Genomic DNA, 45,317 nt, shown 5'->3' with positions numbered 1-45,317 from the left:
GATTGTTTATGCAGTGGAAGCAGGATTTTACGCCCATCGCAGACCATCTTTGGCTGTCAGCCATCGTGGCACTCATTCCAATTTTATATTTTTTCTGGGCGCTCGCTGTCAAGCGAATGAAAGGGCATATTGCTGGGGTTACAACGTTGCTCCTTGCTTTGCTAATTTCTGTAATCGCTTACAGAATGCCGGTGGGAATGGCTGTCATGTCGATCACACAAGGGGCGGTTTACGGGTTGTTGCCGATTGGCTGGATTATTATTACTTCTGTCTTTTTGTATAAACTGACCGTTAAATCCGGCTATTTTGATATTATTCGCAATTCGGTGACGTCGATCACAGAAGACCGTCGCCTGCAGGCATTATTGATTGCGTTCTCATTCGGAGCATTTTTGGAAGGAGCTGCTGGATTCGGAGCGCCGGTAGCGATTTCCGCGGCGCTGCTTGTCGGGCTGGGATTTAATCCGTTGTATGCGGCGGGAATCTGTTTAATTGCTAATACCGCTCCGGTTGCCTTTGGCGCGATTGGAATCCCGATTATCTCGATGGAAGGACCGACAGGTATTCCGGCAATGGAAATTTCAAAAATGGTAGGGCGGCAATTGCCTTTTCTATCCATATTTATTCCATTCTATCTTGTGCTTATTATGGCTGGATGGAAAAAAACAATGGAAGTATTGCCGGCGATCATTGTATCAGGAGTTTCTTTCGCGGTTACCCAATACTTTAGCTCGAACTTCCTAGGTCCTGAGCTTCCTGATATTTTATCCGCTTTAGTTTCGATGTTTGCGTTGGCTGTTTTTTTGAAATTTTGGAAGCCAAAAAGCACGTATCGTTTTTCAACGGAATCGGAAGTAGCAGCGACTGCTCAGGCTAAAGCTGTTTCCTACACAGGCGGGCAAGTGTTTAAAGCTTGGTCTCCGTTTCTAGTGCTAACAGCGTTTATTTCTCTATGGGGGATACCGCAAGTAAAAGCGGCGTTGACAGGGCATTATGAGGGCACAAACGGATTGTTAAAGTTAATCAATTCGATTGGCTACCATCTGACATTTATGCCGGAAGTGCCGGGATTGAACAATAAAATTATCAATGCGAGCGGTCAGCCGATTGCGGCAGTATATAAATTAGAATTGCTCGGCGCGGCCGGCACAGCCATCTTGTTAGCAGCGTTCGTAACGAAATTTATTGTCAACGTGTCTTGGAAAGACTGGGGGCGTACATTTATTGAAACGTTGGATGAATTAAAGTTCCCAATTATAACAATTGCTTCGGTGGTCGGCTTTGCCTATGTCACCAACGCTTCCGGTATGAGCACGACGCTTGGTATGGCGTTGGCTAAGACAGATGCCCTGTTTCCGTTCTTCTCGCCATTTTTAGGGTGGCTCGGCGTGTTTATTACTGGTTCTGATACGTCTTCGAACTTGTTGTTTAGCAATTTGCAAAAGGTAACGGCGACATCCATCGGCATGGATCCAGTTTTAGCGCTGGCGGCGAACTCTTCCGGTGGGGTTGTCGGGAAAATGATCTCGCCGCAGTCCATTGCAGTTGCGTGTGCAGCGGTAGGTCTGGCCGGAAAGGAGTCCGATTTATTCCGGTTTACCGTGAAGCATAGCATTTTCTTAATTATTTTGATTGGCATTCTTGTATTCTTGCAGTCTAATGTTTTATCATGGATGATTCCATAGCGTGTTTAGACGGTTAGGGACGGTGCTTAGCGGACGACATGAAGGGTGCGCTAGGCTTTGTCCCTTTTCTGCGCGCATGGTGAAACCGGCATGTTGCGCAGCCGAAAAAGAGAAATGAAAGGGTGAGAAACTTGATTTCTAACGAAGTAAAACAGCAGCTGATCCGTATTGTCGGGGAGGAAAATTACGATGATTCCAAAGCAGGAAGACTTGTTTATTCCTATGATGCCACCCCGCAATTTCAATCGCTGCCTGATGCGGTGATTGCGCCAAGAAATACGCTGGAAGTTTCGCGAGTTGTGAAAATTTGCAATGAACACCGCATTCCCATCGTTCCGCGTGGGTCAGGGACGAACCTTTGTGCGGGCACGTGTCCGGTCGAAGGCGGAATCGTTCTTGTGTTCAAACATATGAACAAAATTTTAGAGATTGACGAAGAAAATTTAACGGTTACCGTTCAGCCAGGCGTGATTACGCTCGATTTAATGAATGCGGTCGAGGCGAAAGGATTGTTTTACCCGCCGGATCCGAGTTCGATGAAAATTTCGACGATCGGCGGAAACATTAATGAAAATTCGGGAGGCCTGCGCGGGCTAAAATACGGTGTTACCCGCGATTATGTCATGGGGCTTGAAGTGGTGCTCGCCAACGGAGAAATTATTCGCACCGGCGGCAAATTAGCCAAAGACGTAGCAGGATATGATTTAACCCGTCTGTTCGTCGGTTCGGAAGGGACGCTTGGCGTTATTACGGAAGCAACGTTAAAGCTGATTCCAATGCCGGAAACGAAGAAAACAATGCTTGCACTATATGAAGATCTGGAGGCGGCGGCCCGCTCGGTTTCGAAAATTATCGCCAACAAAATTATCCCAGCCACCCTTGAATTTCTTGATCAGCCGACATTGGAAGTAGTAGAAGCATACGCGCAAATCGGCTTGCCAACCGATGTTCAAGCGGTGCTGTTAATTGAACAGGACGGGCCGAAGGAAGTGGTGGAGCGGGATATGAAAAAAATGGCGGAAATTTGCAAAAAGGAACAAGCCGTTTCCGTACAGCTCGCCCGCTCCGAAGAAGAGGCCGAGGCACTGCGAACGGCACGACGCACAGCCTTGTCCGCACTCGCCCGCCTCAAACCGACCACCATTTTGGAAGATGCGACCGTGCCGCGTTCCGAGATTGCGAAAATGGTAAAAGCGATTAATGAAATCGCGGAAAAATACAATGTGAAAATATGCACTTTTGGTCATGCCGGAGACGGCAATTTGCATCCGACCTGTCCGACAGATGCACGTGACCGCGATGAGATGGAAAGGGTTGAAAAAGCGTTTGAGGAAATTTTCGCAAAAGCGATTGAACTTGGCGGAACGATTACCGGCGAGCATGGAGTCGGGGCGATGAAAGCGCCGTATTTGGAGTGGAAGCTCGGCGAAGCGGGCATTGCCGCGATGAAGGCTATTAAGCAGGCGCTCGATCCGAATAACATTATGAACCCGGGCAAAGTATTCGCGAAAAGCACAAGAAAACGGGTGGTGGTGACACGATGACGACGGAAAAAGAAAGGGAGATCATCCAGAAGCAGTTTCAGGAGCGGATGGATGAAGACGAGCTGATGAACTGCATGCGTTGCGGATTTTGTCTGCCGACATGCCCGACGTACATTGAATCGGGGTTTCAGGAATCCCATTCCCCAAGAGGGCGCATCGCTCTCATGAAAGCAGTCGTCGACAGGCTGATTGAGCCGGATGAGGATGTCGAGCGCTCGTTAAATATGTGTTTAGGCTGCCGGGCATGCGAGCCGGTCTGTCCTTCCGGAGTCCGCTACGGACACTTGCTTGAAGAAGCACGCGACATTATTCAGCAGCATAAAAAACATTCTTTTCTAGTCCGCGTTGTTCGCAAGCTTGTATTTCATGAGCTGTTTCCATACCCGGAGCGGATGCGGATGGCGATGGGACTGATCGGCTTTTACCAGCGTTCCGGCCTGCAGTCATTCGCGCGGAAAACCGGCCTGCTAAACATCTTGCCTTCTTCGTTACGACAAATGGAAAAAGTACTGCCAAATGTGCCACCGCTAAAAGAGATGAAAGAGCGGCCGCATCATCTTGCGCCGGAAGGGCCAGTAAAGCGGCGTGTTGCTTTTTTCACGGGCTGCTTAATGGACACGATGTTTATGGCAACGAATGACGCGACGATGCGCTTATTGCAGTTAGCCGGATGCGAAGTGATTATTCCGCCGGCGCAAACGTGCTGCGGCGCGCTGCATGGACATGGAGGGGAGAAACAAAAAGCAAAAGAGCTGGCAAAACGAAACATCGAAGCATTTGAACGGTTAGAAGTCGATGATATTGTGACCAATGCCGGCGGCTGCGGCGCCTTCTTAATGGAATACGACCATTTGCTGAAAGACGAGGCGGAGTGGAGCGAACGGGCGAAAGCTTTTGTGGCGAAAATAAAAGATATTTCCGAAGTGCTCGTTGAATTGGATTTTCAGCAAAAACGGCTGAAAGCCCCGCCGCAAATCGTGACGTATCAAGATTCCTGCCATTTGCGCAACGTCATGAAGACTTCTGCAGCGCCAAGAAAGCTGCTTCGCGCGATTGAAGGAGTGGAGTTTCGCGAGATGAAAGATGCCGACCGCTGCTGTGGGTCGGCGGGCATTTATAATATCGTCGAGCCGGAAATGTCGATGCAGATTCTCGATTACAAAATGGAAATGGCCAAACAGACAAAGGCGGCCACGATTGTGACGGCCAACCCCGGCTGTCTTTTGCAAGTGAAGCTTGGCATTGAGCGGGCGGGGCTTGCGGATCGCGTCCGAGCCGTCCATCTTGTTGATTTTCTTCTCGAAGCAGCCAAAGGAATTCAGGCGTCTGAACAGGAAGAACACATTCGCAAAACGTCATAATCGCAAAAGGAAAGAGTGGACAAGCCTTGCTTAAAGTGAAAACCCCGCGTTACATCAACAGTAACGCGGGGCTTCTTCACCGAAGCGTTTATAGAACCGTGCTGATCATCTTTGGTACGGCCTGGAGGGCTTTTCCGGTACCGATCGCTACCGCTTCAATCGGATTAGGTGCAGTGTAAACCGGAACGTGTAGCTCGGAACTAAGCCAATGTTCGATTCCGTGAAGAAGGGCGACGCCGCCGGTTAACACAATGCCGTGGTCAATAATATCACCGCTTAGTTCTGCCGGACACTCTTCCAGTACCGTATGGATGGCGCCAAGAATTTCGAAAAGCGATTCTTCGATGGCTTTTTGCACTTCTGTAGAACTCAACGTCACCGCTTTTAAAAAGCCGGTCACCAAGTCGCGGCCATGAATGACCATGGTTCGTTCTTCATGGATGCCAGGAGCATGGCCAATTTCCATTTTAATTTGTTCCGCTGTCTGCTCGCCGATTAATAAGTTATAATGTTGTCTTACATATTGAATAATATCATCATCTAGCTGATTGCCGCCGACACGAAGCGATTGGCAGGCAACGACTCCGCCAAACGAAATAATTGCCGCTTCCGTCTTGCCGGCGCCTAGATTGACGACGACGTTGGCCACCGGCTCATCGACCGGCAAGTCAGCGCCGATCGCCGCAGCAACCGGTTCTTCAATTAGGTGTACGTGTTTCGCTCCGCAATGTTTGGCGATTTCATAAAAAGAACGGCGTTCTACGGAAGTAGCGTGAAATGGGACGCTGATGACGACGTTTGGCTTTTTGACCGAAAAACCGATGCGTTTGCCGGCAAGTTTCAACACTTGTTTGAGCATCGTTGCCGCTTTGTCAAAATCAGCAATCACCCCATTTTTTAATGGATAAGTCGTTTCGACATGATTTGGGGTTTTCCCGATCATCACTTTTGCCTCGTTGCCAATCGCCAGTACTTCGTTCGTTTGAACATCATAGGCAATCACTGCTGGTTCGTTAAAAATAATGCCTTTATTTTTACTATACAGCTGTATATTCATGGTTCCTAAATCAATCCCAATTTCCGAAGAAGCAAACATGCTTAACACCTGCCTTATACAAGAATGGATTTACCGAAAGCGTAAGCAGCAGTTTGAATCAGATAAGCAGAGTTCCATTCATACATATATAACTTTCGATCCCATTGTTTCTTTTATGACGATGAAATGCGAAAAAGAGAAAAATATGTCGATAGGTAATATGGCTAAGAGGAAAAATTCCTAACGGATGGAAAAAAATTTTTTTCTTTCCATGTATAAAATAATAAAAAAGGGGAAATGAATAGTAGCGTAAAGTTTTCCAAGTATTCCCCCGATCCCCTATGAATATATAGAAGCCCTCCTATATCGGGAGGGCAACTTTTTTGTAATATAAACTCTCTACACATTAAGCACGCTTGCTTAATATGCCAGAGAGTTTTTGTTATTTCCTTATAATCGTTTTGCTCCGACATATCTTTTCTTCCAATAAGAATTATTTAAATTGTCAATTTTCACTCCTTTTGATACGGCGTGGATGATGCGGTTGTCCCCGATGTAAATCGCTACGTGGGAAACGCCTTTTCTGCTTTTGGATGTATTAAAGAATACTAAATCGCCAGGCTTTAATCCTGATTTATATACGGTTTTCCCTTTTTGGTACATCAGTTTAGAAGAACGAGGCAAAGTTATTCCAATTTTTTTATGTGTATAATATACAAACCCGGAACAATCAAACCCTCTTGGTGTAGTGCCGCCATATCGATATGGAGTGCCAATCAGTTTTTTCGCTTCAGCAATTAATAACTTCGTGTTCCCTGCTGCTTCAGTGCTGGAAGTGTTTACGAATAAAGAGGAAAATAGAACTAAAAACGATAGTGAAGCTAGTGTGATAAATTTCTTCATTTTCCCTAAACCCCCGACAACAAATTTTCCGATTCGACTTAACTTGACTATAGTATAACAAAGGATAGGACTCATTTTTTTTACAGTTGAATTAAATAATGTTACAGCCAAGTTACAAATATATAACCTAGTCCTAATTCCTTATATAAATTTTTTCTTTATTAATATGTAAAAGTTCACTACAAATCAATACTTATGTACTAAAATGCACACCGATTATGTCGTAAATTGTCGAATGAATAGGAATGGGGTAGGAAAGAAGGGGACAAACAATCTTTCTATAATGTTCATAAAGAAATCGAATAATAGATGATGGTGATTGTTTATGTCGAAAGAAATCGAATATATTTTATGGATGAGTTTTCTCGTGTTGCTTGTCTATTTGCTGGCGATATATATCCAAGTAAAACGAAAATCGCTGGAAAAATATAAGCGGGAATTAGAAGCAAGCGAAAATCGCTTTAAACGGTTCATGGAAATGACAATGGAAGGAATTATTGTTCATGGGCACGGCCAAGTGATGGAAGCGAACCGCGCTGCCTGCCAGCTGCTTGGATATGTGGAAAGTGAGCTGATCCATATGCCGATTGACGATTTAATAGTCGCCGGTTCGTTGAAGAAAATGGAGCACGATGATTGCCAGGAAGAACGCTACGAAATTCAACTTCGGAGGAAAGATGGCACCGTTTTGCCGGCAGAAATCGTGCAGCGCAAGTATGACCATGATGGTAGAAAGGTAAATTTCACGGTGATTCGCGATATTACAGAACAGAAGAAAAATGAAGAAAAAATGCGCTATATAACGACGCATGACGATTTAACCAGACTGCCCAATAAGGAAGCAATCCACCATGCCATTGAGAAAAGTATTCAGGAGGCATCTTCCCGCCAGGAAGAAGTGGCTATTATGTTTCTTGAGATTAGCGGGATGAAGACGATTAACGATTTTTACGGATATGCCGTAGGCGATCAGGTGCTGCTGCGAATCGTAACGGAATGGAAAAAACGAAGCGGCGAAAATGTGTTGCTAGGAAGATGGAGCGGCAATGAATTTATTGCGATTTTGTCCAAAAGCACGAAAGAAAAGGCGGAAATGGTTGCTAAACAGTTTAGTGAAATTGCTGATGTACCAATTGTGGTAGAAGGCTTGGAATTATATGTTACAATAAAAATTGGCATTAGTTTATATCCGAAGGATGGAATGGATTCAAAAACATTAATTCGAAAAGCAGATATTGCGAGATACCGGTCCCGGAAAAAGGTAGCAAGCGAATTTTTGTTTTTTGAGGAGCCAATGGCCCTCGTGCTTCACGAAAAGATTGCCATGGAGCGGGAATTGCGCCGGGCACTGGAAAAAGGGGAATTTGAACTTTATTATCAACCGCAAATTCGGCTAGATAACGGTGCCATTACCGGCATGGAAGCGTTAATTCGCTGGAACCACCCGGAAAAAGGGATTATATCGCCCCATACATTTATCCCCGTCGCCGAACAAACTGGCATTATTATCCCGATTAACGAATGGGTGATTCGTACCGCTTGTCGGCAAACAAAACAATTATTGGAATATTTCCCTAACTTATCAGTATCTGTTAATTTATCTTGTTATGAGTTTGAAAACCGTCGTTTTGTCGATAAGCTGGCAAATCTGCTTGAGGAGACAGGGTTGCCACCGCATCATTTAGATTTGGAAATTACGGAGCGGATGGCGATGGATACAGAGCGGGCGATCGCGATTTTAACCAAGCTGAAAGCGATCGGCGTTACGATCAGCATGGACGATTTTGGCACAGGCTATAGCTCGCTCAGTTATTTAACCGACTTGCCGATTGACCGCTTAAAAATTGACCGTTCGTTTGTTCGAAATATTCAAGGAAAAAAAGATGCGATTTTGCCGGCGATTATTCGTCTCGGGCATAATATTGGTGTGAAGGTGCTCACTGAAGGAGTAGAGACGGAAACGGAAGCGGCCTATTTAAGAAATAAGCGTTGTGATGAGGCGCAAGGATATTATTTTGCCCCGCCGCTGCCGTATGAAGCGTTTCTCAGCTTTCTGCGTGGGCAGCACCGGAATGAATTGCGGATACAGGAGATGAAATGATGGATATTTTTTGGAGAGTAGCGGAAGATAAAATTCGCGAAGCGATGAAAAACGGAGAATTTGATAATCTTCCTGGTTTTGGAAAACCGCTTGAACTGGAGGATTTATCCCATATTCCCGAAGACTTGCGAATCGGTTATTTGATGTTAAAAAATGCCGGCTATGTCTCTGAGGAAGTCGAGTTAAAAAAAGATTTAATGACGTTAGAAGATTTGTTGCGCTGCTGTGAAGATGAAGAGGAGAAAAAGAAATTGAAGAAGAAGCTAAATGAGAAATTGTTGCGCTGGAATGCGCTCATGAAAAAGCGGAATAAAACAAATTCCCAAGCATTGCGCGACTACCAGCGGCGAATTGACGAGAAATTCCGGTAATCAACGGAAAAGCTTGCTGTGAAAAAGCAGCAAGCTCTTTTTTTTCATTTTATGTGAAAGGAGCGTGGAAAAATGGGGAAAATAGGGATGATGCTGGTGAATGGCATTCCTGCTTTTATGGGAGCAAAAGAAGAGGTGCGTTTCCGATGAACAAAAATTGTTGTCGTATTAGCAGATGGAACTTTTCAACGGCTAATGCCAAAATGGTGTGAACAATACAAAGGAAAAAGGAGAGTGTGAGTCAGATGAAAAAAACGTGGATTTCTTTCCTAACTGTTTTGATGCTGACCATCCCGGCAGGAGTGCTGGCCGCCAATCTGGATTCCAACTCGGTGCAACAAGGCAGTATTGTCAAAGCTAACCACGCGATGGAACATTCATTTGCCGGACATATGTTCAAGCACGGAGAACTCGATGAACAAAAATGGATGGGAATAGTCAAACAATATACGCCAGACCAAGCCGATGAATGGAAAAAAGTTCTGAATGAGCGCAAACAATTGCGGGCAAAACTGCAAGATGAACAAGTGAAAAAAGCGTTGAAAACAAAATGCAAAGAGATGAAGCAAAAGCGAGAGCAAGCGCTCGATCGGCTGATTGACCGCCTCGCAAACAAAGAAATAACGAAAGAACAATTTAAGCAAGAGTTGAAACAATTATACAAGAAGAAAAAATGGATGTCCAAAGAAGAAAAGCAAAAACTGCGCGAGCTTCATCATAAAACATATGAGGCGATGAAAGAAAATGATAAAGAAGCACTTGCTGAGTTGCTTCCGCAATGGCTAAAGCATATGAAAAAAGAAAATGAACGGTTGGCAGAATGGATTCAAGAAGCGACGCAAAGATAATATAATGAAGAAAAAGGCCGTGGATTTCTACACGGCCGTTTTTTGTAAAGGGGAAAATGGTATGGGATATCCAATTATGCTGAATGTCGCAAATCAAAGCGTTCTCGTCGTCGGCGGAGGAAAGGTGGCGGAACGGAAAATTTACGGCTTGCTGGAAGCAAAGGCAAAAATTACGGTAGTGGCCCCCACGATTACAACGGGGATTGAACAGTTAGTCGCAGATAAAAAACTGATTTGGCGGCAAAAAACGTTTTCTCCTGATGATATGAAAGAAGCGTGGATCGTGATTGCCGCAACGAACAATCGGGCTGTGAACGAAGCGGTGGCGAAAGCGGCGAAGCCTTATCAGCTTATCAACATTGCCGATGACCCGGAACGGTCCAATTTTCATGTTCCTGCGGTCGTAAGGCGCGGCAGATTGACGATTGCGATTTCGACAGGCGGCGCAAGCCCGACCATCGCGCAGCAAATCCGCCGCCGGCTTGAGGAACTGTACGATGATGACTACGGGCGGTATATCGATTTTCTTTACGAATGCCGGCAATGGATTTTACGGCATGTGCGCGATGAACAAAAAAGGAAAGCGTTATTTAAAGCAATTGCTGATGAATCATTTTGCAAGAGGGGAAATTGGGAGGAGGAGTTTGAACAGCTGCTGGAGAATGCTATGAAAGAGGAAATTAGGCGAAAGGAAGAGTAGGATGACGATACCAATCTATGTCGTAGATGCGTTTACGAACGAGCGATTCAGCGGGAACCCGGCTGCTGTTTGTCTTCTTTCTGCCCCAATGCCAGAAGAATGGATGCAAAAGGTAGCGGCGGAAATGAATTTATCAGAGACGGCGTTTCTGTCCCCGCATAAAAATGGATACTTGCTGCGTTGGTTTACTCCAAATGCAGAGGTGGATTTATGCGGCCATGCGACATTAGCGAGCGCACATATATTGTGGGAACTCGGGAAGGTCGATCCTGATGAGATGATTTCGTTTTATACGAAAAGCGGCATTTTGACAACCCGCAAAGATGGTGAGTGGATACAGATGGATTTTCCGAGCGAGCCGCCGGCACCGATTGCTGCCTATCCAGATGAACTAGTCGAAGCGCTTGGAGTGGAGCCGCTGTTTGTTGGAAGAAATCGGTTTGACTACCTCATTGAAATAGAGTCAGAACAACAGCTGAGGGAATTGCAGCCGAACTTCACCTTATTACAGCAAGTCAAAACACGCGGAGTTATTGTCACAAGCCGGTCCTCAACGGAGAAATTTGATTTTTTTTCCCGCTGCTTTTTCCCTGCGATTGGCGTCCCGGAGGATCCCGTCACCGGTTCGGCGCATTGCTGCTTGGGGCCTTATTGGGAGACAAAGTTAGGAAAATCATTGCTTATAGCTTATCAGGCGTCGAAAAGAGGAGGAGTAGTCAAAGTCAAAGTAAATCATGATAGGGTGGGACTGTCTGGACAAGCAGTAGCCGTATGGAAAGGTGAGTTAGTAGACTGATAGAAATATGGAACAAGCAACCTTCCCTCTATGGAGAAAGTTGCTCGTTGGTTCAATCCTCCCATTTATACGTCCAAAACCGCTCGGTCTTCAGCCACTCTAACGCGTCGCCGCCACGTTTTTTCGCCGCTTTCATCAATCCTTCCGTTTGCGAGCGGTGCGCTTGGATGGCAGCAAGTTTTTTCTCGATGACCGGGCTGACATCGCGAATGACATCTGGCTTGCCTAAGTCTTGCTCACAGTTTTTCGCGAACGCGACGCAGTGAACGGTCGGACGCTTATCTTTTGGCAGGCGCTTGAGAGCGCGAATGACGGCAGCGCCGCATGCGTCATGATCCGGATGGACGCTGTAGCCTGGGTAAAACGTAATGACAAGCGATGGGTTTGTTTCAGCGACAATTTCGCCGATGCGGTCGGCGAGCAATTCTTCATCTTCAAATTCCACCGTTTTATCGCGGTAACCGAGCAGCCGCAAGTCATGAATGCCAATCACTTTACATGCTTCTTCCAATTCTTTTTTGCGGATCAGCGGCAGCGTTTCGCGGTTCGCAAACGGCGGCGCCCCCATGTTTCGTCCCATTTCGCCGAGCGTTAAACAGGCATAGGTGACAGGCGTTCCGTTTTCGATGTGCTGTGCCAACGTTCCTGACACTCCAAACGCTTCATCGTCAGGGTGAGGAAATACAACGAGTACGTGTTTTTCCTTCATGCTTCAGCCCTCCCTCCATGCATTAAAACGGCTCGTGGCTCAGCTGCAGGGCAACCGCCAATCTTCCTTCGTAATCATGGCCGGCTAATAGCAGCTGCCCTTTCTCGGTTATTTCCCAATGGGTTAATCCTTCCGCATAAACCCAGCCAAAATCTAATTTCAGACCGACGCGGTACGGTCCGTTTCCTGTGATTCTGCCGCGGCTGAAACGAATCAGCGCGTTACGGATGTAGGCTCCGGCAGAAAAAAATCCTTCGTTGTGATGGGAGGCGTACGCACCGTTCGTTGTTTCTAAATGAATATATACGTCTTGGTTGGCAAAGCGGCTGATGGCTGCTTGCACTTCGCGAACGTCAATGGGTTGCAAGCCAATCTCCTCCCTAGTCGTTCATTTTTTACTATTTTACCTGAAACAAGCGAAAGAACGGAAATATTTCGTTTTACAAAATTTTTTATTATAATAAAAAAGAATACGCATCTAAGACTCATCAATAGAGAAATACGCACCAATATGAAAAAGAGGTGGTATTGATGAGTTTTCAAGGGAATGGTATAACATTTTTAAATTTTGATCATACGTACCCGTCGCAAAAACAGCTGTTTCGCTTTCCGCATGAATGGATTGATTTCACTGATTTAGCCCATACGAACTTGTATTGTGAGCCGGAGTCCTTGCAGGAAATCGAAAAACGGCTGCGCCTTCGCCGCCAAAAAGGAGCGGTGTTCATCGGCAACGGAAACTATCATTATGTTTCTTATTTGCTTCTTCAAGAAATCAAAGAACCTTTTACTCTTGTACTTTTCGATCATCATACCGATGTTGGAAGCGGGGATGATCCTGTTATTTCCTGTGGTTCATGGGTATCATATGCGCTAAAGCATCCTTATTTAAAAAAGGTCGTTATGATCGGTCCAAAATCTTCACCACAGCATCTTCGTCTATCTCCTAACATTACTGTCTTCTCGCTGGATCGTTACAATGTTTCTCCAAGTATGCTTTTTTCCATCATTCCAACTCACAGTGTATATATTAGTATCGATAAAGATGTGCTTCGCCGCGATGATGCGGTAACAAACTGGAATCAAGGGACGATGCCGTTATCGTTTTTGCTTGCTTGTTTACGCCATTTATTACTCCATAAAAAGGTTGTCGGCGTGGATGTATGCGGTGAATACCCGCAAGCTTCCATTGATATCTTCCATCCTACTTGCCGGGAAGCCAATCGGAAAAATGAGCATGCCAATCGCTTAATTATGGAAACGTGTTTTCACTATGCATCGACGCACCCGCTTCTGGCGTAATAGAAGAAAGAGGCTGTCTTTATTGGCAGCCCTTTAATATATAATGCGAAATTGTTTTTCTTTTGGATTCACCGCTACTTCCTGCACGGACATCTCTGTTACTTTGGCAAACATCGTTCCTTCACGGATGGTGTCCATAAATAGCTGAATTGCTTCTTTATTTCCTTGAACTTCCATTTCCACTGTGCCATCGTCATTATTTCTGACCCAGCCGGTCAGCTGCCGCTTTAGCGCCTCATACTGTGTAAAATAGCGGAACCCGACGCCCTGAACGCGTCCGTGAACGATAAGATGAAAACGCTTCATCTATTCTCTCTCCTTGCCAACTATGTTTCTATTCTCATCATACAATAGACAAGGGATTTTGTGTATGCAATCGGAGAGAAGAAAAAAGGAGCCTAAGTGGAGATTAGGCTCCCTTCGCAGCGCGCAATAATGTTTCGATGTTTTTTTTGACCAGCTGTTGCAAAAAAGGATGGTATCCTAGATAATGACATAAAATCCATTGCTGATGCGGCGACTGAAAAGAGTGCAGTTTTCGTTCAATCGTTTTCATTAATACGCCGGTAAATAATAAGTAAGGAACGACAAAGATGTTTTTATAAGATGAACGGCTTGCCTTATCCAAACCTTCTTCCAGCGTTGGACGGATGGCGGCTAAAAAGCAGACATCCACACACGGAACGTCTGTTTTTGACTGCAGACGTTTGGCGATTTTCTCGATATCGCGCTTTGTATCCGGATCGCTGCTGCCTCTTCCGATGAGGAGAATCATTGATTTGCCGTCTAATGGTACCCCTTGTTCATGGATTCGGGCGATGACGATGTCAATCATCGTTTCATGGACGCCGAACGGTTTCCCACATACGATTTCCACATGGGGATGACGCTGTTTCGCTTGGCGGAGCGCCTCCGGGATATCGTGTTTAGCGTGTCCGGCAGATAAAAGCAGGAGCGGGAGAACAATGATGCGGGTTGCTCCTTTTTGCACGCAAATATCAATTCCGGTGATGATATCCGGCTCAACCAGTTCAAGAAAACAAAGTTCCTGAATGGGGACGTCGATACTTCTTTTGCATTTTTCGACGAACGCAGCCGCCTCCTGCCGCGCCCGGGGGACGCGGCTGCCGTGAGAAACATACAATACCGCTTCCATCTTTCCCCTCGTTACAACACCGTATTGGCGGCCGCGCTTTGTTTGGCAAGCAGCTGTTCAAACCATTGAATGTTTGCCCGCAGTTTCACGACGTCCCCAATGATGATCATGCTTGGGTTTTCGATTTTTTCTTTAGCGACGACATTGGCAATCGTCGCTAAAGTAGCCGTTACCGTCCGCTGATCTACAGTCGTTCCCCATTGAATAGCGGCCACAGGCGTGGAAGGAGATTTTCCGTATTTCATCAGCTGGTTGCAAATATACGGGAGATTGCTAATGCCCATGTAAATGGCAAGCGTATCAATGCCTTTTGCAAGGGTTTCCCATTTGATTTCTTCTTCGCTTCCTTTCCGCTTATGGCCGGTGATGAAAGCAACGCTAGAGCTGAAATCGCGATGGGTGACCGGAATGCCGGCGTAAGCAGCAGCGGCGATTCCCGAGGTAATGCCAGGAACGATTTCAAACTCGATGCCATGCTTGACCAGCGCTTCCGCTTCTTCACCGCCGCGGCCGAACACAAACGGATCACCGCCTTTTAAACGGACGACCGTCTTTCCTTTTTTGGCGTGCCGAACAAGGAAATGATTAATCGTTTCTTGCTGCATCGTATGATAGCCCGGCAATTTGCCGCAAAAGATGAGCTCTGCATCCTTTTTAGCATAGGACAGCAGTTCCTCATTAATGAGGCGGTCATATAAAATGACATCGGCTTGCTGGATGCATTTCAGCCCTTTAACGGTAATCAGCTCAGGGTCGCCGGGACCCGCGCCGACAAGGTACACTTTTCCCATCTTTGTTTCAGCCCTTTCTCCATTTGCTTTGTTTTCAGGAAGAATGGCGGGGTTCGCTGTAGACAACGAACCCGCCACCGCGGCGAATCGGTTTTTTTTCATGTAGAGAAATATCCGTATAATCAGGAACTTTTAAAAAATGTTTTTCTAATTCTACTTCAACAAGGCGAAACGCTTGTTCATCATCGGTGGCGGCGATGACGACATAAATGACTTCTGTTTTCGTTGTTACTTCAAACCGGTACAGAAACATTGCAGCCACCTTTTATGCCACCGTGCTGACTTGCGCTAAAATGCGGTCAAGTTCCGCCTGCAGCGCTTCGATGCCGACGCGGTCTAAATACGCTAAGAACGTTTCACCCGGCAATTTTGTTTCTTTGAAATAGGTTAATAGATGTAAAAGCACTTCGGAAATTTGCTCCGCGTCTATTTTTCCTTTTAATTTTTGGTTTTGATTGTACTTTCCGCCGTTGAGCAATGTGCCGCCGACGTAAATTTCAAACGCCTCGATCATGCCTCTGTCTTTTGTTTTCGTTTTAATGCCTTGTAGGCCGATATCAGCGATTTGCCGTTGACCGCATGAGTTTGGACAGCCAACCATATGAATGCGTACTGGAACGTCCAGTTCCAAACGTTCGTCTAAATATTCAGCGACGCGCCGCATCCGTTCCTTCGTCTCGACGAGCGCCAAATTGCAAAATTCAGTGCCGGTGCAAGAAACAGAATAACCGGTGAATGTTTTCGGACGGATAGTAATCCGTTCAAACACTTTTTCTTGCAACACAGCGTCAACGTATTCATCTGGGATATTTGGAATAATTAAGTTTTGCGAATTGCAAGTACGGACTTCGCCGGTGCCATATTGACGGGCGATTCTTGCGATTTCGAATACTTCATCCGCGCTTAAGCGGCCTAATGGAACGTTGAAGCCGATATAGTTTAATCCTTCTTGTTTTTGGCGATGGACGCCGTAGAAATAGCCAGGATTCCAACCTTTTTGTACGTCTTCACCTTTCGATGGGAGAGGCCCTGTGAGCTCAATTAATTTTTCTTTAAATTTATCGACGCCCCAGTCAGCGACAAGGAATTTGAGGCGGGCGCGATGGCGTTTTTCACGATAGCCGTAATCGCGGAAAATCGTTGTAACGGCGACAGCGACGTCTTTCACGCGATCTGGCGTCACGAACACATCCAGCGTTTGGGCAAGATATGGAGCAGACGATAAACCGCCGCCGACTTTCACATGGAATCCAAGAACTTCTTTGCCGTCGATTACTTTTTTCGCCGGCGTAAACGACAAGCAATGGATTTCCGCGTTAACCGTGTTATAGACGTTGGCGCTGATTGAAATTTTGTATTTGCGCGGCAAGTTGGAGAAATCTTCATTGCGTTGGAAAAATTCATATACTTCGCGGACGATTTCTCTCGTGTCGAACAGTTCGTCCGGATCGATGCCGGCAAGCGGGTTGCCGACGATATTGCGCGTAATGTCGCCACAGGCACCGGCGGTAGATAGCCCCACCCGCTTTAAGCGTTCAAAAATATCAGGAATGTTTTCAATTCGCAGCCAATGGAATTGAACAGATTGACGGGTTGTAATGTCAAACAAACCACGTCCGTAATCACGGGCGATGCCCGCTAGCGTCTCGAGTTGCTCGTTATTCAAAATCCCGGAAGGAACGCAAACGCGCATCATAAAATAGCCGGCTTCTCTAGGGCGCTGCAGGTAAAGCCCCGCCCATTTGAAAAGATCCCATTCTTCTTGCGGGATAGAAGAGAATCCGTGTTTTGCATAATAAGGAATATCATCAAAAATTTTTAATCCGTCTTTTTTGAGCTTTTTTAATTCCACTTTGTTTAAATTTGGGTTATTTGCCCATACTTTTTCATACGCCATTTTAAGATTCCCCCTTGATAAAATTTCGATCGCACAAGTAAGCAATCACTTGATTGGCGCATTCATCGATCGTGTAGCGATGGGTTTCAATCGTCAGTTCCGGCGAGACAGGCGCTTCATACGGAGAATCGATGCCGGTGAAATCGCGAATTTCGCCGTTTCTCGCTTTTTTATACAGCCCTTTTGGGTCGCGTCTCTCACACTCTTCTAGCGGGCATTTCACATAAATTTCGATAAACTCGTCTTTTTCTACTAAACGGCGCACAAGCTCGCGATCTTGCGCGAAAGGAGAAATAAATGCCGTTAGGACGAATTGGCCGCTGTCGACAAACAGCTTGGCGACTTCGCCGATGCGGCGAATATTTTCCGTGCGGTCTGCGGCGGAAAAGCCGAGATCCTTATTAAGTCCATGGCGGATATTGTCTCCGTCTAATACATAGTTTTGAATGCCAAGGTCAAATAACTTTTTTGACACGGCATTGGCGATCGTCGATTTACCGGAGCCGGAAAGCCCGGTAAACCATAAAATGCAGCTGTGATGCCCGTTGCGTTTGCGGCGGTCTTCTTTCGTAACCGCTGTTTGGTGCCAAACGATGTTCGTGCTCAATCTCGCTCCTCCTTTAACGTGTAGATGAGGTGACAGCTTCGCGCTGCTTTAGTCCTTTAATCAATACCGCTGCGACTTCCGGACGGCTGAACGTGCTTGGCGGCACTTGTCCGTTGCGCAGCATTTCCCGTACTTTTGTGCCGGATAATACAACGTGGTATTTCGGATCATGCGGGCATGTTTTCGTTGACGCCATGCCTTCGCATTTCGTGCAATAAAAGCTATGTTCGAAAAACAGCGGCGTAATGCCAAGTTCTTCCGGAGTGAAATTCAAGAAGATTTTTTGCGCATCATACGTGCCGTAATAGTTGCCGACGCCGGCATGATCGCGGCCGACAATGAAGTGGGTGCAGCCGAAGTTTTTGCGCACCATCGCATGGAAAATTGCTTCCCGCGGTCCGGCATAGCGCATCGCTGCTTGGAACACTCCTAAAAATACGCGGTCTTGCGGATAATAGTTTTCAAGTAATACTTGATAGCTTTCCATGCGGATGTCCGCCGGGATGTCATCCGCTTTCGTTTCGCCGACAAGCGGGTTTAAAAAGAGACCGTCGACAATTTCGAGCGCACATTTTTGGATGTATTCATGGGCGCGATGGACAGGATTTCGCGTTTGAAAGCCGACCACCGTGTTCCAGCCAAGCTCGGCAAAACGCTTGCGTGTTTCCGCCGGATCAAAGTAGAACGGAGCAAACCGACCTTTGTCGGTCCGTTTAACTAATGTAATTGGCCCGCCTACGTACACATTTGGCTTTTCAAATAGTTTCTGTACGCCTGGATGTTTGAGTTCATCTGTTTTGTAGACAAGAACTGCTTCTTTTGTTTTATCAGGTTGATAGATTTCTTGAATGTCAATGACTCCATATACTTCTCCGTTGTAAACGAGTTTCGCCGTTTCGCCGACAGAAAGCTCTTTTGCCTTTTCTTCGGTTACAGCAAGGGTAATCGGAATGCTCCATACGGTGCCATCAGTGAGCCGCATGGTTTCGACAACAGAATCATAATCGTTTTTTGTCAGAAAGCCGGTAAGCGGGCTGTAAGCTCCCGTTCCGATTAGCTCTAAATCACTTAATTCCGCCTTAGACAACTCAATCGTTTTTGTGACGGTATTTACTGGATAGTCAGGGTTCCAACGATTCACTAAAGTGCCGCCATGTGGAATGCTTAAGCTCATGTTGATACCTCCTAAATTTATTTATTTTATCGGAAAAATAAGTTTTATCGTTGGTTAAATGCCACCGCCGCTTTCATGCAAGGACCGCTGTTCTTCGGCGATGGTTTTCTTTAGGCTAATAATGCCAAGGGTAGCGAGACAAACGCTGAAAATGGCGATGATTGTATAAAGATCGCTGTCAAGCAGCAGTTTAACGAGACTGTACGAAATAACTAGCGAAAAAATAGGTGATACAAACCAAACTTTTAATAGCTGAATGACAATGCGCTTTTGCCAAATATAAAAGCCGTTTTTTGCTGTCCCGATGCCAATGATGGCAGAGGTAGTAATTTGGGTTAACGGTACGGGCAGCCCGAAAATGGACGAAAGAATGACGAGTGTTGCGCCGGTGCCGGAAATCGCGCTGCCTTCAAACGGAGAGAAGTTCGTGATTTTTTTTCCGTTTGTTTCTAAAACGCGTCTTCCAAGCAATATGGCGCCAAGGGCGACGAATATGCCGCCGAATATCGTTCCATGGGAAACGGAAATTAATCCGGCGCCGACAAGTGGGCCGACCGCATTGGCAACATTGTTCATTCCAGCCGAAAAAGCTTCAAAAAAGCCGGTCACAATTAAAAGCGTGACGAACGTTTTTCCCCATCTGCCTTGTTCTAATTGTGGATATTTTCGCTTTAGCGATAAAAACCATTTTCCTACGAAAAACGTAAATGCAAAGGCGATGATGGGGATAATGATCCATATGGAAACAATAAACAGCAATTTATGAAAATATACGGTTTGATAGGCAATGCCGACGCCGACAACCGAACCGACCGTAATTTCGCTCGTAGAGAGCGGAATGCCCATGATATTGGCGGCGAATAAGGATATTGTCGCGGCAGTTAAAATGATCACGACAATTTTGATGGTCAAGATGGAAGACGGGATAATCCCGGAACCGATCGTTTTGACGACCTCGCCGCCGCCGAGGCTGCCAAGAAACACTCCTAATCCGCAAAGCAGAAGGGCAGTTGATCTCCGCCTGATGGCGCCGGATCCGTACGCCACTCCCATTGCGGCGGCGGCGCCGCTGGCACCGATATTCATCGCAAAGAAAAAGGATACGATAAAAGCAACAACAAGGAGCATATTCGTGTCTCTCCCTATGAGATATGAAGCCCGCATTCCGTTTTTTTGTGACCGACCCAGCGGCCGGAACGCAAGTCGTTCGGATCGAGAGCAGGGGCTGTGCATGGCTCGCAGCCGATGCTTGGATAACCTTGATCATGAAGCACATTGTACGGAAGCTCGTATTTATATACATAGTTCCATACGTCTTTCCATGTCCAATGAATGAGCGGGCAGATTTTGATCGATTGGAATTTGTCATCTTTATTAATGTATTGGACGTGGCTGCGTGTCGGCGATTGTTCGCGGCGCAGGCCGGAAATCCAAGCGGTTACCCCGGTCAATACTTCGCGCAGTGGAATCACCTTCCGCAATTCACAGCATTTATTTGGATGGTGCTTCCATAATTCGTCCCCGAATTGTTTTGCCTGTTCGTCTAAGGATAAGCTTGGCTGTTTCATTACAATGCGGAGGGAAGGATATTTTTCTTTTACCTTTTCGATTGTCTCGTATGTTTCACGAAAATGAAGACCGGTATCGAGAAATACGATTTCCGCATCTGGCTTTACTTGCGAAATTAAATCAATTAACACGATTCCTTCAATGCCGAAGCTGCAGGCATACACAATATTGTTCTCATATTGGCGGTATGCCCAAGCGAGGACATCAAGCGCCCCTTTTGTTTCATTATCGTGAGGAAATGACGGTTTTTCTTCCGTTTCCCACGTTTGATAAGTGAGCATCTTTCTCCCTCCTTTGAAGTCAAAGAAAATAAAGTGGATTAATTGGTTATATTGGAATAGAAAGAGAACGAGCGCTGATAAAAAACGCTCTCCCATTTTGGAAGAGCCAACCGGTCACTGATAGCGCCTTATCTTCCAAAATGGTACCCATTTTGCTGGAATTAGCACCTTGCTTTCGGCCAAGCAGGTTGCCGGAGTTCATCGGGCCAGTCCCTCCCTCACTCTTGATAAGTTTTATGTAATTGTAATTGATTAAAATTTTAACACAATTCACACGGAAGTCAATCCTAGTTTTTCTATGGGAATTTATTTTTTTGTAAAGGGAAAAAGGAACTATTTTTTGGCTGTGGGCATCAAGAATCAGCTTTCTTTGTTGATCTGTTTTTCACATGTAAAAACCAAGGTGCTTTGCTGTACCTTGGTTGATCCGATCAGTGACGCGTTCTTTTGGGGAATGGTATGTTTCTTTTATTTCTATGCCGAGGATGAGAAAAAGAAAGGATAAAATGCCGATGTGGCCGATAAACATAAGCATCGCAATCATGGAATGAGGGACAAACCGGCAATATCAAATCCGGCATTGGTCAGCGCGATTACCGAAGCGAAAAAGCCGTGATATAAAGCTTCCTGCCACATTGGAAAGAAACGAAAAAGGAATTTCATTTCTTTCGCAAATTTCCCAGCTCTTCGGCAATCGCCTGCATTTCGCTCGGGCTGAACGTCTCTCTTTTCATTACCATGTCATATATTTCTTTCAACTCATCATACCACTCTTCCGAAAAATGAGAAGGTTTAATTGCGTCTAAATTTAATACTTTTAACTTTGCTTTTATTTTTTCTACCATATACTCGACATTTTCTGTTGATTTTTTTGACAAATCCATTTTTTTACTCCCTCCTTTGCCAGGTTATATGTATTGTACCACAGAAAGAAATACATTGTACTACTGTTTTTGTATATAATGAGGTCGAGAGGAGTGGTGAAACGATGGTAAAAGTGTTGTTTGTCTGTTTGGGGAATATCTGTCGCTCGCCGATGGCGGAAGCGATTTTTCGGCATTTAGTGAAGGAGAAGGGATTGGAAGGAAAAATTACTGTAGATTCAGCGGGAACGGGAAATTGGCATGTTGGCGAACCGCCGCATGAAGGCACCCAACTCATATTAAAGAAAAATAATATTGATTTTTCCGGAATTCGCGCCCGGCAAATCGATCAAAGGGACTTGCAGACATTTGATTACATTATTGCGATGGATGCAGAAAATGTAGGAAATTTGCGGAGATTGGCCGGGTACAATAAAACGGGGTTTATCGGCCGGCTGCTTGACTTTGTTCCTGACAGCGAGATGGCTGATGTGCCGGATCCGTATTATACCGGGAATTTTGCACAAGTATACGAGCTGATTCAAAAAGGATGTGAACATTTATTAGAGACGATTATAAAAGAGAAAAAATTAGAAGTGAAGGGGAGAGAATAAATGAAGGAACGAAAAAACATATGGAAGGGAATGATGGTTGGGGCGGCGCTGGGCGCTGCTTTTTCCTTCTTGATGAGCAAAAAAGAAGCAAAACAAGAGCGGCTTTCCTGGCCGATGAGGTTGAAACAGTGGCGCCAGTCCGTAGAGGAAATGGCGGAAGATACTGCATTTATCATGGAAAAACTGAAGGAAATAGCGGAAAAAACACCGGAAGTTATACAACTGGTTAAAGAATTATATAACTGGAAAGAGGATGATCGTCCCCGAATAAAATGACAAGGGGGGAAACAGTAAATGCTGATTAATTTAACATTTATCCGTGAATTGGTGCGGAGGTTTTATGAAGATGAGGTGCCCCGGCTGTCAGCGGAGTTGGCTTATTATTTTCTTCTCTCTCTATTTCCTTTCCTGATTTTTTTAATGACGTTGCTTGCTTATTTGCCGATTCCGCATGAAGACGTGCTTTCCGTGGTCCGTCAGTATGCTCCGGAGGAAGCGCTTCATTTAATTGAGACAAACATTCACCGCATTATGGATTATCAAAATGGAAAATTGCTGTCGATTAGCATCGTCGGTGCCATTTGGTCGGCATCAAACGGAATGAATGCGATCGTGCGCGCGTTTAACCGCGCGTACGGCGTTGAAGAGAACCGCCCCTTTTGGCTTGCCCGCGGCGTGTCTGTTTTGCTTACCTTCGGATTAATTTTTGTCATCATTGTCGCCTTGGTATTGCCTGTATTCGGCAAGATGATCGGTCTGTTTTTATTTTCCGTATTCGGCTTCTCTAAAGAATTTTTAACGCTTTGGAATGCCTTTCGCTGGGTGATTAGTTCGCTAATTTTGCTGATTGTCTTTACGGCTTTATATTACTTTGCTCCCAATAAAAAGCTGCGTTGCGCCAATGTCATCCGCGGCGCTATCTTTGCGACGATTGGCTGGATTATCACATCGCTTGCGTTTTCTTATTATGTTAATAATTTTGTTAACTATACTGCTATGTACGGAAGCCTTGGAGGAATCATTATTTTAATGATTTGGTTTTATTTGTCGGGAATGATTATTGTATTAGGCGGCGAAATGAATGCGATTTTTGATTGTGAGCGGGAAGGAAGAAGGCGCGAACGTTAATGATGCATAAACTTCCTTTCATAAACGGAAGCGGCGGGGAAATAGTAACAATTGTAAGGGGGATTACTGAGGATGAGAGGGGGATTGCTATGACCAAACATACAAAAAAAGATGGCGGCACAAAACAAAAGGGAAAAAATAAGCCGAAACATAAAACAAGCGGCAGTGCCAACGGCCAAAACGGATATCATTAATCTGTGGGAGACGATAGAAAAATTGGCGATGCGCGCAAAAAAAAAGGTTCTCGGGAAGGCGAGAACCTTTTTGTCCTAAGTTTTGGGATTCTTGGCGAGGATGTTTCGATGATGGACGAAGCTGGGTGAGACTAAAAAATAAAGCGGTCAAGCGAATGATTCTTTTTCACTCAGCGATTTCTTCATGATTGTAGTAGTACAGTTCGTAAATATACTCGATTTCCGCATCCGTCATATACGCAAGCTGTTCTTTTGTAATCCCTCTTACTTTCTCGATAAATTCAATCATATTTTTCCGCTCTGCTCTAATCATAAAATAAGCAACTCCCTTCATGATTTATTCTGTTTTAAAACAGATTATCTATTTGTTGGCATTATTATATAACAGTATAAATAAAAAGGTCAATAATTTTTTGAAAAATAAAAAAAGAAGCGGATTAATTAATCCGCTTCTTTTGCTGCTTTTGAAGCATAATAAGAAAAAGGAGAAAAAGAAGAGTAAACATCATAAAGAAAAAGCTTTGATTAGTGCCGATCTGAATCGCCAGGCCGGTCACGAACGGACCGATCATGCTGCCAATGCTGTACAGCATGCCGCATAGCAAGTTCCCGGCGGGAAGCAGTTGTTTCGGCAGCAAATCAGCCATATAGGCGATGCCAAGGGAAAACAAAGAGCCAACAAACATACCGGCAATAAAAAAGCAAATGGCAATCCCAATGAGGGAGTGGTGAAACAGATAAGCGCTAAAAAAGCTGGCGCTGCCGATGAACAGAGCAGCTGCAATAACCTGTTTCCGCGGGAAGCGGTCGCTTAATACCCCGAGCGGCAGCTGGAATGCAATCCCTCCAAAGGAGAAGGCGGGCAAAACCAATGCGACTTGGTCTAGCCCAATATGTTCGCGTAAAGCATAAACAGGGAAAATCGTATGAATGGTCGCTTCTAAAAAACCGTAAGTGAGCGGAAGCAATAACGCCACCCATGCGTATTTCCAAACATGAAGCAAACGCTGGGCAACATTCGTTGAATCGGATTGCGCCCATTCCTTTGGCTGTTCGTTTTGCAGGAAAAAGATGGCGCACCAACTGACAAGACTAAATAGCGATGATACATAAAAAGGAAGCCATTCGTGCCAAGAAGCAAGCGATGCCAGCAGTGGGCCTGCTGAAAAACCAAGGCCAAAAGATAATCCATATAAGGATAGATTGCGCCCGCGCCGGTCTGGCGGCGAAAAATCAGTAATCCACGTTTGCGTGGCAAAATGAAGCATATGGTCGCCAATTCCGATGCAAAGGCGCAGAAAAAACCAAAGAAAAAACGATGGAAAAGCTGGAAATAAGACGGAGTGATAGTATTACAATAAAACCACCGACGATAATCATGGGACGATATCCATATTTGCGCAAAGGCTTTTCTAAAAACGGCGAGATCAATAAAACGCCAATGTACAGCGCCGCCGCGTGCATGCCGTTAACAGAAGAGGAAACCCCCTGCTTTTCAAGCAACATCGAAAGCAATGGCAGCAGCATTCCTTGCGAAAGGCCGGAAATGGCAACAATGGTGATTAAAATCCAAAAGCGCATCGCATGATACCTCGTTTTCGAACATTGGATATCCGTATCCATGGTACATAGGATGGGAGCGTAAGGCAAGCAAAAAGGATAGGGATTGTACACATATGGAAGGTCTGCCTCATTCATAGGAGATGAATCCGTTTATTTTTTCATACGCATTCCACGGCTTGACTGATATTTGTCTAGAAAACTTCAGAAGAGAAAGGCGGGAAAAGAAAAGATGAATAAAGTATTTACATGGATGGCGTGGATCGGTGTTCCCTTATCTGTGATCGGGAGTGTTTTTCATTGGTCTGCGTTGTTGATGTTTGTCATATACTGTTTAACAATCATTGCGCTCGCTAGTTATATGGGGCGCGCTACGGAAAGTTTGGCGATTGTAGCCGGCCCGCGCATCGGCGGGCTATTGAACGCGACGTTTGGCAATGCGGTAGAGCTGATTATTTCTATTTTTGCGTTAAAGGCGGGGCTCGTCGAAGTGGTGCTTGCTTCTCTCACCGGATCGGTGCTTGGCAACTTGTTATTAGTCGCAGGGTTGTCCTTTTTTGTTGGCGGCCTAAAGTATAAGCGCCAGGAATTTAACGTGTATGATGCCCGTCATAACGCGGGGCTGCTTACGTTTGCCATTTTGGTGGCGTTTGTCATTCCTGAAGTGTTTACAATGGACATGTCTGATCAGGACAAGCTAGCGCTTAGCGTCGGCATTTCGATCATTATGATTATTTTATATTTAGCTGCCTTATACTTTAGGCTTGTCACGCATCGCGGCGTGTATCAGCAAAAATCCGAAATCATCGAGGAACATGAGAAACCGGAATGGACGAAAGGAAAATCCATATTGATTTTGGCGCTGGCGACGATTGCGGTCGCATACATATCCGAGCGGCTTGTCCATACGTTTGAAACGGTGGCGGAATCTTTCGGCTGGAGCGAATTGTTTATCGGGATTATCATTGTCGCCATTGTTGGCAACGCGGCGGAACATGCTTCTGCTGTCATTATGGCATACAAAAACAAAATGAACGTCGCGGTCGAAATCGCTGTCGGCTCGACCTTGCAAATCGCAATGTTTGTCGCGCCGGTGCTGGTGCTTGTTTCACTGCTTTTTCCAGAGAAGATGCCGCTTGTTTTTTCGCTTCCAGAGTTAATCGCCATGGTGGTATCGGTATTGTTGACGATCGTTCTGTCCAACGATGGGGATACAAACTGGTTTGAAGGGGCAACGCTGCTTGCCGCCTACACGATTATGGGCATCGGTTTTTATTTGTTGTAGTCAGGGATAAGAAAGAGGCTCTGCTTGGACGGCAGAGCCTCTTTCTATCTGGCAATAAACGTAATGATTTATCGCGAATTAAAAAATATTCTGAACAAAGATGATAAATTTTTTTCTATACGGATAAACACTATTTTTTTGAAAGAAAATAACGGTGAAAATAGCGGTGAAAGGAGTCGATAGGATGAAAAAATGGAGTATTTGCTTTTTTATTAGCGTATTAACGATGTATATGACGGCTTTTACCGCCGATGCGGCTTCTAGACAAGCGCAGCCGAGCACGGTGGTGGATATTACAAAAGAAAATACGTACCCAAACCCGACGCAAGATTTGCCGCATTTAGAGCCAAGCAAATTCACAAAGCAGCTCCTGGATTCAGCCAACGTAAAAATCGAAAATCCAGAATTGATTCATCTTCTTAACGAATCTTCTGTTTCGAGCACTCCGTTTGCACTTGGATATCGGGCAACGATTTATTTAGGACAGTGGCCGCTGAATTATCAGTCGCTCGAAACGTCAACGAACTGGGAATATCAAAAAGTTAATACGAATTTTCTCGATAACCGTGGCGGGAATGTTTCGCAAAAATTGTACTATAAACAGGAAACACAAAAGCATGTGCGCGGCGGGCTGACGGCGCAAATTCCAAACGAAGAAGCGGTGCAAAAAATGATGCTAAATAAGGCGATGGAAAAGACGAACTTACCGCTGGCGTTTAGTACGGTAGTAGGGATTGGGACAAAAAAAGATCAGCCGTATCAAGTGCCGGCAAAAAAGATCGGCTATTTGTATGCATATGCACCAGCTGTCAATGAAAAAGGGAAAGTGACGTATGGCGAAGTGTATATCGTGCTGAAAGGAAATAAAAAGAAAATTGTTGTGAAAAACGTAACGACACGCGGAGTCGGCGCCTGGATTCCGGTGCAAGACCGCCTTTATTTTTCATACATTGTCAGCGAGCAGCCAAGATAAAACGTCAAGGAAAAACCTTGACGTTTTATTTTTAGATCCGCGCTTTCCGCTTTGTAAAATCAACATCTTTATAATAAGTGTTTTTGACGAGTACGTTTGGTCCGAGACATTGAACGGAAGGGCAATGACAAAGGAGCTGCTTGGCAAGGGCGGACTTCCGCCATTTTTTGTATGCGTCAAGCAGGGTATCATGCTGAATGTTGCCAAGTGCCGGCTCATCGCCGAAATCGGTGACAATGATATCGCCGGTAAAAATGTTGACATTCAAGCGTGACCGCCCGTCCGGATCGTTGCGGACCGTGACGTTTTTGCTTGTGTAAAGCCGCTTTAATAATGTTAAGTCTTCTTCGTTGGCGCTGCAAGGATAAAACGGCAGCGTTCCAAACAACATCCATACGTTTTCATCACGAATATCCAAAAGGTGGTGAATCGCCTGGCGCAATTCGTCTAAATTTAACGCCTCGAGCGAGCTGGCGAAATCGCTCGGGTACATCGGATGGATTTCATGGCGCTTGCACTGCATTTCCCCGGCCACTTGCCGATGAATCGTTTCTAAATGAGGGACCGTCCGTTTGTTTAGCATCGTTTCTGCAGAAACCATGACTCCCGCCCTCGACAATGCTTTGGCGTTATCGAGCATGCGCTGAAAATACTTTTCGCGCTGAGCGATGCTTGGTTTGCGCTCCATCATTGCAAACCCGCCCTCGATAAAATCCTCGATCGTCCCCCAGTTATGGGAAATATGCAAGACGTCCAAATAAGGAATAATTTTTTCATAGCGCTCTAAATCGAGCGTCAAATTAGAGTTGAGCTGTGTCCGCACCCCGCGCTCGCGGGCATATTTTAACAGGGGAACGACGTAGTCGTTTACCGATTTCAGCGATAGCATCGGCTCGCCGCCGGTGATGCTCAGCGAGCGCAAATGCGGGATTTCCTCGAGCCGCTTGATAAGCAAATCAAGCGGGAGTGCTTCCGGGTCTTTTGTTGTCAGCGTGTAGCCGACGGCGCAATGTTCACAGCGCATATTGCACAACGCAGTTGTGGTGAATTCCACATTTGTCAACTGAAGTTCCCCATATTGTTCGACATCCAAATACGCTTCCCACGGATCATAGGATGGGGTAATCGGTTGAAGTGTCAATGAATTCATAGCCTTCTCCTCTTCCTTCATCGAAGTTGCGTCCCGTCATTCATTCTAAGAAATAACAAATCTCGTTTTTCCTTAAAATTAACTTATTTATCATTGTACGGGAATATGTAAAATTCCGCTAGAAAGGAGCAGGAAATAAAAGTATTAAAAATAAGTGGAATTTTATGAATAAATAATATGGTAACAACTTTTTGTTTTTACACAAGAGAGTGAAAAGGAGTATAATAAATAAAGATTGTAGTGATAGTCAACTACATAGGACGACCAAAAGGGGAAGGGGCGTTGAACATGGAACAATTCCAGCAGAGCATGTATCAACTCATCGTGGAGACGTCCACGAAACTGCCAAAGGATGTGCGTCGAGCGATCGCTCGGGCAAAAGCGCGGGAAAACGCGGGAACGCGCGCGGCGATGGCGCTGACGACGATTGCCGGAAACATCAAGATGGCGGAAGAAAACGTGTCGCCAATTTGTCAAGATACCGGGCTACCGACATTTAAAATTAAAGTGCCGGTCGGCGTCAACCAAATCAAAATGAAAGAAGCGATCCATGCCGCGATCGTGCAGGCGACAAAAGACGGAAAGCTCCGTCCGAACTCTGTCGATTCGCTAACCGGCAAAAACAGCGGTGACAATCTTGGTGTCGGCATTCCGGTTATTAAATTTGAACAATGGGAAAACGATTACATTGATGTCCGCCTGATTTTAAAAGGCGGCGGCTGTGAAAACAAAAACATTCAGTACAGCCTGCCTTGCGAGCTGGAAGGTCTTGGCCGCGCCGGCCGCGATTTAGACGGCATCCGCAAATGCATTTTGCATGCGGTATACCAAGCGCAAGGACAAGGATGCAGCGCCGGGTTTATCGGCGTCGGCATCGGCGGCGACCGCGCTTCCGGTTATGAACTGGCGAAAGACCAGCTTTTCCGTTCCGTTGACGATGTCAATCCGAATGAAGATTTGCGCCGCCTAGAAGAATATATTATGGAAAACGCCAATAAGCTTGGCATCGGCACGATGGGATTTGGCGGCGAATCGACGCTGTTAGGCTGTAAAATCGGCGTGATGCACCGCATTCCGGCCAGCTTCTTCGTGTCTGTCGCCTATAACTGCTGGGCGTTCCGCCGCCTTGGCGTGAAAATTGATCCAGCGACCGGCGAGATTATCGAATGGCTGTATCAGGAAGGCGAAGACGTCGACTTTGAAAAAGAGCTGGAAAAAGCGGAAACAGCCGCGACGGCGGAGCTTGGCGAAGTGCGTGAAATCGTCCTCGAGCCGCCGATTACAGAAGAGCAAATCCGCCAGCTGAAAGTCGGCGATGTCGTGCGCATTAACGGCATTATTTATACCGGCCGCGACGCGATTCATAAATATTTAATGGATCATGATGCGCCTGTCGATCTGAACGGACAAATTATTTACCACTGCGGCCCGGTGATGCTGAAAGATGAGAACGGCAATTGGCAAGTCAAAGCAGCCGGCCCGACGACAAGCATCCGCGAGGAGCCGTATCAAGGCGACATTATGAAAAAATTCGGCGTCCGCGCAGTCATCGGCAAAGGCGGAATGGGCGCGAAAACGCTGCAAGCCCTAAAAGAACACGGCGGCGTCTACTTGAACGCGATCGGCGGCGCGGCGCAATATTATGCGGACTGTATTAAGTCGGTAGAAGGAGTCGACTTATTGGAGTTCGGCATCCCAGAAGCGATGTGGCACTTGCGCGTCGAAAACTTTACGGCCGTCGTCACGATGGACTCTCATGGCAACAGTCTGCATGAAGATGTAGAAAAATCGTCATTAGAAAAACTTGCACAATTTAAAGAGCCGGTTTTTAAATAAGAAAAATATATCACCGTCAGCTAAGTGCTGGCGGTGATTTTTTATGCAAAAAATGGCGCGGTTAAAGCGGCAATGGTGGAAAAAACTAATGGTTAGCAGCACGACAAGGAGGAAAGACGGATGAAAAAATGGACGATATGGTTGTTTTTCAGTGCCATCATCTTATCATTTGTTCCTGCTTCTGCGGAAGCCGCAAGCAATAAAGCGATTCATTGGGGGTTTAAGCGAAGCGAGAATCACGAGCCTCCTTCTGCGGGAAAAGAGTTGGATCAACTGCTTGCCAAATACGACGCATTTTATTTAGGAAATCCAAATAAAAAAGAAATTTATTTAACGTTTGATAACGGCTATGAAAACGGTTATACAGCGAAAATTTTAGATGTCTTAAAAGAAAAAAAAGTGCCAGCGACGTTTTTTGTGACGGGGCATTATTTAAACACCGCACCTGATTTAGTAAAACGAATGGCAAAAGAAGGGCATATTGTCGGCAATCACTCGTGGCATCATCCTGATTTAACGCAAGTGAGCGATGAACAGCTGCGGGAGGAGCTGGAATCCGTTCGTAAAAAAACGGAAGAGCTGACGGGGCAAAAAGGAATGATGTATCTTCGACCACCAAGAGGCATTTTCAGCGAACGAACGATGGCGATCGCCCGCGAGCTTGGTTATTACCATGTATTTTGGTCGCTTGCGTTTGTTGATTGGCAGACGAACAATCAAAAAGGATGGAAGTACGCATACGATAACATTATGAAACAAATTCATCCGGGCGCGATTTTATTGCTTCATACCGTCTCGAAAGACAATGCGGATGCGCTTGCGAAAGTGATTGACGATTTGCGCAAGCAAGGTTACACGTTTAAAAGCCTTGATGATCTGATGATCGAAAAAATGAATTTGCATCCATGGCTTTTTACCCCTTGAACGTTTTGTTTAAAGGGGTATTTTTCGTTATAATGTGGGTATTAACGATGATGAATAAGGTGATTGGTTATGTGGCAACAGCGAGTTGATGTCGCCCCTCCGTATGATTTTTCCCACGCGCTGAAGCGGCTTGCGCTCGATCCTCTTATATCGGTGGATATAGCGAAACAGAAGGTCGTTGTTCCGCTTTATGTTCAACAGATCCCAATCGCCGTTACGGTCGAAAGCATTGGGACAAAGGAGGAGCCGAGCTTTCTTGTTACGGCGCCATATCCAGAACGAAAAAAGGAAATTATCGAGCGGATTTCCCATTTGTTTCAATGGAATACGCCGCTTGCCCCGATTCACGAACATTTCCAGCGGACCGAATTACAGCCGCTTTTTACTGAATATCAAGGAATGCCGCTTATTTTAGATTTTGACCTTTATTTTTGTTTAATGAAATGTCTCATTCACCAGCAATTAAATTTGAAAGTTGCTTACCGCCTGACAGAGCGGTTTGTGAAAACGTTTGGAACGCAAATCGATGGCGTTTGGTTTTATCCACGGCCGGAAGACATTGCCGCTCTTTCCTATGATGAACTGAAACAGCTGCAGTTAAGCGGACGAAAGGCAGAGTATATCGTTGATACATCGCGGCTCATTGCCGAAGGGAAGCTTTCATTAGAGGGACTTGCGCACAAAAGCGAGGCGGAAGTGATGGAAGCATTGTTATCGATTCGCGGCATCGGGCCATGGACGGTGCAAAATTTTCTTCTATTTGGGCTTGGAAAACCAAACGTGTTTCCAAAAGCGGACATCGGTTTGCAGCGGGCGATCCAGCGCCTCTTCGGTCTTTCGGAAAAGCCGTCAGCCCAACAAATGGAAGAGCTAAGCAATCGATGGGAGCCGTATTTAAGCTACGCATCGTTATACTTATGGAGAAGCATCGAATAGAGGAGTGGCATGCATATGACGAAGCAAGCAATTACGATCAAGAAGGGGCAACAGTTTCCGTTGACGATTAAGCGGCTCGGCATCAATGGGGAAGGAGTCGGCTATTTTAAAAAGCAAGTGGTGTTTGTCCCAGGCGCGCTCCCGGGAGAGGAAGTCGTCGTAGAGGCGACGAACATTCATCCGAAATACGCGGAAGCGAAAATCAAAAAAATTCGCAAGCGTTCCCCATACCGCGTCACCCCAAGATGCCCTGTTTACGAACAATGCGGCGGCTGTCAGCTGCAACATCTTGATTACGAAGCGCAGCTTCGCGAAAAACGCGATATCGTCATTCAGGCGCTCGAGCGGCATTGCCGGCTGCCGGTGGAAACGCTGTCGATCCGCCCGACGATCGGAATGGATGACCCGTGGCATTACCGCAATAAAAGCCAGTTTCAAGTCGGTATCAAAAAAGGAACGGTCATCGCCGGTTTGTACGGCTTGAATTCCCATCAGCTCATTGACATTTCCGAATGCCTCATCCAGCATCCGGCTACGAACCGTGTGACCAACATTGTGAAAATGATTCTCCAAGATTTGCGCATTCCGATTTACAACGAGCGGACGCAGACCGGGGTTGTCCGCACGATTGTTGCTAGGGTCGGGTTTCATACGGGGGACGTGCAGCTCGTGCTCATTACGGCGACAAAAGATATTCCGCGTAAACAATTGCTGGTTGACGAAATAAAGCGGCGTCTTCCGGAAGTAAAATCGATTGTGCAAAATATTAACGGACGGAAGACATCCCTCATTTTCGGGGAAGAAACGGAGCTGCTGGAAGGAGAAGAATACATCCAGGAAGTGCTCGGCGACTTATCGTTTGAACTGTCAGCGCGGGCGTTTTTTCAGCTGAATCCGGTGCAAACGGTAAAACTGTACGACGAAGTGAAAAAGGCCGCCGCTTTAACCGGAACAGAAAAAGTCGTCGATGCCTATTGCGGCGTCGGCACGATCGGGCTTTGGCTTGCCAAAGACGCCCGTGAAGTGCGCGGCATGGACGTCATTCCAGAAGCGATTGAAGATGCCAAGAAAAACGCGAAAAAACATGGGTTTGCCAATACGATGTATACGACAGGCAAAGCGGAAACGCTGCTTCCAAAATGGGTGAAGGAAGGCTGGAAGCCCGATGTCATCATCGTCGATCCGCCGCGCACCGGCTGCGACAGGGCGCTGCTGCAAACGATTCTCCGTGTCCAGCCGAAAACGGTTGTGTATGTCTCCTGCAACCCGTCCAGCCTTGCGCGAGATATCGATGTGCTTTCGGAAAGCTACCATGTCGATTACATCCAGCCGGTCGATATGTTCCCGCATACCGCTCATGTAGAAAGTGTAGCGCGATTAGTGTTAAAGATAAGAGCATAAATAAACTCTTGCTAAAAATAAAAAACTCTTCTTGCCAAAACCGAAGTAAAGTTTTGATAAATAACAGGAAAAAGGAAAATCCTTCTCCATCCAGTTTACTGAACTGGTTAGGATGAAAAATAAACAATTTTTCAAGAGAAACGGGATGGGCTCCTGTTTCTCTTTTTTTGTTAGGGAATAATGGGGAAGGGGAAGAAACATTCATTAGAAATACTAAGATAGACTGGTTCACGTTGAATGTTCAACTCTGAGCAGTTTCATTAAATAGCTGATAATTGGGGATGTTATACAAATGAGGTCATTGCAAAGGGGTAAGTACTGATGATATATGGGTTAAAAGCGACACAAATGATGGAAATAACAGCAGTGATCCTTAGTCTTATTGGAAGTTTTTTTATATTAAGAAACAATTTCGAACGATATGGGTTGCTCTATTTTATAAGCAGTTTGACGGGAGCTTTCCTTTGTTTTGTATTTGTTTCTATCGGATTTTACTCTTTTCCGGCTAGACTTATCCCTATGTCACCAATACCTATCATTGAAATGTTTACGGTCATTCCTTTTTATGTTCTTTTCGGAGTGAGATATAGTCCGGCTAAATGGGGATGGAAGATCCCCTTTTACTGGGGGATGGTTCATATCGCGATGCTTTTAGAAATTTTCGTGTTATTCCCCCCAGTTAAGATAATGGATTACAAAGAAAACTGGGATGCTTGGGACTCTTATACATGGTGGTGGATTTATTTGCTTCTTTTTGAGTGGATTGGTGGAAAAATTGTTCCAACTCATTCAAGAAAACCGATACAATCTAAATCTTTTCGCTATGGAAGATGGGGATGGATTGTCTTCCATTTTATTGTGATTACGACAATATTTTTAGCAGGTGTTTATACAGGATGGAATTTAAAAATGTGAACGATTTCTTACTCCCATCGAAGAACAGAATTTTTTCTATAATCTGTGATGCCATGACATGTTTCCGTTTCGCCGCAAACTGTTGAAGAAGCACAAATGAATACGGCATGGGTTCTGTTGAATACTGAACCCATGCCGTAATTCTTTTACACGTATCTGTTTGACCGATGCCCGTTCACCATATTTAGGCCTTCTTCTTTCATTTACCGCGTGCAAGTGCAGCTGGATGTTTTGGCGTGCGGGAAAGCGAGAAACATATCCAAGCTTTATGCTTCTAGTTTTTGCGTTTCTTCGTTATAGACATTTAAATTCAATTCTTTAGTGATGCGGCTGGTGACTACACCGGCGGTCATGCTTCCGCTGACGTTCAAGGCAGTTCTTCCCATGTCAATCAACGGCTCTACGGAAATGAGCAATCCTGCTAATGCTACTGGCAGATTCATAGTCGATAGCACTAAAATCGCCGCAAACGTAGCCCCACCGCCAACGCCTGCAACCCCAAACGAACTGATGGTGACGACTAGAATAAGCGTCAAAATAAAGGAAAGGGAGGCTGGATCGATGTTGACGGTTGGCGCGATCATCACTGCAAGCATGGCAGGATAAATGCCGGCACAGCCATTTTGCCCAATTGACAGCCCAAATGAGCCGGCAAAGTTGGCAATGCCTTCCGGAACGCCAAGAGCGGTTGTTTGTGCTTTCACATTCAATGGAAGAGTGGCCGCGCTTGAACGGGAAGTGAATGCAAACGACAGTACCGGCAGCACTTTTTTTACGTAAGTAATAGGGTTTAGTCCGGCCAGCACTAAAATTAGCAAATGAATGGCAAACATAACGAAAAGTGCAATATAGGAAGCGACGACAAATTTTCCTAGTTTTGCGATTGCGTCTATATCGCTTGTCGCAGTCACTCGGGACATAATGGCTAAAATTCCGTAAGGCGTTAAACGGAGCACCAACGTGACGATACGCATGACAATAGCGTACAAGGCATCCACTATTTTTTTGAACATTTCCGCTTGTTCAGGCTGTTTTCTGGCAACCCCTAAATAAGCAATGCCGACAAAGGCCGCAAAAATAACAACCGCTATGGTGGATGTACTGCGTTGTCCCGTGAAATCTAAAAATGGATTTGCCGGAAGCAGCTCGATAATTTTTTGCGGGAAGGACAGGTTTTGAATTTGTTCATATTTTTGTTCTAACTCCTGTCCACGTGTCTGTTCCGCTTCTCCTGAAGGAATTTCCATCGCCTCTAATTGAAATCCTAATGAGGCCATGATACCGATAGAAGCAGCTATCGCCGTAGTGCCCAATAATAGCCCAATAATGAGCGTGGCAATTTTTCCTAAATGATTAGATATAGAAAGTTTGGTAAACGCCATAACGATAGAAATGAAAACTAATGGCATAACAATCATTTGCAATAGCTTTACATATCCTGTGCCGACAATGTCAAACCATTGGGTGGACTGCTGGACGATAGCGGAACCAGCCCCGTACACTCCCTGCAATGCGAACCCAAAGACGATTCCTAGTCCAAGAGCAGTAAACACCCGTTTGGAGAAGGAAACATGTTTCTTTTGCATATAGGCCAAAACACCAATCAATAACAGCAATATAGCAATGTTGAAAATGATTAGGTAAACATTCATCGTCAATCCCTCCTGACACGTAAAATTACTCTAATGATTAAAAACCGATATGTCAAGTAGGCTTTATTTATCGTATGAAAGAGTTTATAGGAAATTGCTATTGCAAATAAAAAAATTCATGAATGGATTTATACAGAATTTATTAAGATTTTGTTATCGAAAACGAAAACATTTTGCTTTTTATCGGGGGATATAAAGTGAAAACAGCACTGGGGAGGTGAGGAGATAGAGAAGGAAATCGTCCAAAGGATTCAGCAGGGGGATGAGAAGGCGTTTGCCGAGCTTTATCCATTTATACCCTACATTAAGCAGCGTTTTCTTTTTATCCAATAGATATAATCGTTACCAATAAGTGCTAAAATATAATAAAATAAAGCAGGAGGCGATAAAATTGTGGGATGGATTATATTAATCGTTGGACTGCTTCTCGTGGGGGGCGTTATGGATTTTATCGCAAGAAAAAGAAATATAAAAATAGACCCTGAAGAAGGAGCAAAAAATGTTTCAGATTCTGAAAGAATTTATGTAGAAACTTATATGCACAGTACTAAACAGAATCATGGCAATATTCCTTTTTTATAATTTATTGAACTCTCTTTCATCATCTGTGGCGCTGTGAGTGTCGAGTGGGTGGCTAACGGGAGCATTACTTCCATAAACAGGAGTAATGCTTTTTTTTGTTGAAGTAAAGGGCAGAAATGTTTAGTAAGTTTAATGATCTTCATTGCATTTACCTTTAGGGAGGCAGAGAATTTTTATTCATATCTCTTAACGTAGAAAAATACAAAGGTGAAGGTTGTCATGATTCTGGGTGATGCAAAATATGCCAGGAAAAGTACTTCAACGTCTCTCACAAGTTTTATGTGTCAAAAGTTTAAGTGGAATATAGTAGAGCACGTGTAATTTGATGAAAGGGGTATCCTTGTGAAGGTTACCCCGCTCTTCATATCTTATTCTTGAGTTTGCAGTTGATATTTTGGTTCCATCATGGTTCCGTATTTCTCGTAATTGACATGCCATGAGAATGCTTTTTCAAGGACGTGCGGTGTTTGGCCTCCGCGCTTAAGCGCTTCCTTGAAGTATTCACGCAACTGCGGACGGTAATCTGGATGTGCGCAATTTTCAATGATAAGTGGCGCTCGTTCAATTGGCGCCAACCCGCGAAGGTCAGCGTAACCATACTCCGTGATAATTACATCCACGTCATGTTCGGTATGATCAACGTGTGATACGAATGGAACGATGCTTGAAATAGCTCCATTTTTTGCAACGGATTTTGTCACAAAGATGGTAAGGCGTGCATTGCGGGCAAAGTCGCCTGAACCACCGATGCCGTTCATCATGTTTGTGCCGCGAACATGTGTAGAATTAATATTTCCGTATATGTCTGCTTCCAAGGCTGTATTGATGGAAATGAGTCCGAGACGGCGAACAATTTCCGGATGGTTAGAAATCTCCTGAGGACGAAGGATAAGCTTGTCTCGGTAAGCATCTAAATTGGAGTACACTTCTTTCATTTTGTTCTGAGACAAAGTAATGGAGCAGCCGGAAGCAAACCGGACTTTTCCAGCATCAATGAGATCAAACACGGCGTCTTGAAGAACTTCTGAATAAACTTCTAAATTGGAAAATTCTGAATTTAACAAACCATAAAGGACAGCATTTGCAACCGAACCAATACCTGCTTGAAGCGGAGCTAAATGTTCAGAAAGACGACCTGCTGCCACTTCCTTTCGCAGAAAATGGATTAAATGATTCGCTATAGCAGATGTTTCCGCATCTGGAGGTACAATTGTGGATGGTGAATCAAATTGGTTTGTCAAAACAATTCCAATAATTTTATCCTCATCCACTGGAATGCCAATCGTTCCGATTCGATCGTCTACTTTTGTCAAAGGTATCGGTTCTCGTTCCCCTTGTTTGCCGACTTCGTAAATGTCATGAAGTCCTTTGAGTTCCTTTGGTTGTGCTGTGTTCAATTCAACAATAATATGTCGGGCTTTTTTCGCAAAGATAGAAGAATTTCCTACGGAAGTCGACGGGATGATCATTCCATCTTCCGTTATCGAAACCGCTTCCACAATTGCGAAATCGATAGGATTTAATACGTCTGAACGCACTAATTCTGCTGTATGGGATAAATGTTGGTCAATAAACAAAATTTCCCCTTCGTTAATTTTTTTGCGCATAAAAGAATCAGCCTGGAATGGAAGCCTTTTGTTGACAATTCCTGCTTCTGCCATCATCTTATCAACGTCCGAGCCTAGTGAAGCGCCTGTATATACGTTTACTTTTAAGTGTTGTTGTTTCGCTTTCTCGATCAGTGCAAAAGGAACTGCCTTGGCATCGCCCGCGCGGGTAAATCCGCTCAAACCGAGCGTCATGCCGTTTTTTATCCATGAAGCCGCTGTTTCCGCCGTTACAATTCGGTCTCTTAAACGGGAATGACCGATTAGCTCTGAAATATGTTTATCCAACGCGACATCACCTCTTTTGTTTTTTTTTAAAATATTCTATCGATTTAGCTGTAAAAAATCATTTAAAATTGAATAAAAAGGCTTTCTTTAGTAATAAAAAAGAATTTTTGATACATAAAGAAGAAAAAATAAAAAACAACTTCGAAAAGGATAAGGATAAACCAGAAAAAACATTACCTATAAACGAAAATAAATACATAGATGGCAAAGCATCAGTGAATAGTTGCGGAAAATAAATAAAGAGCTCACTTCCATGAGCTCTTTAGAGAAAAGGGGATTGGTAAAAGGAACCGTACAGTGGGAGAAAAGCAGATAAATTATTATATTACTAAAAGCAGAGCAGTTTCCGAAAATGGCTTGCGTATGTTTGGCTGACAGGCACTTTCGAGCCGTCTTTCATCATCAATAAGAAAGTCGAATGTGAATCTGGATGAATCTCTGTAATGTGATGAATGTTAACGATATATGATCGGTGACACCGAACAAATATATCATCAGGAAGGGAAAATTCCAGTTCTGTTAAGTTATATTTATGATAGCCTTCCGCATAACTCGATTTTACGAACGTTTTCCGGTTTTGGGCTTCTAAATAGATAACGCTCTCAAAAGGAATAGGCAGCCAACGATCTGTCAGTCGGATCGTTAAATACGGCATTGTAAGCATCGGTTTTCTCGGCAATATCGCAGTAACGCAGCCTCTCGGGCTGCCATCATCTAAAATTGGGACGGATATCCCGAAATAAGGTACGCCAAAAACGCGGCTATCTTTTTGTTCTGCAATTTTTCGTTGGACGGCCAAGGCCTTGTAAGTGACCGATTCCGGTTTGATTTGGTCTCCGGGACGAATTTTTAAATCGATCTGTTTGCTTGGTTGGTAGTAAATATAGCGCTTATCATCAGAAATCACGAAAGACGCTTCTTTAGGAAATAATTCATTCATCACTTTTGCGATAGAGGAAACAGTAAATGAATCCATGTTATCACCCCTAGTGAACGATTTGCCACTTTACTTCGTTTGAAGCGGGGCTCTGACGACTTGTATGCTTTTGCTAAACGGCAGCGACATACAAGCCCCCTTACGCTTACCTTCCATCCGAAGATGTTCGTTTGAGCATCATTATAGCATTATGTCGTTCGTCCATAAAGGGCGGATAAGGAAATCAGTGGGGGAACAGTGTAGCCAAATTTATGATGAAAAAGAACAAAGTTTGCCGATATATTTTAGAAAATTGTGATTAGTTATGTTTTATAATCTTATTAGACATACCATCTTTACATAAGGGGAGAGGAACATGAATACACAATTTATCGCCGGGCACGCGCGGCTGCCGGCGGGAATGGCGGCAAAAAGCGTATATGATACGCTGACGATTACGGCGGAGATTGATAAAAAGTATGGGGTGATTGTCGATGCTTCTTGTACGCTGGCAACGGAGCACGGGCGCGATTATGTCGCCCGCTTGCTTAAAGGCCATTCGCTAAGGGAAGGAATTGATTCGATTTTAGAGCAGCTGAATGAAGGGTATTTAGGAAAGGCGAATTCGGCGTTATGTGCGGCGCTAAAAGATTTGTACAAGCAATATTGCAAAATGCAGGAGGGAAAAGAATAGACCCCCGCTTCAAGCGGGGGTTTTTACATTTTCATCGACTCCGGATTCCAAGGCGGCAGCGTTTTGCGCAGTGGTTTGTCCTGGCGGTAGCCGAGCACGTATTCCGCCTGCATAATCGTATGAATTTCCCGTGTTCCTTCGTAGATGACCGGCGCTTTCGAGTTGCGCAAGTATCGTTCGACAGGATATTCGTTCGAGTAGCCATATGCGCCGTGAATTTGCACCGCATCATCGGCGGCTTTATTGGCAAAGTCGCAGGCGATCCATTTCGCGAGGGAGGTTTCTCTCGTGTTGCGGCGGCCTTGATTTTTTAAAAAGCCTACCTTATAGACGAGCAAGCGGCTGATTTGCAGACCCGCTTCCATTCTGGCGATCATTTGCTGCACGAGCTGATGTCTCCCGATTTCTTTGCCGAACGTTTTCCGCTCATGGCAATACTTGACGCTTGCTTCTAAGCAAGCCATAATCAGGCCGACTGCTCCGGCGGCAACCGTGAATCTTCCGTTGTCAAGGGCGGACATGGCGATTTTAAATCCTTCGCCCTCTTCGCCAAGCAGGTTTTCTTTCGGCACGCGGACGTTGTCAAAGAACAGTTCGCCTGTGTTGCCGGCGCGGATGCCTAGTTTTCCTTTAATGGCTCTTGATGAAAAGCCTGGCATCGTTCGTTCGACAATAAAGGCGGAAATGCCGCGGTGTTTTTTCGATTTGTCCGTATAGGCGAACACGATAAAGTGATCGGCGATATCACAAAGCGAAATCCACGTTTTTTGCCCGTTTAAAATGTAGTAGTCCCCGTCGCGGACGGCGGTGGTGGTGATGGCGGCGACATCAGAACCGGCGTTTGGCTCCGTCAGGCCGAAAGCGCCGATTTTTTCCCCTTTTGCCTGCGGAACAAGATATTTTTGTTTTTGTTCTTCCGTGCCCCATTGCAGCAAGGTTAAGCTGTTTAAGCCAGTGTGCACGGAAACGGCAGTGCGAAACGCGGTATCCCCGCGTTCCAGCTCCTCGCAGACGATGGCGAGCGAGTTATAGTCCATGCCCATTCCGCCGTATTTTTCCGGAATGCATACGCCCATTAAGTTTAATTCCGCAAGCCGTTTGAAAATATTTGGATCAAAATATCCGCGTTCATCCCATTCTTTGATGTACGGCATAATTTCTTTGTCGACAAATTTGCGCACGGTGCTGCGAAGCATTTCTTGTTCTGGAGTAAAATCGAAATTCATCATAGTGAATTCTCCCCCGTTTCATTGATGATTTCTTTTATAATTTCGTCGTTGTGCTCTCCGGCAAGCGGAGGCGGCAGACGGTACGATACTTTTGTATCCGATAATTTGATCGGACTTCCGACAAGCTTTAGCGGTCCGATCTTGTCATGATGCATCGTAATGACCATGTCGCGGGCTAGCGTCTGCGGATGTTGGAACAATTGTTCAAGATTTTGCACTGGGCCGCATGGTATTCCTTTTTCGGCAAGCAGGCGCTGCCACTCGGCCCGCGTCCGTTTTTTCACTTCTTCATTAATGCGTCTGTTGAGTTCCTCGCGGTGGGCGACGCGACTTGGATTCGTTTGGAAGCGAGGGTCCGTTCCGATCGCCGGGTCTGACAAAAGTTTGCAAAACGCTTGGAATTGCCGGTCGTTCCCAATGGCGATCACGATCGGGCCATCGCTTGCTTCATACGTCGAGTATGGAACAATATTAGGATGTTCGTTTCCGAACGGCGTCGGAATGTCGCCGGACATTAAATAGTTGGCGGCGACATTGACGAGCGTGCTGACAGCCGAATCAAATAAAGAAAGGTCTATTTTTTGTCCGCGTCCTGTTTTCTCACGCGCGAGGAGAGCTGTTTGGATAGCGATTGCCGCATACAAACCTGTAAAAACGTCGGTAATGGCCACTCCGACTTTAAGCGGTCCGGATGAAGGGGTGCCGTTAATGCTCATCCATCCGCTCATCGCCTGGATAATGTAATCGTATCCAGGAAGGTGGGAGCAAGGCCCTGTTTCGCCAAAGCCGGTAATGGAACAGTAAATAAGGCGCGGATTCAACAACGACAAATCGTCATAACCGAGCCCGAACTTTTCCATCGTTCCCGTTTTAAAGTTGTGGATGACGACGTCGGCTGTTTTGGCAAGGCGACGGATGATTTTTCGACCTTCTTCCGTTTTTAAGTTGACGGTAATGCTTCGTTTATTGCGGTTAATCGCCGTATAATAGGCACTCATCCCGTTTTGAAAGGGAGGGCCCCAAAATCTTGTGTCATCCGATCCTCCCGGTGCTTCCACTTTAATGACATCGGCGCCAAGATCGCCTAAAATCATCGTCGCATACGGTCCGGCAAGCACGCGCGTCATATCGAGAATGCGGATGCCGTCTAACGCTCCTGGCATGGATTCCCCTCCTTATGCGGGAAAATAAAAAGCCGGCTCCTTTTCTTTGTCAAGAAAGGAACCGGCCAAACGGACTGAGGAAGCATTTCGGTGAGGAAATGCTGATCAGACCGTCACAGTTCTCCATTTATGACACTGATAAAATGGTTGTCTTCTTGTCCCATCATTACCGTCTGGGCGCGTCAGCGGCGAAACTGACGGGAGACGGCTTTGTTAAGTTTTATTATAAATAATAGATTTACAATTGTAAATAGTCTAAAAATTATTCAGGATAAAGGGAGCTCGTGATGGAGCCCCGTTAATGCGATTTTACTGTTTGAAAAATATGTTTCACGATATTGACAACGTATTTGCTGCCATGATCATTTTGTACATCCTCTATTAACATAGCAAGGAGGAGGTCAGGATGGTTTGTATTATAGGCGACGAACAGTCCATTTTCCTTTCCTTGTTCTCCTTTTTGCCCTTTCAGTTCAGCCGTTCCGGTTTTTCCAGCCAACGGGATGTTGTTCATATAAGCTCCGTGTGCCGTTCCGTTTGGATCGGCGACGACTTGTTTTAATGCGTCTGCGATCGTAGCGGCTGTTTTGGATGAAATCAATTGCGGTTTCCAAACGGTTTTTTGCTTCCCTTTTTCCAAAATAGGCTGCAGTAAATCGCCATGGTTGATAAACGGCGTGTACGCGGCGGCAAGGTGAAGCATGCTCATCTGCATTTCTCCTTGGCCGTAAGCGGTATCCGCCAGCTGCGGCCCCGGCTTCAGCTCGCCTGTATTCGAAATTTGCGAAGCTGGAATCGGGTATGGAAACGGCAATTTTTCGCCAAATCCGAATGAGTGTAACCCTGCTTTCAATTTATCCGGTCCGAGATCCAGACCGACCATGGCGAAATAAATATTATCGGAATAAATGAGCGCGTTTCGTAAATTCACTTGCTGCAGGCGATCGCTTACCCTGGTGACGAAATAATTTCCCCATGATCCGTCCTTTGGCTGCCACTTTTTCCCGGTAATCGTTTTTGGCTGTTCAGGAGTAATCACGCCTTGTTCGAGACCGATTGCCGCTGTCACCGGCTTAATGGCCGAGCCAGGTGCGTAGGTGGCAGCAAAACGATTAATCAATGGTTTTAGCGGATTATTCTCTAATTTTTTGTATTCCTCTGATGAAATTCCGAGTACAAACTGGTTCGGATTAAACGAAGGGGAGCTGACCAAGGCGAGAATTTCGCCGGTCAACGGGTGAATGGCAGCGGCGGTTCCCGCTCTTCCTTTCATGTTTTCATAAATCGTTTTTTGCAGTTTGGCGTCGATCGTCAGCGTAATCGTTTCTCCGTTTTTTGGTTTTGATTCAGCAATCGTCACCGTCGATCCATTTTCTTTTTCGATGTAGATTTTGGCTCCGTCTTGTTCTTTGAGACGTTCTTCAAACAGCTCCTCGAGCCCGCGTTTTCCGATGCGGTCGGATGGCGAATAACCTTTGTCTTTGAATTTTTGTAGTTCTTCTTCCGTAATATTGCCGATATATCCAATCAGATGGGCGGCGGCCTCCGCGAATGGATATTCCCTTTCTGATACTTCTTTTACTGCCACAGCTTGAATGTTGCGAGCGTTTTCTAATAGCGCTGTTTCTGATTTTGCCACTTTTTGAATGGGAACAAAATAATCAGGCTGCACCCAGTCGGCATTCAGTTTTTCATTAATGAATTCCACAGGGATATGGAGCAGATCGGCAAGCTGTTTTTTAATGGCTTCCTCGTTTTCGCCCATTTTCCCAGGAACAATGCCGATTTCATAAGCAGTTCCATTGACGGCGAGCGGCAGTCCGTTGCGGTCGTATATTTCGCCGCGTTTTCCAGGTGTAATGGCAATGCGGACTTTATCGTTTTTTTGCAATTGCGGGAAAATGTAGGTGGTATCCCATTGCACATGCCATTGTTCCTGATCCTGCCCTTTTTCTTTCACAAGCAGTGCTTCATGTTTAAATTGGATAGGGCCGGCGATCGTATCCATTTTTACGGAAAAAGGAAGCTTCATTTGGTCTTTGTCGCTATCTTCTTCTTTTTCTTTCACCGGCAATGGTGTTACCGATAAATTCGTTGCTTCGATGTCTTGATAAATTTTTTTGTAGCGCTTTACAAACTCTTCCTTGGATATGTTTTCTTTCGCCTTTTTCGACAGCATTGCGTACATATCCTCGAACCGCTCATCAGTCCATAGTTTTGTGTATTTTTGCAGCGCGTCATGCGGGGATGGCGGTTTGCTGCAGGAAGATAATGCAATGGATAGAAACAAAGCAGCAAAAAATAATAGGCTTCGTCTTTTCTTCATTTTCCATTCCCTCCCATTATAGTGAAGTATATTCCGGGCAGTTTCGTTTCTATGTCAAATATACCATTGCGCAGGAACGAATAGCCAACAAAAATAGTAGAAAAAGAGAGGAGAATGAATATTGGAATAACTGTAAAATTATATTGATATGATTTATTTACTATCATTTAGTGAAGTTATGACGATAGTCATTTATGAAAATGTAGATATTTTTATTACTATTCAAAATATTAATACGGATAAATGATGA

At 45.2% G+C, this 45,317-nt stretch carries 43 protein-coding genes, 2 pseudogenes and 1 riboswitch; of the genes and pseudogenes, 22 read left to right on the top strand and 23 right to left on the bottom strand.

All coding sequences use genetic code 11. The features are described 5' to 3' along the window. The first annotated feature begins 8 nt into the window (after positions 1-8). The 3 genes from GCA01S_RS14155 (at position 9) to GCA01S_RS14145 (ending at position 4,590) form a co-directional block, all read left to right on the top strand. The gene (locus GCA01S_RS14155; protein ID WP_017436108.1) at positions 9-1,685 is read left to right on the top strand and encodes an L-lactate permease; all 1,677 of its coding nucleotides are present in this window, start codon (positions 9-11) and stop codon (positions 1,683-1,685) included. Positions 1,686-1,816: 131 nt separating this feature from the next. Continuing rightward, positions 1,817-3,229, top strand: coding sequence for a glycolate oxidase subunit GlcD (gene glcD, locus GCA01S_RS14150; RefSeq protein ID WP_017436107.1), 1,413 nt, complete (start codon positions 1,817-1,819; stop codon positions 3,227-3,229). Beyond that, on the top strand, positions 3,226-4,590 hold the full coding sequence (locus GCA01S_RS14145) for a (Fe-S)-binding protein (RefSeq protein WP_042410872.1): 1,365 nt from the start codon (positions 3,226-3,228) through the stop codon (positions 4,588-4,590). Before glcD ends, GCA01S_RS14145 begins: the two co-directional genes overlap by 4 nt. Before the next feature lie 88 nt (positions 4,591-4,678). On the opposite strand, the gene mreBH is transcribed toward GCA01S_RS14145, so the two are convergent. Both mreBH and GCA01S_RS14130 read right to left on the bottom strand, forming a co-directional pair. Beyond that, positions 4,679-5,686 (bottom strand): rod-share determining protein MreBH, encoded by a 1,008-nt coding sequence (gene mreBH, locus GCA01S_RS14140; protein ID WP_017436105.1) that lies wholly within the window; start codon positions 5,684-5,686, stop codon positions 4,679-4,681. 390 nt (positions 5,687-6,076) lie between these two features. Then, the gene (locus GCA01S_RS14130; RefSeq protein WP_042410867.1) at positions 6,077-6,529 is read right to left on the bottom strand and encodes a C40 family peptidase; all 453 of its coding nucleotides are present in this window, start codon (positions 6,527-6,529) and stop codon (positions 6,077-6,079) included. A gap of 331 nt (positions 6,530-6,860) precedes the next feature. Between GCA01S_RS14130 and GCA01S_RS14125 the strand changes: the two are divergent. From GCA01S_RS14125 to GCA01S_RS14105, 5 genes and pseudogenes are all read left to right on the top strand, one after another. Further along, positions 6,861-8,630 (top strand): annotated as a pseudogene (locus GCA01S_RS14125) (putative bifunctional diguanylate cyclase/phosphodiesterase); the annotation flags it as partial. Further along, the gene (locus GCA01S_RS14120; protein ID WP_042410865.1) at positions 8,630-9,001 is read left to right on the top strand and encodes a DnaJ family domain-containing protein; all 372 of its coding nucleotides are present in this window, start codon (positions 8,630-8,632) and stop codon (positions 8,999-9,001) included. The pseudogene GCA01S_RS14125 and the gene GCA01S_RS14120, both read left to right, overlap by 1 nt. A gap of 245 nt (positions 9,002-9,246) precedes the next feature. Further along, complete coding sequence (locus GCA01S_RS14115) at positions 9,247-9,849, top strand: hypothetical protein (RefSeq protein ID WP_042410863.1); 603 nt, start codon at positions 9,247-9,249, stop codon at positions 9,847-9,849. Between the two features lie 61 nt (positions 9,850-9,910). Further along, the gene (locus GCA01S_RS14110; protein ID WP_174407503.1) at positions 9,911-10,549 is read left to right on the top strand and encodes an NAD(P)-binding protein; all 639 of its coding nucleotides are present in this window, start codon (positions 9,911-9,913) and stop codon (positions 10,547-10,549) included. Position 10,550: 1 nt separating this feature from the next. After that, complete coding sequence (locus tag GCA01S_RS14105) at positions 10,551-11,345, top strand: PhzF family phenazine biosynthesis protein (RefSeq protein ID WP_017436097.1); 795 nt, start codon at positions 10,551-10,553, stop codon at positions 11,343-11,345. A gap of 52 nt (positions 11,346-11,397) precedes the next feature. Here the strand turns inward: GCA01S_RS14105 and bshB2 are convergent, their stop codons facing one another. After that, positions 11,398-12,054: a bacillithiol biosynthesis deacetylase BshB2 gene (gene bshB2, locus GCA01S_RS14100; RefSeq protein ID WP_042410859.1), complete on the bottom strand. Its 657-nt coding sequence runs from the start codon at positions 12,052-12,054 to the stop codon at positions 11,398-11,400. Between the two features lie 22 nt (positions 12,055-12,076). After that, the gene (locus GCA01S_RS14095) at positions 12,077-12,421 is read right to left on the bottom strand and encodes a YojF family protein (RefSeq protein WP_017436095.1); all 345 of its coding nucleotides are present in this window, start codon (positions 12,419-12,421) and stop codon (positions 12,077-12,079) included. Between the two features lie 164 nt (positions 12,422-12,585). Here GCA01S_RS14095 and GCA01S_RS14090 point away from each other — a divergent pair, with 164 nt between their 5' ends. Beyond that, entirely contained in the window at positions 12,586-13,356 is a 771-nt protein-coding gene (locus GCA01S_RS14090; RefSeq protein ID WP_042410857.1) for an arginase family protein, read from the top strand. Positions 13,357-13,389: 33 nt separating this feature from the next. On the opposite strand, the gene GCA01S_RS14085 is transcribed toward GCA01S_RS14090, so the two are convergent. The 10 genes from GCA01S_RS14085 to GCA01S_RS14040 all read right to left on the bottom strand — a co-directional run bounded on the left by GCA01S_RS14085 (position 13,390) and on the right by GCA01S_RS14040 (position 21,715). Next, on the bottom strand, positions 13,390-13,662 hold the full coding sequence (locus GCA01S_RS14085; protein WP_017436093.1) for an acylphosphatase: 273 nt from the start codon (positions 13,660-13,662) through the stop codon (positions 13,390-13,392). Between the two features lie 103 nt (positions 13,663-13,765). Further along, on the bottom strand, positions 13,766-14,512 hold the full coding sequence (locus tag GCA01S_RS14080; protein ID WP_017436092.1) for a sirohydrochlorin chelatase: 747 nt from the start codon (positions 14,510-14,512) through the stop codon (positions 13,766-13,768). A gap of 11 nt (positions 14,513-14,523) precedes the next feature. Then, a complete protein-coding gene (gene cobA, locus GCA01S_RS14075; RefSeq protein ID WP_042410855.1) occupies positions 14,524-15,303 on the bottom strand; it encodes a uroporphyrinogen-III C-methyltransferase in 780 nt (259 codons plus the stop codon). 34 nt (positions 15,304-15,337) lie between these two features. After that, entirely contained in the window at positions 15,338-15,556 is a 219-nt protein-coding gene (locus GCA01S_RS14070; RefSeq protein WP_017436090.1) for a DUF3906 family protein, read from the bottom strand. 12 nt (positions 15,557-15,568) lie between these two features. After that, positions 15,569-17,200 carry a nitrite/sulfite reductase gene (locus tag GCA01S_RS14065; protein WP_042410853.1) on the bottom strand — a complete coding sequence of 544 codons (1,632 nt, stop codon included), beginning with the start codon at positions 17,198-17,200 and terminating at the stop codon, positions 15,569-15,571. Between the two features lies 1 nt (position 17,201). Next, the gene (cysC, locus tag GCA01S_RS14060; protein ID WP_042410851.1) at positions 17,202-17,807 is read right to left on the bottom strand and encodes an adenylyl-sulfate kinase; all 606 of its coding nucleotides are present in this window, start codon (positions 17,805-17,807) and stop codon (positions 17,202-17,204) included. 13 nt (positions 17,808-17,820) lie between these two features. Then, complete coding sequence (gene sat, locus GCA01S_RS14055) at positions 17,821-18,981, bottom strand: sulfate adenylyltransferase (protein WP_017436087.1); 1,161 nt, start codon at positions 18,979-18,981, stop codon at positions 17,821-17,823. Positions 18,982-19,035: 54 nt separating this feature from the next. After that, positions 19,036-20,109: an inorganic phosphate transporter gene (locus GCA01S_RS14050; RefSeq protein ID WP_017436086.1), complete on the bottom strand. Its 1,074-nt coding sequence runs from the start codon at positions 20,107-20,109 to the stop codon at positions 19,036-19,038. Positions 20,110-20,123: 14 nt separating this feature from the next. Next, the gene (locus tag GCA01S_RS14045; protein ID WP_017436085.1) at positions 20,124-20,831 is read right to left on the bottom strand and encodes a phosphoadenylyl-sulfate reductase; all 708 of its coding nucleotides are present in this window, start codon (positions 20,829-20,831) and stop codon (positions 20,124-20,126) included. Positions 20,832-20,956: 125 nt separating this feature from the next. Continuing rightward, a riboswitch (SAM riboswitch) is annotated at positions 20,957-21,065 on the bottom strand. A 425-nt stretch (positions 21,066-21,490) separates the two neighbouring features. Further along, entirely contained in the window at positions 21,491-21,715 is a 225-nt protein-coding gene (locus GCA01S_RS14040; protein WP_017436081.1) for a DUF1128 domain-containing protein, read from the bottom strand. Between the two features lie 104 nt (positions 21,716-21,819). Here GCA01S_RS14040 and GCA01S_RS14035 point away from each other — a divergent pair, with 104 nt between their 5' ends. From GCA01S_RS14035 to GCA01S_RS14025, 3 genes are read left to right on the top strand one after another with little or no spacing between them, the layout of a single operon-like run. Beyond that, complete coding sequence (locus GCA01S_RS14035; RefSeq protein WP_017436080.1) at positions 21,820-22,308, top strand: low molecular weight protein-tyrosine-phosphatase; 489 nt, start codon at positions 21,820-21,822, stop codon at positions 22,306-22,308. Beyond that, positions 22,309-22,584: a hypothetical protein gene (locus GCA01S_RS14030; RefSeq protein ID WP_017436079.1), complete on the top strand. Its 276-nt coding sequence runs from the start codon at positions 22,309-22,311 to the stop codon at positions 22,582-22,584. 18 nt (positions 22,585-22,602) lie between these two features. Next, complete coding sequence (locus GCA01S_RS14025; RefSeq protein ID WP_017436078.1) at positions 22,603-23,436, top strand: YihY/virulence factor BrkB family protein; 834 nt, start codon at positions 22,603-22,605, stop codon at positions 23,434-23,436. 360 nt (positions 23,437-23,796) lie between these two features. On the opposite strand, the gene GCA01S_RS14020 is transcribed toward GCA01S_RS14025, so the two are convergent. After that, positions 23,797-23,943 carry a BH0509 family protein gene (locus GCA01S_RS14020; protein WP_017436077.1) on the bottom strand — a complete coding sequence of 49 codons (147 nt, stop codon included), beginning with the start codon at positions 23,941-23,943 and terminating at the stop codon, positions 23,797-23,799. Positions 23,944-24,067: 124 nt separating this feature from the next. After that, positions 24,068-25,211, bottom strand: a pseudogene (locus tag GCA01S_RS14015) (MFS transporter). Between the two features lie 211 nt (positions 25,212-25,422). Between GCA01S_RS14015 and cax the strand changes: the two are divergent. After that, positions 25,423-26,475 (top strand): calcium/proton exchanger, encoded by a 1,053-nt coding sequence (gene cax / locus GCA01S_RS14010; RefSeq protein WP_042410848.1) that lies wholly within the window; start codon positions 25,423-25,425, stop codon positions 26,473-26,475. Between the two features lie 184 nt (positions 26,476-26,659). Next, the gene (locus GCA01S_RS14005) at positions 26,660-27,448 is read left to right on the top strand and encodes a YfkD famly protein (RefSeq protein ID WP_042410846.1); all 789 of its coding nucleotides are present in this window, start codon (positions 26,660-26,662) and stop codon (positions 27,446-27,448) included. A gap of 31 nt (positions 27,449-27,479) precedes the next feature. Here the strand turns inward: GCA01S_RS14005 and yfkAB are convergent, their stop codons facing one another. Next, positions 27,480-28,598, bottom strand: coding sequence for a radical SAM/CxCxxxxC motif protein YfkAB (yfkAB, locus tag GCA01S_RS14000; protein WP_042410844.1), 1,119 nt, complete (start codon positions 28,596-28,598; stop codon positions 27,480-27,482). 288 nt (positions 28,599-28,886) lie between these two features. Between yfkAB and GCA01S_RS13995 the strand changes: the two genes are divergently transcribed. The 5 genes from GCA01S_RS13995 to GCA01S_RS13975 all read left to right on the top strand — a co-directional run bounded on the left by GCA01S_RS13995 (position 28,887) and on the right by GCA01S_RS13975 (position 34,610). Next, positions 28,887-30,434 (top strand): fumarate hydratase, encoded by a 1,548-nt coding sequence (locus GCA01S_RS13995; protein ID WP_017436072.1) that lies wholly within the window; start codon positions 28,887-28,889, stop codon positions 30,432-30,434. 120 nt (positions 30,435-30,554) lie between these two features. After that, the gene (pdaA, locus tag GCA01S_RS13990) at positions 30,555-31,358 is read left to right on the top strand and encodes a delta-lactam-biosynthetic de-N-acetylase (protein WP_017436589.1); all 804 of its coding nucleotides are present in this window, start codon (positions 30,555-30,557) and stop codon (positions 31,356-31,358) included. Between the two features lie 69 nt (positions 31,359-31,427). Further along, positions 31,428-32,294, top strand: a complete 867-nt coding sequence (locus tag GCA01S_RS13985; protein ID WP_042410842.1) for a DNA-3-methyladenine glycosylase family protein — start codon at positions 31,428-31,430, stop codon at positions 32,292-32,294. Between the two features lie 15 nt (positions 32,295-32,309). Continuing rightward, positions 32,310-33,695: a 23S rRNA (uracil(1939)-C(5))-methyltransferase RlmD gene (gene rlmD, locus GCA01S_RS13980; RefSeq protein ID WP_042410840.1), complete on the top strand. Its 1,386-nt coding sequence runs from the start codon at positions 32,310-32,312 to the stop codon at positions 33,693-33,695. Between the two features lie 321 nt (positions 33,696-34,016). Beyond that, a complete protein-coding gene (locus GCA01S_RS13975; RefSeq protein WP_042410839.1) occupies positions 34,017-34,610 on the top strand; it encodes a CBO0543 family protein in 594 nt (197 codons plus the stop codon). A 266-nt stretch (positions 34,611-34,876) separates the two neighbouring features. On the opposite strand, the gene GCA01S_RS13970 is transcribed toward GCA01S_RS13975, so the two are convergent. Continuing rightward, on the bottom strand, positions 34,877-36,262 hold the full coding sequence (locus GCA01S_RS13970) for an L-cystine transporter (protein WP_042410838.1): 1,386 nt from the start codon (positions 36,260-36,262) through the stop codon (positions 34,877-34,879). 393 nt (positions 36,263-36,655) lie between these two features. Between GCA01S_RS13970 and GCA01S_RS13965 the strand changes: the two genes are divergently transcribed. Then, positions 36,656-36,844: a hypothetical protein gene (locus GCA01S_RS13965; protein WP_017436584.1), complete on the top strand. Its 189-nt coding sequence runs from the start codon at positions 36,656-36,658 to the stop codon at positions 36,842-36,844. 368 nt (positions 36,845-37,212) lie between these two features. Here the strand turns inward: GCA01S_RS13965 and GCA01S_RS13960 are convergent, their stop codons facing one another. Further along, positions 37,213-38,739: an acetyl-CoA hydrolase/transferase family protein gene (locus GCA01S_RS13960; protein ID WP_042410837.1), complete on the bottom strand. Its 1,527-nt coding sequence runs from the start codon at positions 38,737-38,739 to the stop codon at positions 37,213-37,215. A gap of 328 nt (positions 38,740-39,067) precedes the next feature. After that, positions 39,068-39,715 carry a LytTR family DNA-binding domain-containing protein gene (locus tag GCA01S_RS13955; RefSeq protein ID WP_042410836.1) on the bottom strand — a complete coding sequence of 216 codons (648 nt, stop codon included), beginning with the start codon at positions 39,713-39,715 and terminating at the stop codon, positions 39,068-39,070. A gap of 316 nt (positions 39,716-40,031) precedes the next feature. On the opposite strand from GCA01S_RS13955, the gene GCA01S_RS13950 reads away from it, so the two are divergent. Continuing rightward, a complete protein-coding gene (locus GCA01S_RS13950) occupies positions 40,032-40,349 on the top strand; it encodes a DUF3870 domain-containing protein (protein WP_042410835.1) in 318 nt (105 codons plus the stop codon). A gap of 23 nt (positions 40,350-40,372) precedes the next feature. Here the strand turns inward: GCA01S_RS13950 and GCA01S_RS13945 are convergent, their stop codons facing one another. Next, entirely contained in the window at positions 40,373-41,578 is a 1,206-nt protein-coding gene (locus tag GCA01S_RS13945) for an acyl-CoA dehydrogenase family protein (RefSeq protein WP_017436580.1), read from the bottom strand. Next, positions 41,575-42,741: a CaiB/BaiF CoA transferase family protein gene (locus tag GCA01S_RS13940; RefSeq protein ID WP_017436579.1), complete on the bottom strand. Its 1,167-nt coding sequence runs from the start codon at positions 42,739-42,741 to the stop codon at positions 41,575-41,577. The genes GCA01S_RS13945 and GCA01S_RS13940 overlap by 4 nt, the downstream gene beginning before the upstream one ends. A gap of 14 nt (positions 42,742-42,755) precedes the next feature. On the opposite strand from GCA01S_RS13940, the gene GCA01S_RS20710 reads away from it, so the two are divergent. Next, positions 42,756-42,974, top strand: coding sequence for a hypothetical protein (locus GCA01S_RS20710; protein WP_042410834.1), 219 nt, complete (start codon positions 42,756-42,758; stop codon positions 42,972-42,974). A 65-nt stretch (positions 42,975-43,039) separates the two neighbouring features. On the opposite strand, the gene GCA01S_RS13930 is transcribed toward GCA01S_RS20710, so the two are convergent. Beyond that, positions 43,040-45,067 (bottom strand): penicillin-binding transpeptidase domain-containing protein, encoded by a 2,028-nt coding sequence (locus tag GCA01S_RS13930; RefSeq protein ID WP_042410833.1) that lies wholly within the window; start codon positions 45,065-45,067, stop codon positions 43,040-43,042. Positions 45,068-45,317: the final 250 nt, after the last annotated feature.

The sequence above is a fragment of the Parageobacillus caldoxylosilyticus NBRC 107762 genome, assembly GCF_000632715.1.
GTDB classification, from domain to species: domain Bacteria; phylum Bacillota; class Bacilli; order Bacillales; family Anoxybacillaceae; genus Saccharococcus; species Saccharococcus caldoxylosilyticus.
This window is presented reverse-complemented; position numbering and strand designations above follow the sequence as displayed.

Coding starts and splice junctions, on each gene's coding strand:
- GCA01S_RS14155 (WP_017436108.1), top strand. CDS start 9: ATGCAGTGGAAGCAGGATTTTACGCCCATCGCAGACCATCTTTGGCTG.
- GCA01S_RS14145 (WP_042410872.1), top strand. CDS start 3,226: ATGACGACGGAAAAAGAAAGGGAGATCATCCAGAAGCAGTTTCAGGAG.
- mreBH (WP_017436105.1), bottom strand. CDS start 5,686: ATGTTTGCTTCTTCGGAAATTGGGATTGATTTAGGAACCATGAATATA.
- GCA01S_RS14130 (WP_042410867.1), bottom strand. CDS start 6,529: ATGAAGAAATTTATCACACTAGCTTCACTATCGTTTTTAGTTCTATTT.
- GCA01S_RS14120 (WP_042410865.1), top strand. CDS start 8,630: ATGGATATTTTTTGGAGAGTAGCGGAAGATAAAATTCGCGAAGCGATG.
- GCA01S_RS14115 (WP_042410863.1), top strand. CDS start 9,247: ATGAAAAAAACGTGGATTTCTTTCCTAACTGTTTTGATGCTGACCATC.
- GCA01S_RS14110 (WP_174407503.1), top strand. CDS start 9,911: ATGGGATATCCAATTATGCTGAATGTCGCAAATCAAAGCGTTCTCGTC.
- GCA01S_RS14105 (WP_017436097.1), top strand. CDS start 10,551: ATGACGATACCAATCTATGTCGTAGATGCGTTTACGAACGAGCGATTC.
- bshB2 (WP_042410859.1), bottom strand. CDS start 12,054: ATGAAGGAAAAACACGTACTCGTTGTATTTCCTCACCCTGACGATGAA.
- GCA01S_RS14090 (WP_042410857.1), top strand. CDS start 12,586: ATGAGTTTTCAAGGGAATGGTATAACATTTTTAAATTTTGATCATACG.
- GCA01S_RS14085 (WP_017436093.1), bottom strand. CDS start 13,662: ATGAAGCGTTTTCATCTTATCGTTCACGGACGCGTTCAGGGCGTCGGG.
- GCA01S_RS14080 (WP_017436092.1), bottom strand. CDS start 14,512: ATGGAAGCGGTATTGTATGTTTCTCACGGCAGCCGCGTCCCCCGGGCG.
- cobA (WP_042410855.1), bottom strand. CDS start 15,303: ATGGGAAAAGTGTACCTTGTCGGCGCGGGTCCCGGCGACCCTGAGCTG.
- GCA01S_RS14070 (WP_017436090.1), bottom strand. CDS start 15,556: ATGTTTCTGTACCGGTTTGAAGTAACAACGAAAACAGAAGTCATTTAT.
- GCA01S_RS14065 (WP_042410853.1), bottom strand. CDS start 17,200: ATGGCGTATGAAAAAGTATGGGCAAATAACCCAAATTTAAACAAAGTG.
- sat (WP_017436087.1), bottom strand. CDS start 18,981: ATGAGCTTAAGCATTCCACATGGCGGCACTTTAGTGAATCGTTGGAAC.
- GCA01S_RS14050 (WP_017436086.1), bottom strand. CDS start 20,109: ATGCTCCTTGTTGTTGCTTTTATCGTATCCTTTTTCTTTGCGATGAAT.
- GCA01S_RS14045 (WP_017436085.1), bottom strand. CDS start 20,831: ATGCTCACTTATCAAACGTGGGAAACGGAAGAAAAACCGTCATTTCCT.
- GCA01S_RS14040 (WP_017436081.1), bottom strand. CDS start 21,715: ATGGATTTGTCAAAAAAATCAACAGAAAATGTCGAGTATATGGTAGAA.
- GCA01S_RS14035 (WP_017436080.1), top strand. CDS start 21,820: ATGGTAAAAGTGTTGTTTGTCTGTTTGGGGAATATCTGTCGCTCGCCG.
- GCA01S_RS14030 (WP_017436079.1), top strand. CDS start 22,309: ATGAAGGAACGAAAAAACATATGGAAGGGAATGATGGTTGGGGCGGCG.
- GCA01S_RS14025 (WP_017436078.1), top strand. CDS start 22,603: ATGCTGATTAATTTAACATTTATCCGTGAATTGGTGCGGAGGTTTTAT.
- GCA01S_RS14020 (WP_017436077.1), bottom strand. CDS start 23,943: ATGATTAGAGCAGAGCGGAAAAATATGATTGAATTTATCGAGAAAGTA.
- cax (WP_042410848.1), top strand. CDS start 25,423: ATGAATAAAGTATTTACATGGATGGCGTGGATCGGTGTTCCCTTATCT.
- GCA01S_RS14005 (WP_042410846.1), top strand. CDS start 26,660: ATGAAAAAATGGAGTATTTGCTTTTTTATTAGCGTATTAACGATGTAT.
- yfkAB (WP_042410844.1), bottom strand. CDS start 28,598: ATGAATTCATTGACACTTCAACCGATTACCCCATCCTATGATCCGTGG.
- GCA01S_RS13995 (WP_017436072.1), top strand. CDS start 28,887: ATGGAACAATTCCAGCAGAGCATGTATCAACTCATCGTGGAGACGTCC.
- pdaA (WP_017436589.1), top strand. CDS start 30,555: ATGAAAAAATGGACGATATGGTTGTTTTTCAGTGCCATCATCTTATCA.
- GCA01S_RS13985 (WP_042410842.1), top strand. CDS start 31,428: ATGTGGCAACAGCGAGTTGATGTCGCCCCTCCGTATGATTTTTCCCAC.
- rlmD (WP_042410840.1), top strand. CDS start 32,310: ATGACGAAGCAAGCAATTACGATCAAGAAGGGGCAACAGTTTCCGTTG.
- GCA01S_RS13975 (WP_042410839.1), top strand. CDS start 34,017: ATGATATATGGGTTAAAAGCGACACAAATGATGGAAATAACAGCAGTG.
- GCA01S_RS13970 (WP_042410838.1), bottom strand. CDS start 36,262: ATGAATGTTTACCTAATCATTTTCAACATTGCTATATTGCTGTTATTG.
- GCA01S_RS13955 (WP_042410836.1), bottom strand. CDS start 39,715: ATGGATTCATTTACTGTTTCCTCTATCGCAAAAGTGATGAATGAATTA.
- GCA01S_RS13950 (WP_042410835.1), top strand. CDS start 40,032: ATGAATACACAATTTATCGCCGGGCACGCGCGGCTGCCGGCGGGAATG.
- GCA01S_RS13945 (WP_017436580.1), bottom strand. CDS start 41,578: ATGATGAATTTCGATTTTACTCCAGAACAAGAAATGCTTCGCAGCACC.
- GCA01S_RS13940 (WP_017436579.1), bottom strand. CDS start 42,741: ATGCCAGGAGCGTTAGACGGCATCCGCATTCTCGATATGACGCGCGTG.
- GCA01S_RS20710 (WP_042410834.1), top strand. CDS start 42,756: ATGCGGGAAAATAAAAAGCCGGCTCCTTTTCTTTGTCAAGAAAGGAAC.
- GCA01S_RS13930 (WP_042410833.1), bottom strand. CDS start 45,067: ATGAAGAAAAGACGAAGCCTATTATTTTTTGCTGCTTTGTTTCTATCC.